The organism is Vibrio lentus (assembly GCF_030409755.1).
GTDB lineage: Bacteria > Pseudomonadota > Gammaproteobacteria > Enterobacterales > Vibrionaceae > Vibrio > Vibrio lentus.
Map to the genome: position 1 here is coordinate 3,575,155 of NZ_JAUFQE010000002.1, position 57,671 is coordinate 3,632,825.

General features: G+C 43.9%; 43 protein-coding genes, 1 pseudogene and 1 other annotated feature (2 of these 45 only partly in view). Of the genes and pseudogenes, 22 read left to right on the top strand and 22 right to left on the bottom strand.

Annotated features, from left to right (window positions below):
* Nucleotides 1–2,163, top strand: the 3' portion of a protein-coding gene (gene carB / locus QWZ07_RS24780) for a carbamoyl-phosphate synthase large subunit (RefSeq protein ID WP_004734974.1). It extends 1,068 nt beyond the left edge of the window; only the last 2,163 of its 3,231 coding nucleotides appear in the window; the start codon falls outside the window, past its left edge; the stop codon is at nucleotides 2,161–2,163.
* Between the two features lie 206 nt (nucleotides 2,164–2,369).
* Nucleotides 2,370–3,149 (top strand): TSUP family transporter, encoded by a 780-nt coding sequence (locus QWZ07_RS24785; RefSeq protein ID WP_009848394.1) that lies wholly within the window; start codon nucleotides 2,370–2,372, stop codon nucleotides 3,147–3,149.
* Here QWZ07_RS24785 and QWZ07_RS24790 read toward each other — a convergent pair.
* The 11 genes from QWZ07_RS24790 to gltB (QWZ07_RS24840) all read right to left on the bottom strand — a co-directional run bounded on the left by QWZ07_RS24790 (nucleotide 3,100) and on the right by gltB (QWZ07_RS24840) (nucleotide 21,137).
* The gene (locus tag QWZ07_RS24790) at nucleotides 3,100–3,945 is read right to left on the bottom strand and encodes a LysR family transcriptional regulator (protein WP_017102972.1); all 846 of its coding nucleotides are present in this window, start codon (nucleotides 3,943–3,945) and stop codon (nucleotides 3,100–3,102) included. The genes QWZ07_RS24785 and QWZ07_RS24790 overlap by 50 nt on opposite strands.
* 91 nt (nucleotides 3,946–4,036) lie before the next feature.
* Nucleotides 4,037–4,618, bottom strand: a complete 582-nt coding sequence (locus tag QWZ07_RS24795) for a flavodoxin family protein (RefSeq protein ID WP_192853822.1) — start codon at nucleotides 4,616–4,618, stop codon at nucleotides 4,037–4,039.
* 241 nt (nucleotides 4,619–4,859) lie between these two features.
* Nucleotides 4,860–5,477, bottom strand: coding sequence for a TRIC cation channel family protein (locus QWZ07_RS24800; protein WP_017100513.1), 618 nt, complete (start codon nucleotides 5,475–5,477; stop codon nucleotides 4,860–4,862).
* Nucleotides 5,478–5,551: 74 nt separating this feature from the next.
* Nucleotides 5,552–6,412: a vitamin B12 ABC transporter substrate-binding protein BtuF gene (btuF, locus tag QWZ07_RS24805; RefSeq protein ID WP_065105613.1), complete on the bottom strand. Its 861-nt coding sequence runs from the start codon at nucleotides 6,410–6,412 to the stop codon at nucleotides 5,552–5,554.
* Nucleotide 6,413: 1 nt separating this feature from the next.
* Nucleotides 6,414–7,367: a cobalamin biosynthesis family protein gene (locus tag QWZ07_RS24810; protein ID WP_192853823.1), complete on the bottom strand. Its 954-nt coding sequence runs from the start codon at nucleotides 7,365–7,367 to the stop codon at nucleotides 6,414–6,416.
* Nucleotides 7,368–7,377: 10 nt separating this feature from the next.
* Nucleotides 7,378–8,073 (bottom strand): 5'-methylthioadenosine/S-adenosylhomocysteine nucleosidase, encoded by a 696-nt coding sequence (mtnN, locus tag QWZ07_RS24815; RefSeq protein WP_192853824.1) that lies wholly within the window; start codon nucleotides 8,071–8,073, stop codon nucleotides 7,378–7,380.
* A 127-nt stretch (nucleotides 8,074–8,200) separates the two neighbouring features.
* On the bottom strand, nucleotides 8,201–8,629 hold the full coding sequence (locus QWZ07_RS24820; RefSeq protein ID WP_192853825.1) for a DUF1499 domain-containing protein: 429 nt from the start codon (nucleotides 8,627–8,629) through the stop codon (nucleotides 8,201–8,203).
* A 168-nt stretch (nucleotides 8,630–8,797) separates the two neighbouring features.
* Entirely contained in the window at nucleotides 8,798–10,210 is a 1,413-nt protein-coding gene (locus tag QWZ07_RS24825; protein ID WP_192853826.1) for an FAD-dependent oxidoreductase, read from the bottom strand.
* Between the two features lie 16 nt (nucleotides 10,211–10,226).
* Entirely contained in the window at nucleotides 10,227–14,690 is a 4,464-nt protein-coding gene (gene gltB / locus QWZ07_RS24830; protein ID WP_192853827.1) for a glutamate synthase large subunit, read from the bottom strand.
* Nucleotides 14,691–15,120: 430 nt separating this feature from the next.
* Nucleotides 15,121–16,590, bottom strand: a complete 1,470-nt coding sequence (locus QWZ07_RS24835) for a glutamate synthase subunit beta (RefSeq protein ID WP_192853828.1) — start codon at nucleotides 16,588–16,590, stop codon at nucleotides 15,121–15,123.
* Nucleotides 16,590–21,137: a glutamate synthase large subunit gene (gene gltB, locus QWZ07_RS24840; protein ID WP_192853829.1), complete on the bottom strand. Its 4,548-nt coding sequence runs from the start codon at nucleotides 21,135–21,137 to the stop codon at nucleotides 16,590–16,592. Before gltB (QWZ07_RS24840) ends, QWZ07_RS24835 begins: the two co-directional genes overlap by 1 nt.
* A 532-nt stretch (nucleotides 21,138–21,669) precedes the next feature.
* On the opposite strand from gltB (QWZ07_RS24840), the gene mnmL reads away from it, so the two are divergent.
* From mnmL to QWZ07_RS24860, 4 genes are all read left to right on the top strand, one after another.
* The gene (mnmL, locus tag QWZ07_RS24845) at nucleotides 21,670–22,623 is read left to right on the top strand and encodes a tRNA modification radical SAM protein MnmL/YtqA (protein WP_099167415.1); all 954 of its coding nucleotides are present in this window, start codon (nucleotides 21,670–21,672) and stop codon (nucleotides 22,621–22,623) included.
* A gap of 92 nt (nucleotides 22,624–22,715) precedes the next feature.
* Nucleotides 22,716–24,467, top strand: a complete 1,752-nt coding sequence (locus QWZ07_RS24850) for a diguanylate cyclase domain-containing protein (protein ID WP_017106801.1) — start codon at nucleotides 22,716–22,718, stop codon at nucleotides 24,465–24,467.
* Between the two features lie 167 nt (nucleotides 24,468–24,634).
* Complete coding sequence (gene arcB, locus QWZ07_RS24855; RefSeq protein ID WP_065105621.1) at nucleotides 24,635–26,968, top strand: aerobic respiration two-component sensor histidine kinase ArcB; 2,334 nt, start codon at nucleotides 24,635–24,637, stop codon at nucleotides 26,966–26,968.
* 7 nt (nucleotides 26,969–26,975) lie between these two features.
* Nucleotides 26,976–27,419: a hypothetical protein gene (locus QWZ07_RS24860; RefSeq protein ID WP_017109261.1), complete on the top strand. Its 444-nt coding sequence runs from the start codon at nucleotides 26,976–26,978 to the stop codon at nucleotides 27,417–27,419.
* A gap of 130 nt (nucleotides 27,420–27,549) precedes the next feature.
* Here the strand turns inward: QWZ07_RS24860 and arcA are convergent, their stop codons facing one another.
* A complete protein-coding gene (arcA, locus tag QWZ07_RS24865) occupies nucleotides 27,550–28,266 on the bottom strand; it encodes a two-component system response regulator ArcA (protein ID WP_004741534.1) in 717 nt (238 codons plus the stop codon).
* A gap of 372 nt (nucleotides 28,267–28,638) precedes the next feature.
* Nucleotides 28,639–28,797, bottom strand: coding sequence for a ribonuclease activity regulator protein RraA (locus QWZ07_RS24870; protein WP_076670715.1), 159 nt, complete (start codon nucleotides 28,795–28,797; stop codon nucleotides 28,639–28,641).
* Nucleotides 28,798–28,844: 47 nt separating this feature from the next.
* On the opposite strand from QWZ07_RS24870, the gene QWZ07_RS24875 reads away from it, so the two are divergent.
* Nucleotides 28,845–29,330 carry a putative 4-hydroxy-4-methyl-2-oxoglutarate aldolase gene (locus QWZ07_RS24875; protein WP_017084784.1) on the top strand — a complete coding sequence of 162 codons (486 nt, stop codon included), beginning with the start codon at nucleotides 28,845–28,847 and terminating at the stop codon, nucleotides 29,328–29,330.
* 29 nt (nucleotides 29,331–29,359) lie between these two features.
* Here QWZ07_RS24875 and QWZ07_RS24880 read toward each other — a convergent pair whose 3' ends face one another.
* Nucleotides 29,360–29,836 (bottom strand): hypothetical protein, encoded by a 477-nt coding sequence (locus QWZ07_RS24880; RefSeq protein WP_017084785.1) that lies wholly within the window; start codon nucleotides 29,834–29,836, stop codon nucleotides 29,360–29,362.
* A 317-nt stretch (nucleotides 29,837–30,153) separates the two neighbouring features.
* Nucleotides 30,154–30,272 (top strand) — a sequence feature (Thr leader region).
* A gap of 30 nt (nucleotides 30,273–30,302) precedes the next feature.
* Here QWZ07_RS24880 and thrA point away from each other — a divergent pair.
* From thrA to QWZ07_RS24900, 4 genes are all read left to right on the top strand, one after another.
* Nucleotides 30,303–32,762, top strand: a complete 2,460-nt coding sequence (gene thrA, locus QWZ07_RS24885; protein ID WP_017106798.1) for a bifunctional aspartate kinase/homoserine dehydrogenase I — start codon at nucleotides 30,303–30,305, stop codon at nucleotides 32,760–32,762.
* A gap of 17 nt (nucleotides 32,763–32,779) precedes the next feature.
* A complete protein-coding gene (thrB, locus tag QWZ07_RS24890) occupies nucleotides 32,780–33,736 on the top strand; it encodes a homoserine kinase (protein ID WP_192853832.1) in 957 nt (318 codons plus the stop codon).
* Nucleotides 33,733–35,019: a threonine synthase gene (thrC, locus tag QWZ07_RS24895; protein ID WP_102542276.1), complete on the top strand. Its 1,287-nt coding sequence runs from the start codon at nucleotides 33,733–33,735 to the stop codon at nucleotides 35,017–35,019. The genes thrB and thrC overlap by 4 nt, the downstream gene beginning before the upstream one ends.
* 189 nt (nucleotides 35,020–35,208) lie before the next feature.
* On the top strand, nucleotides 35,209–35,868 hold the full coding sequence (locus QWZ07_RS24900) for an NADPH-dependent FMN reductase (RefSeq protein ID WP_065113186.1): 660 nt from the start codon (nucleotides 35,209–35,211) through the stop codon (nucleotides 35,866–35,868).
* Between the two features lie 169 nt (nucleotides 35,869–36,037).
* Here the strand turns inward: QWZ07_RS24900 and QWZ07_RS26435 are convergent, their stop codons facing one another.
* The 3 genes from QWZ07_RS26435 to QWZ07_RS24915 form a co-directional block, all read right to left on the bottom strand.
* Nucleotides 36,038–36,319 (bottom strand): autonomous glycyl radical cofactor GrcA, encoded by a 282-nt coding sequence (locus tag QWZ07_RS26435; RefSeq protein ID WP_353959773.1) that lies wholly within the window; start codon nucleotides 36,317–36,319, stop codon nucleotides 36,038–36,040.
* Nucleotides 36,320–37,003: 684 nt separating this feature from the next.
* A complete protein-coding gene (locus tag QWZ07_RS24910; protein WP_192853696.1) occupies nucleotides 37,004–37,783 on the bottom strand; it encodes a hypothetical protein in 780 nt (259 codons plus the stop codon).
* 37 nt (nucleotides 37,784–37,820) lie between these two features.
* Nucleotides 37,821–38,687: a restriction endonuclease gene (locus QWZ07_RS24915; RefSeq protein ID WP_192853697.1), complete on the bottom strand. Its 867-nt coding sequence runs from the start codon at nucleotides 38,685–38,687 to the stop codon at nucleotides 37,821–37,823.
* Between the two features lie 314 nt (nucleotides 38,688–39,001).
* Here QWZ07_RS24915 and QWZ07_RS24920 point away from each other — a divergent pair, with 314 nt between their 5' ends.
* The 5 genes from QWZ07_RS24920 to QWZ07_RS24940 all read left to right on the top strand — a co-directional run bounded on the left by QWZ07_RS24920 (nucleotide 39,002) and on the right by QWZ07_RS24940 (nucleotide 46,721).
* Entirely contained in the window at nucleotides 39,002–39,763 is a 762-nt protein-coding gene (locus tag QWZ07_RS24920) for an IS5 family transposase (protein ID WP_192854765.1), read from the top strand.
* Between the two features lie 413 nt (nucleotides 39,764–40,176).
* Complete coding sequence (locus QWZ07_RS24925) at nucleotides 40,177–41,589, top strand: tyrosine-type recombinase/integrase (protein WP_225998424.1); 1,413 nt, start codon at nucleotides 40,177–40,179, stop codon at nucleotides 41,587–41,589.
* A gap of 10 nt (nucleotides 41,590–41,599) precedes the next feature.
* On the top strand, nucleotides 41,600–44,005 hold the full coding sequence (locus QWZ07_RS24930) for a hypothetical protein (protein WP_192852870.1): 2,406 nt from the start codon (nucleotides 41,600–41,602) through the stop codon (nucleotides 44,003–44,005).
* A 39-nt stretch (nucleotides 44,006–44,044) separates the two neighbouring features.
* Entirely contained in the window at nucleotides 44,045–46,246 is a 2,202-nt protein-coding gene (locus QWZ07_RS24935) for a site-specific integrase (RefSeq protein WP_192852871.1), read from the top strand.
* Complete coding sequence (locus QWZ07_RS24940) at nucleotides 46,239–46,721, top strand: hypothetical protein (RefSeq protein WP_192852872.1); 483 nt, start codon at nucleotides 46,239–46,241, stop codon at nucleotides 46,719–46,721. The genes QWZ07_RS24935 and QWZ07_RS24940 overlap by 8 nt, the downstream gene beginning before the upstream one ends.
* Nucleotides 46,722–46,777: 56 nt before the next feature.
* Here the strand turns inward: QWZ07_RS24940 and grcA are convergent, their stop codons facing one another.
* Both grcA and QWZ07_RS24950 read right to left on the bottom strand, forming a co-directional pair.
* Nucleotides 46,778–47,155 (bottom strand): autonomous glycyl radical cofactor GrcA, encoded by a 378-nt coding sequence (grcA, locus tag QWZ07_RS24945; RefSeq protein WP_102460145.1) that lies wholly within the window; start codon nucleotides 47,153–47,155, stop codon nucleotides 46,778–46,780.
* Between the two features lie 189 nt (nucleotides 47,156–47,344).
* Nucleotides 47,345–47,557 (bottom strand): annotated as a pseudogene (locus QWZ07_RS24950) (autonomous glycyl radical cofactor GrcA); the annotation flags it as partial.
* A gap of 326 nt (nucleotides 47,558–47,883) precedes the next feature.
* Between QWZ07_RS24950 and nfo the strand changes: the two are divergent.
* The 3 genes from nfo to QWZ07_RS24965 all read left to right on the top strand — a co-directional run bounded on the left by nfo (nucleotide 47,884) and on the right by QWZ07_RS24965 (nucleotide 50,508).
* A complete protein-coding gene (gene nfo, locus QWZ07_RS24955; protein WP_102311239.1) occupies nucleotides 47,884–48,792 on the top strand; it encodes a deoxyribonuclease IV in 909 nt (302 codons plus the stop codon).
* A gap of 397 nt (nucleotides 48,793–49,189) precedes the next feature.
* Nucleotides 49,190–49,870, top strand: coding sequence for a uracil-DNA glycosylase (gene ung / locus QWZ07_RS24960; RefSeq protein WP_192854381.1), 681 nt, complete (start codon nucleotides 49,190–49,192; stop codon nucleotides 49,868–49,870).
* An 86-nt stretch (nucleotides 49,871–49,956) separates the two neighbouring features.
* Nucleotides 49,957–50,508 (top strand): hemerythrin domain-containing protein, encoded by a 552-nt coding sequence (locus QWZ07_RS24965; RefSeq protein ID WP_017110542.1) that lies wholly within the window; start codon nucleotides 49,957–49,959, stop codon nucleotides 50,506–50,508.
* A gap of 75 nt (nucleotides 50,509–50,583) precedes the next feature.
* Here the strand turns inward: QWZ07_RS24965 and QWZ07_RS24970 are convergent, their stop codons facing one another.
* Entirely contained in the window at nucleotides 50,584–50,772 is a 189-nt protein-coding gene (locus tag QWZ07_RS24970; RefSeq protein WP_192854379.1) for a DUF3545 family protein, read from the bottom strand.
* 710 nt (nucleotides 50,773–51,482) lie between these two features.
* On the opposite strand from QWZ07_RS24970, the gene QWZ07_RS24975 reads away from it, so the two are divergent.
* Nucleotides 51,483–52,913, top strand: a complete 1,431-nt coding sequence (locus QWZ07_RS24975; protein ID WP_009848420.1) for an alanine/glycine:cation symporter family protein — start codon at nucleotides 51,483–51,485, stop codon at nucleotides 52,911–52,913.
* Nucleotides 52,914–53,208: 295 nt separating this feature from the next.
* Complete coding sequence (gene yaaA / locus QWZ07_RS24980; RefSeq protein WP_009848421.1) at nucleotides 53,209–53,985, top strand: peroxide stress protein YaaA; 777 nt, start codon at nucleotides 53,209–53,211, stop codon at nucleotides 53,983–53,985.
* 175 nt (nucleotides 53,986–54,160) lie between these two features.
* Here yaaA and srmB read toward each other — a convergent pair whose 3' ends face one another.
* Together srmB and QWZ07_RS24990 are read right to left on the bottom strand one after the other, a co-directional pair.
* Nucleotides 54,161–55,426: an ATP-dependent RNA helicase SrmB gene (srmB, locus tag QWZ07_RS24985; protein WP_009848422.1), complete on the bottom strand. Its 1,266-nt coding sequence runs from the start codon at nucleotides 55,424–55,426 to the stop codon at nucleotides 54,161–54,163.
* Nucleotides 55,427–55,533: 107 nt separating this feature from the next.
* Complete coding sequence (locus tag QWZ07_RS24990) at nucleotides 55,534–56,262, bottom strand: tRNA1(Val) (adenine(37)-N6)-methyltransferase (protein WP_192854377.1); 729 nt, start codon at nucleotides 56,260–56,262, stop codon at nucleotides 55,534–55,536.
* 314 nt (nucleotides 56,263–56,576) lie between these two features.
* Between QWZ07_RS24990 and brnQ the strand changes: the two genes are divergently transcribed.
* Nucleotides 56,577–57,671: the 5' portion of a branched-chain amino acid transport system II carrier protein gene (gene brnQ / locus QWZ07_RS24995; RefSeq protein WP_017110546.1), read on the top strand. It continues 219 nt past the right edge of the window; the window shows 1,095 of its 1,314 coding nt (coding positions 1–1,095); it begins with the start codon at nucleotides 56,577–56,579; its stop codon lies off the right edge, out of view.

Below are 57,671 nucleotides of genomic sequence, written 5' to 3' on the forward strand. Positions count from 1 at the left end.
ACTAAGATTCCTCGTTTTAACTTCGAGAAGTTTGCAGGTGCTAACGACCGTCTAACGACTCAAATGAAGTCGGTTGGTGAAGTTATGGCTATTGGCCGTAACCAACAAGAATCTCTACAGAAAGCACTTCGCGGTCTAGAAGTTGGCGCAACTGGTTTTGACGAAATGGTCGACCTAGATGCACCTGACGCTCTAACGACGATTCGTCATGAGCTTAAAGAAGCGGGTTCTGACCGTATTTGGTACATCGCAGATGCTTTCCGTGCTGGTATGTCAGTTGATGGTGTATTCAACCTAACGCAAATTGACCGTTGGTTCCTAGTTCAAATCGAAGACATCGTAAAACTAGAGCAAGAACTTAAAGCGAAAGGCTTTGCTGGTCTGAATAAAGACGAGCTAATGAAGCTTAAGCGTAAAGGTTTTGCTGATGCTCGCCTGTCTAAGATTCTAGGTGTGGCTGAAAGTGAAATTCGTCGTCTACGTGACCAATACGATATTCACCCAGTCTACAAGCGCGTAGATACGTGTGCGGCTGAGTTCTCTTCTGATACGGCTTACATGTACTCATCTTACGATGATGAATGTGAATCGAACCCAACAGACAAAGAGAAAATCATGATCTTAGGCGGCGGTCCAAACCGTATCGGCCAAGGTATTGAATTCGATTACTGTTGTGTACATGCATCTCTAGCACTACGTGAAGATGGCTACGAAACAATCATGGTTAACTGTAACCCTGAGACAGTTTCGACAGACTACGATACGTCTGACCGTCTGTACTTTGAACCAGTAACTCTGGAAGACGTACTAGCAATCGTTCGTGTTGAGAAGCCAAAAGGCGTTATCGTTCAGTACGGTGGTCAAACACCACTGAAACTGGCTCGTGAGCTTGAAGCTGCTGGCGTACCAATCATTGGTACTAGCCCAGACGCAATCGACCGTGCTGAAGACCGTGAGCGTTTCCAAGTTGCTGTTGACCGTCTTGGTCTTCTACAACCAGAAAATGCGACAGTAACAACAATGGAGCAAGCAGTAGAGAAATCTCGCGAAATCGGCTTCCCACTGGTTGTTCGTCCTTCTTATGTTCTTGGTGGTCGTGCGATGGAAATCGTATACGACGAGCAAGACTTACGTCGCTACTTTAACGAAGCAGTAAGTGTTTCAAACGAATCTCCAGTACTACTTGATAGCTTCCTAGATGATGCAATTGAAGTAGACGTTGATGCGATTTGTGACGGTGAGCGCGTTGTTATTGCGGGTATCATGGAGCACATCGAGCAAGCGGGTGTTCACTCAGGTGACTCAGCATGTTCGCTTCCTGCTTACACGCTAAGCCAAGAAATCCAAGACGTAATGCGTGAGCAAGTTGAAAAGCTAGCGTTCGAGTTGGGTGTTCGTGGTCTAATGAATACGCAGTTTGCTGTTAAGAACAACGAAGTGTACCTAATCGAAGTTAACCCTCGTGCAGCACGTACAGTACCGTTCGTATCGAAAGCAACAGGCGCAGCAGTCGCTAAGATTGCAGCTCGTGTTATGGCGGGTCAATCGCTAGAGTCTCAAGGCTTTACGAAAGAAATCATCCCACCATACTACTCAGTGAAAGAAGTTGTTCTTCCGTTCAACAAATTCCCTGGTGTTGACCCACTATTAGGCCCAGAAATGCGCTCTACTGGTGAAGTTATGGGTGTTGGTGCAACGTTTGCTGAAGCATACTCTAAAGCTGAATTGGGTTGTGGCAACATCTACCCAGAAGGCGGCCGTGCACTTCTTTCTGTTCGCGAAGGCGACAAAGAGCGTGTTGTTGACCTAGCATCTAAGCTATCTAAGCTTGGTTACCAGCTAGACGCAACACACGGTACTGCAGTTATCCTTGGCGAAGCGGGTATCAACCCACGTCTAGTAAACAAGGTACACGAAGGTCGTCCTCACATTCTTGACCGTATCAAGAACAACGAGTACACGTACATCGTGAACACTGCAGCTGGCCGTCAAGCGATTGAAGATTCTAAAGTTCTTCGTCGTGGCGCACTGGCTGAGAAAGTGAACTACACGACTACGCTAAACGCTGCATTCGCGACTTGTATGGCGCACACTGCAGACGCGAAAACGTCAGTAACTTCAGTTCAAGAGCTACACGCACAAGTTAAAGCTTCTCAAGCTTAATTGACTCACGTGTATCGCTGTTAAGCGGATATAAATGCTCAAAGCCCACTCTTCGGAGTGGGCTTTTTTATGTCTGTCATCTGATGAAAATCTGGTAATGGCTAAATGATGAAAATTTGGAATAGGTTACAATCTTGTGTTTCGTTGTTGATTGTTTGCTCGCGGTGGTAAGTTGTCGCTACACGAGAATTTAAGGCGTTGGGTATATGGAAATCACTCTAGAAATATTGGCTATCTTGTTTGTTGTTGCAACGGCGGCAGGCTTTATTGATGCAATGGCTGGCGGTGGTGGGTTGTTGACTCTACCTGCATTGCTAGCGGCCGGAGTGCCACCAACGCAAGCACTGGCAACCAACAAACTTCAAAGCTCATTTGGTAGTTTTTCTGCCAGTTGGTATTTCGTTCGCAACGGTATCGTTAGTATTAAAGAGATGCGCCTCGCGATCTTTTGTACTTTTATTGGCTCTGCAATTGGCGCCGAGTTAGTCCAGCACATTGATGCGAGTTTACTGACTAGCGTGATACCGCTGCTGCTTATCGCTATCTCTCTTTATTTCCTGTTAGCACCCCAAACTAGAGCGTCTGAAGGAAAGCAGAAGATCTCTGAGGCGATGTTTGCTTTGTGTATTGGTGGCGGTGTTGGCTTCTACGATGGCTTTTTTGGCCCAGGAACAGGTTCAATTTTCACGGTATGTTTTGTCGCTATCGGCCACTTCTCATTAGTGGATGCAACGGCACGCACCAAGATACTTAACTTCACATCGAATATAGCCGCATTGATCTTCTTTATTTTGGCTGGCTTGCCAATTTGGGAATTAGGATTAGTAATGGCAGTTGGTGGTTTTATGGGCGCTCAACTTGGCGCTAAAGTCGTGGTGACAAAAGGGCAGAAATGGATTCGCCCTCTTGTGATCGTGATGTCGATGTTAATGGCCTCTAAACTGCTTTGGGAACAGCATCAACAATGGATTCTATCAGTATTTTAACTCGCGGAGATTGATAGCTGTTCGGCCTTACACAGATATGAATAGGTCGAATTAATCCCTCTAACTCTGGAAAGCTAAACAGGTATTGAGGCTCAATATTGAGTGTCTTTACGATAGAGAGCGGGATCAAAGCCGGCCCTGTCCCACCCAACGCTAACTGAGCTGCTGCGGTGTAGGCATCCATCTCCATCAAGGGTTTGATGCCGAACTTTTCAAGCACAGATAACTGATACGAGTTTGCTGGATTGGTCATATCGTTAGTGATGACCATTGGAGGAAGCTCCGTTAACGGCGACTTACTTACTATGTAAAACGGCTCATCAAACAGGTGGAATGTCATCAACCCATGATGCGGCGGTAGTAAACCAGCACACAACCCCAAGGTCGCCTTACCAGACTGCACTCGCTCGATAATTCTTGGTGTATGGTTAGTGGTGATGGTGATGTATTTATCTTGCTGGATAAATTTCCCCATCATTTCACCTAGATAACCTGCGATCAGCGACTTAGAGCTATCTAAAGTGATGAGAGTGGTATCTTCCAACTCTTGCTGTTCATAAATAAGCCCTCTAAGTTCATTGAATGCGGGGCCAATACTCTCGATGAGCGCGATCGCATCCGGCGTCAGTTTTATCTGTCGGCCACTTGGTTCTATGAGTTTCTTACCTAGCTTCTTCTCTAAATTCGCAATCCGTTTGCTGACCGCCGATTGGCTGATATAAAGCAAACTGCCGGTGCGGCTCATGGTCTTTGCTTTGCTCAACACCAATAGAGTTTCGATTCCTTCGAGTAACATTGAGTGATATTCATGAAAGTTGGGAATGATTGAACCAAGTTACCTTAAACGCCATTCATTCTCTAGTCTGAGCTCATAGATATTAAATAAGCTAGGTTCTTTCAACTAGGCTCGCGATGCGTTGCCCAAAATAGAAAGCGGTTTTAAGGTCATTACTATGGATGTGATTATTGGTGCTCTCAGCCGTCTGATCATCACTGGCGACCAAACCAATACTGGAACCGGTACGATTCAAACCTAAGTCATCGATATGCTTTGAGATATCAAGCCCTGCCCAAACCATGCCATGCTGACAAGCCAGAGTGAAAAAACTTAACAAGGTTTGTTGTTGCTCACCGTTCAGGCTACCACCAGTAGTGAAACCTGCAGCGAGCTTATTTCGCCATGCTTTCTTACAGTAGGTATCACTGCTCGCATCCATAAAGCTTTTAAACTGTGCGGCTGGTGAGCCCATGTAAGTAGGAGCGCCAAAGATAATCGCATCACAATTGTTTAATGCGTTGAGCTTGCCGTCATTGTCATACCTTCCTTCGACTATTTCAGACGAGAGGACTTCAATGAGCAGTGCTGAGCCAGGTTGTTGAGTGTTAATACCTTCAGCGATTGTCTCAGCGACTTGCTTGGTCGCTCCATTCTTAGAGAAGAAAACAATGCCTACTTTATTGATACTCATCTTGAACTCCCTTTTACCAATGTTAGTAAATAAATTAGTTTATAAAGTTGTTTGTTTATTAATATAGCCTGTGAATTGGATAAGTAAACAAAAAAGATTACCAACCTAGTAATGAATGAGCTAACTAGAGTGTGAGGAAAGGAGGGGATCTTTGAATAATGGAAATAGAGGAGATAAGTGATTTGAAAGCGAATTAAAAAAGGCTCCTTTGCGGAGCCTATTTCTATTTTGTAACGCTAGCCTATTTGATAGCGAAGGTTGGCAATGACAAGTGCCAGCGAATAGCGCCAAGCCTAATCAATAGTGTCGTGAACACGCCAGCTAAAAAGGCAGTTTCTGAGTCGTGCCCCATGGTAATTGCCATGGTATGGAAAGCGCCGCCAATGATACAAGCAGTTGCGTAGACTTCACTTCTTAGGATCATTGGGACTTCACGAGCAAGTACGTCGCGGATAATGCCGCCACCACAGCCAGTAATTACGCCCATGATAATAGCAACCAATGCAGAATCTTGATAAATCAGTGCTTTCTCAACACCAATGCCAACAAACACCGCTAAGCCTATCGCATCACATACTGGCAGGATCCACCAGGCCAGACGCTTTGGACGCCTTACTATAATCATGGTCAGCAAACATGTGGTGATGATGACCCAAAGGTAGGTGGTATCGGTGATCCAAAACACAGGAGTTGCACCCAATGCCATGTCACGAATTGTACCGCCGCCAATAGCGGTTACGCTACCTAAAACGGCGACACCAAAGGGATCCATCTTAAGACGGCCAGCGACAAATACGCCTGAGACAGCAAAAATGGCAGTGCCAAATAAATCGATAATATAAAGCAGCATGGAGTCCATGATACTGGTGCTCTTATGGTTGAAATTGTAGGGACAGGTCGGTGGCGAATTGTACGAAAAAACGCAGCAAATAGTTAGTGATTTTGCCTAGCTCTATCGAAGAAATCGCATACTTGTTGGATCGCTTTCAAAGTTCTCGTCGTCGGGCGATTAATCCAGTCAGAGTTGAGTGACCAAATCTGATTTTGAGCGACTGCTGGGATCTCGTCCTCCCAAGTTTGCCACATGGTTCCATTCTCAATTGCATGCTGAGAAGTGAAGATCACTTGCGGTTTTCTTAACACAACTTGTTCAATACCAACTTGCGGGTAAGGAGAAGCACTGTCTTCGAAAATATTGTGGCCACCACAAAACTCAAACACCTCACTTGGCCAGTGCCCTTGAGCAACAGTGATGATCGGCTTCTCACTGAGCTGATAAAAGTAGTCTACGGGTTCGGCATCTTTATATTTTAGTCTCAATGCGTTGAGTTGCTCTTTGTATTGCTTGGCATTGTTTTCCCCAATACTCGGATCACTGGAGTATTGGCTGAGTTGTTCAATATTGGTCGCAATGCTGTCTAGACTTTTGGTTTTCGAGTAGTAAATATTAAATCCAAATTGCTCTAGTTTCGCGAGTTCTCTTGGTGGATTCCCAGCAGGCCATGCGAGAATCAAATCAGGTTGCAGTGCGATGATCTTCTCAACCTTGATGCCTTGGTAATTAGCCACTTTCTCTAGCTTGTCAGCTTGTGGTGGATAATCACTTCGCTCACTCACCGCAATCAAGTTATCACCTAAACCCGCGCTGTAGGCGAGCTCTGTGGCGTGAGGAGCAAGGCTGATGACGCGCTCGGCAGTCGCGACTTCTGTTGCGAGAGAAGTGGGTGTCCATAAACAAAAGCTGAGACTTAACGTGAGAGCGGTACATCGTGTAATGAGTTGAGAGGGTTTCACTTTAAATCCCTTGGTGAATAATGAGTAAGGCTAGGCTTTGTAAGAATATCCAAATCGCGATGCGACCAAAAAGCAGCTTTTGAACCTGAGATAAGTGCAGCGCTGAAGGTGCGATTCTGCCGCCTAATTTTGCTCGAATGGCTTTGGTATTGTCGTAAATAGCAGGACCGCCCAGTGACAGCTCAAGCTTGTTGCCGACAGCGGTAATCAACCATGCTGGGCCGGGTAATGGCCAAGAGCGACTCTGAACGAGCATCATTTTGAACGTGTGAGACGCTTTATCACCACATACAATCATCAAGGCAAACAATCGCATTGGTATAAATTCTAGGATAGCGACGGTCTTGATTGCCGTTGATCCAAATGGAGAGAACTGCTTACGGCTTGGTGACCACGCTCGCGCTAATTCGACAATCAGGCGATACATTAAAGCGACGATTCCACCACCAATGGCGTACCAGAACAATACACAAACCACATTACGAGCGTAACCCATGATGATCGTTTCAGCAGCGGCTTTGCCAAGCCCAAGTGATGACAGTGATTCAGTTTGACGATTAACAATAGGTGCCAATAACTGGCGAGCTGTGGCTTTATCTTCTCGGCCAAGAGCTTTGATCAACTGATTAGCCAGCTTTTCATTGTTACGCCAATCAATAGCGAGTAACAACAGCGCTAATTCAAACAGTTGTGATTGCCAAACCAGTGGCTGCAGTGCCAATAGAATAACCAGAGTCGGCAAGACCATTAACCCCCAAGCTAAAGTGCCTGAGATTAAGCTTTGGGAATAATTTTGATTGTTATTAACCTTGGTTGCTAAAAGTTCAGCAAACTTATGCCATAAGGTCGTGGGATGTGCGGCATGGGGGATAGGTAAAATTAAATGAAAAAGCAGTGCTCCCCACATTACAAGGAGCACGCCATTTGCAAATACCTGATCAAACAGTGTTTGCATGTCTAGTCGCTTACTTTAGTAGGGCAACCATCTTGATAACCATCTCAGAAGAGCTTTGCGCTGCAAGTGGCAGGAACTCTTCGAAGCTCATTGGTGATTCTTTGTCTGCAACGTCAGAGATTGCACGAACAACCACGAATGGTATTTGGAATTGGTGACAAGCTTGAGCGATAGCCGATGCTTCCATCTCTACAGCAACTACTGATGGGAAGTGCTTACGGATGAACTCTTGGCGTTCAGCGGTGCAAACAAATGCGTCGCCAGTACAAATAAGACCGCGAACGGCGTGCTTATCTTCCATTTGTGATAGAGCTTGTTCAGCAACAGCCATCAGTTTGTCGTCAGCTTTGAACGCTGCAGGTTGACCTGCCATTTGGCCGATTTCGTAACCGAAAGCTGTAACGTCTGCATCGTGGTGACGAACTTCAGTAGAGATAACGACATCGCCAAGGTTCAGCGTTGAATCAAAACCGCCAGCAGAGCCAGTGTTTAATACTACATCTGGTTGGTATTCGCTTAGTAGAATTGAAGTACCAACAGCCGCTGCTACTTTACCAATGCCTGATTGAAGCAATACAACATCAACACCATTTAGCTGACCAGAGAAAAAGGTACAACCGCCTTTATTAACTTCAGTAATGTCTGAAATTGCTGCTTTTAGGATCGCAACTTCTTGCTCCATTGCGCCAATGATGCCGATTTTCATGTGTAGTCTCTTAATAAAAATTATTTAAACAGTAGAGCGAAATTGTAGCATGGAAGAGAAGTGTCGAGCGACTGCCCAGAAGCACTTCTCATCCGAATACAGACGATTTATCTGTGTATTCTTTTATCTATTTGATTAAGCCTTCGCTTTTCAAGCTAGCACGAAGTTGATCCGCTCGTTTTCGGTTGACGCCAAAGTCAGAATGGCCAGTGCGAGACTCTGAACGCACGATCAGTTTACCATCAGTGATCTTAAGTTCTAAGTCATCGACAAAGCGCATGATACGCGAGGTGCATTCAACACGTAGGTAGTCTTCCGTTTTACTGGCTGTTTTTGCGCCCGGTAAGGTCAGCGCAACCTGCTCAATCGCATCTAAGTTTGCTGAATCTGATAACTCAAACGAGGCCAATGCATGCTGTTCACGGTCATCTTGAGTTGAAACGCAGTTTGGTTTGTCTCCACAAGGTGATGAAGTTCTGTCTTTCATGTCCGTGATTCCTTGGCTGCAAGCGGTTAGAGTTAAAAGAGATATAGAGAGGAGAGCTGCTTTTTTCATCGTGATTCCTATGGCGTTTTAGTTCTAATTATAGTTATCGGCTTGTTTGCGATTGTTTTACGTATTTTCGTTATGCTTGTGATAAACGTATCTAATTCAAAAAAGGATCCATGATTGGATCCTTTTTTTATAGTAACGAGCTGAGTAATAAAGGAAACCCTATACCAATCACACTTCTAGGTAATCCAAGATCCCTTCTGCGGCTTTACGGCCTTCATCGATAGCGGTCACTACTAAATCAGATCCTCGAACCGCATCGCCACCTGCAAAGATCTTGCTGTTGGTGGTTTGGTATTGAAACTCTTGTTTGCCAGGAGCTTTGATACGACCCCATTGGTCGAGCTCTACACCAAATGGTTCTAGCCACTCCATTGCATGAGGTTGGAAACCAAATGCCATGATAACGGCGTCTGCTTCAAGAACATGCTCACTGCCTTCTACGGGTTCTGGGCGACGACGACCTGCGTCATCGGGTTCACCTAGCGCCGTTTTCACCACTTTGACGCCAGTCACATGGCCTGATGAATCAGTTTCCAATGCTAATGGCTGAAGGTTGAACATGAACTTCACGCCTTCTTCTTTTGCATTCTTCACCTCACGGCGAGAGCCTGGCATGTTTGCTTCATCTCGGCGATAAGCACAAACAACATTAGCAGCGTGTTGACGAATAGACGTTCGGACACAGTCCATCGCGGTATCACCACCACCAAGCACAACCACTTTCTTGTCTTTCATGTCGATGAATGGCGTTGGGTTATCCAGTTCCATGACCTTGTAGGTATTGGAAACAAGGAAGGGTAGGGCATCATAAACGCCCGGTGCTTCTTCGTTGTCTAACCCTGCACGCATATTTTTATAGGTGCCGACACCCAAGAAAACAGCATCATAGTCATCGACTAATTGTTGCAGCTGAACGTCTTTACCGACTTCGGTATTCATTTTAAATTCGACACCCATTCCACTAAAGATACGGCGACGGTTTTCCATGATGCCTTTCTCAAGTTTGAACGATGGGATACCAAACGTCAGCAGGCCACCTATCTCAGGGTAGCGGTCAAATACCACGGCCTTCACACCGTTTCGAACTAAGATATCAGCAGCAGCAAGACCTGCTGGGCCTGCGCCGATGATAGCGACTTTTTTGTCGGTCCATTCAACGTGAGACATGTCTGGCTTCCAGCCCATCTCAAACGCTTTGTCATTGATGTATTTTTCAATGTTGCCGATGGTTACTGCGCCGAAATCATCATTGAGGGTACAAGATCCCTCGCACAGTCGATCTTGAGGACAAACTCGTCCACACACCTCAGGCAAGCTGTTGGTTTGGTGGGACAGTTCAGCCGCTTCGATAATGCGTCCTTCATTGGCAAGCTTAAGCCACTGAGGGATGTAGTTATGGACTGGACATTTCCATTCACAGTAAGGATTACCACAGTCTAGACAGCGGTCAGCTTGCGCCTTGGCTTGTTGCTTAGTGAAAGGTTCGTAGATCTCTACAAACTCAATCTTACGTATCTTGATTGGCTTCTTCGCTGGGTCTACGCGATTCACATCAATAAATTGGTATACATTCTGGCTCATTATTGGCTCCTTCCAATTATTGCGCTTGAACACGAAGTTCAGCAGAGCTACGGCTTTGGTGACCGAGCAAGGTGTTAAGATCCGCCGTCTTTGGCTTCACTAGGTAGAACTTCGGAATCCATTCATCAAAGTTCGCCAGAATAGCTTCAGCGTGTACTGAGCCTGTTTCTTCTAAGTGTTCTGCAATTAAGCCACGCAGATGTTCTTGGTGGATAAATAGGTCAGACAGAGAAAGTGCCTCGACCGACTCGTTGTTCACACGGCCTTGGAAGTCTTCGTTTTTGTCCATCACATAAGCAAAACCACCTGTCATACCGGCGCCGAAGTTCACTCCGGTTGCGCCAAGAATGGCTACAATACCGCCTGTCATGTATTCACAAGCGTTGTCACCTGCACCTTCAATCACAGCAACGGTACCTGAGTTGCGTACGCCAAATCGCTCGCCTGCAGTACCCGCAGCGAACAACTTGCCTCCGGTTGCGCCATACAAGCAGGTATTGCCGATGATGGTCGCTTCGTTACAAGTAAATGCGGTGCCTTGGTGAGGCTTGATAACCACTTTGCCGCCAGCCATGCCTTTGCCAACATAGTCATTAGCATCACCTGTTAGGTAAAGCTCTACGCCACCTGCGTTCCAAACTGCAAAAGACTGACCTGCGGTACCGTCGAGATATAACTTGATTGGTGAACCTGCCATCCCTTGGTTGCCGTATCGCTTAGCAATTTCACCAGAGATACGAGCGCCAATCGAGCGGTCTGTGTTGATCACGTTGTAGTAAAGGCTGGTGGATTGACGTTTCTCAATTGCATCGAGTGCATCATCAAGGATCTGTTGGTTGAGTTGCGCCTTATCAAACGGTGCGTTTGGCTCGGTCCAAAATAGTGGGTGACCCTCTGGAGAAACAGGAGCTTCCAATATCGAAGAGAGATCGAGTTTACTTTGTTTCGCCGTGAGGCCTTGAACGGCTTCAAGCAAATCAGTACGACCAATCAGATCAGTAAGTTTTTCTACGCCAAGTTCTGCAAGGTATTGGCGAACTTCATCGGCTAGGCCGATAAAGTAGTTCACCACCATGTCTGGTAGGCCTTTGAAGTATTCGCGGCGTAGGGTTTCATCTTGAGTCGCCACACCCGTTGCACAGTTATTTAGGTGACAAATTCTTAAGAACTTACAACCCATTGCGACCATTGGTGCAGTACCAAAACCAAAGCTTTCAGCGCCTAGAATCGCGCCTTTAATGACGTCGAGGCCGGTTTTTAAACCACCATCGACTTGCAGGCGGATCTTATGACGAAGCCCGTTAGCAACCAGTGCTTGCTGAGTTTCGGCTAAGCCAAGCTCCCAAGGACAACCTGCGTATTTCACTGAAGTCAGCGGGCTTGCCGCGGTACCGCCGTCGTAACCGGAGATCGTAATCAAGTCGGCATAAGCTTTCGCTACACCCGTAGCAATGGTGCCTACACCCGGTTCAGATACTAACTTCACTGAAACCAAGGCTTTAGGGTTAACTTGCTTAAGGTCGAAAATCAGCTGCGCCAGATCTTCGATAGAATAAATATCGTGATGTGGAGGAGGAGAGATCAGAGTAACGCCTTGAACTGAGTATCTCAGCTTAGCGATTTCTGCGGTGACTTTATGACCCGGTAGCTGACCGCCTTCTCCTGGCTTCGCACCTTGCGCGACTTTGATTTGTAGAACATCCGCATTGGTTAAGTAATGTGGTGTCACGCCAAAACGACCGGAAGCTATCTGTTTGATGCGCGAGTTACGATCTGTCCCAAAGCGTCGTGGATCTTCACCGCCTTCACCAGAGTTAGAATAACCACCTAAGCGGTTCATCGCCATGGCCAGCGCTTCATGAGCTTCTGGGCTCAAGGCACCAATCGACATAGCCGCAGAGTCGAAGCGCTTAAAGAGATCGCTACTCGGCTCTACTTGCTCTAGAGGCAGAGGTTGATCGGCTTTTTTGAGGCTCATTAAGTCGCGTAGCATAGCAGCTGGACGAGCATTAACTTGCTTCGCAAAAGATTGATAATCCGATGTTTCACCTGTCTTTACGGCGGTTTGCAAGGTACTGACTACGTCTGGGTTGTAGGCGTGGTATTCGCCGCCATGTACGTATTTGAGTAAGCCACCATGTTCCAGTGGTTTACGCTTAGTCCATGCTTTACGAGATAGATTATAGATATCTTGTTGGAAGTCGCTAAAGCTAGCGCCTTGGATACGAGTCGTTACGCCACGGAAACACAAATCAACGACATCGGTATGTAAACCGACTGCCTCAAATAACTGCGAGCAGCGATACGAAGCAATTGTCGAGATACCCATCTTCGACATGATCTTATACAGACCTTTGTTGATGCCGTTTTGGTAATTTTGCAATGCAGTGCGATAGTCTTTATCTAATGAACCATCGTCCAACATTTTGCCTAGAGCTTCATAAGCGAGGTATGGGTAAACCGCGGTTGCGCCGAAGCCTAGTAGTACGGCAAATTGGTGTGGGTCACGTGCGGTTGCTGTTTCAACAACGATGTTAGCATCACAACGTAGGTTGGTGTCTGCGAGTCTAGTTTGCACCGCACCGACCGCCATGGCTGCTGGAACGGGTAGCTTACCTTTCTCTAAATCTTTGTCTGAAAGCACAACCAAAACGGCGCCGTCACGTACATCTTGAACCGCACGATCACACAAGTCGTTGATGGCTTGTTCGAGATCTTTTTCTGCTGGATCATAATGCATGCTAAGAATCGTATGACCATAATGCTTTTGATTTAATTGCAGAAGTTGCTGCATATCAGAATAGAGCAGAACGGGTGAATCAAACGTCACACGGTAAGCATGCCCATCGGTTTCACAGAACACATTCATCTCTTGGCCGATACTGGTTGCCAGAGACATCACGTGTTTTTCACGCAAAGGGTCAATCGGTGGGTTGGTGACTTGAGCAAACTTCTGACGGAAATAGTCGGTGATGAGGCGCTCTTTAGAAGACAGCACTGCCATTGGCGTATCGTCACCCATAGAACCGACCGCTTCTTGCCCCATGTCACCGAGTACACGCAATACTTGGTCTGACTCTTCGTTGCTCATTGCAAACTGTTTTTGATAGGTCTTTAGGGTGTCATCATCAAAATTACGTTTACCGACTTGGTCATCTGCTAGTGCTGAAAACGGTGTTAATTTGTGAACGTTCTTATCCATCCACTCTTTATACGGGTGGCGGCCTTTAAGATCATTGTCGATCTCGTTCGATTGCCATAGCTTACCGCGACGCGTATCAATAACGAGTAATTCACCAGGGCCAACACGTCCTTTCTCTGCCACTTCGTCTGGCGCATAATTCCAGATACCGACTTCAGATGCCAAGGTGATTAGGTTGTCTTTTGTGATCACATAGCGAGCAGGGCGTAATCCGTTTCTGTCGAGGTTACATGCAGCATAACGGCCGTCAGACAGTACGATACCCGCAGGGCCATCCCACGGTTCCATGTGTTTTGAGTTGAAATCGTAAAAGGCACGAAGCTCAGGATCCATGTCTGGGTGGTTTTGCCAAGCGGGCGGCACAAGCATACGCATCGCTCGGAACACATCCATACCACCGGCAAGGAATAGATCGAGCATGTTGTCTAAGCTTGAGGAGTCTGATCCTGTCTCATTCACAAAAGGTGCGGCCGTTTGTAAATCGGGCAGCAGCGGTGAAGAGAATTTATAGGCGCGAGCCTTAGCCCATTGACGGTTGCCTTCAATGGTATTGATCTCACCATTGTGCGCCAAATAACGGAACGGTTGAGCCAATGGCCAACGCGGTTGTGTGTTGGTTGAAAAGCGCTGGTGGAACAGACATATGGCTGATTCCATACGTAAGTCAGCAAGATCGAGGTAAAATCGCGGAAGATCGGCGGGCATACACAAGCCTTTGTAGACCATGACTTGTGTCGACAGGCTACAAATATAGAAATCTTTGTCTTCGGTGATCTGCTTTTCGATTCGACGGCGAGCGATATAAAGGCGTCGTTCAATATCGCGTTCACGCCAGCCCGCAGGGGCCGAGATAAACACTTGTTGAATATTGGGAACAGAATCTTTGGCGATTGGGCCTAAAACATCGGTGTTGGTTGGCACGACACGCCAGCCCGCTACGGTTAAAGTCTCTTGAGCGAGTTCTTTATTGACGATGTCTTGCGCCGATTGCGCTTTGATTGGGTCTTGGCTGAAAAAAATCATGCCGACAGCGTATTGTTTGCCGAGCTTGAAGTTATTCTCTTCAGCAATAATTCTGAGATAAGAGTCGGGCTTCTGTAGCAATAAGCCACAGCCATCTCCGGTTTTACCATCCGCGGCGATACCACCACGGTGTGTCATGCGATCGAGGGCTGAAATAGCAGTTCGTACCAACTTATGACTCGGTTGGCCTTCCATTTGCGCTATTAAACCAAATCCACAGTTGTCTTTTTCAAGACTAGGATCATATAGAGCCATTGCAATTCTCCCTTTTGCTTCGCTGTCATCCAGACAGTAAATGACTAACTATTCATGTACTTGTTATTTTTTATGAACTTATAGTTTGTTTTTAGCTAGCTAAAACGTTATTGGTTGTGTTAACAAAACCGATTGGTTTTATTTTCATCAGCTTTACAACGTATAGCTAATTGTGTTTAAGGTCAAGTTCATGGTTAATTATCATGTGTAAACGCGATTAGCCACGTAATAATCTAAAATACTCGATGAAGATCAATGAGATATAAAAGCTAGATGTTAACGGGATTTAACATATGCAGTAGGAGTGATTGATAAATAGTTAAAGGCCAGATAGAAAAAAGGCTAGCATCGAGTGCTAGCCAAATATAAAAGTTAGGAAGGGTGTTGCTTTTTCCCTAGGCTAACGTCAACGACGTTAGCCCGAGAAATATTATGCGGAAAGCATGAGTGAATCAGCTTTCGCTTCTAAGTTTGAGTTACCCATTAAGAAGTCATCAATGGCAATGGCACATTCACGACCTTCATTAATACAACGTACAACCAGAGACTGACCAGTACGCATATCACCAGCAGCGAAAACGCCTTTCTGGTTGGTCGCATAACCTTCAGAGGCCACGTTGCCGCGCTCGTCCAGTTTAATGTCTAGCTGAGCCAGTACACCTGTTGGTTCTGGGTGTAAGAAGCCCATTGCTAGAAATGCCATATCACAAGGGATAACACGTTCAGAGTTTGCTACTTCATCAAAACCTGGACGTTCACCTGGTTTTGCATCTTGCCAAACGATGTCAGCAATGCGAAGTCCGGTTACATTACCGTTATCGTCAGAGATGAACTCTTTAGTCAGGATGTTCCAATGACGTTCACAACCTTCTTCGTGAGAAGTGGTGGTCTTCATGATCATTGGGTATTGAGGCCAAGGCATATTAGCAGGGCGCTTCTCTGGTGGGATCGGCATTATCTCAACCTGAGTAATGCTTGCTGCTTTATGACGGTTTGATGTACCCACACAGTCAGAACCCGTATCACCACCACCGATAACCACAATGTGCTTATCTTTAGCGTGAAGCTCTTCTGTTTTTAGGTCTAAGTCGTTGGCACGGCGGTTATTTTGACCAAGGAATTCCATGGCAAAGTGAACGCCTTTCAGCTCACGACCTGGGATTGGCAAGTCACGTGGAACCGTAGAACCACCCGTTAGCAATACCACATCAAATTCTTGGCGTAGCTGTTGAGCATTAACATCAACACCGATGTGTTGGTTCACTTTAAACTCAACACCAGCTTCAGCCATTAGGTTGATCTTACGATCAATCACATCCATACCCAGTTTGAAATCTGGGATACCGAAACGCAGTAGGCCACCCACTTTCTCGTCACGTTCAAATACCGTCACAGAGTGACCGGCACTGTTTATTTGCTCAGCAGCAGCTAGACCAGCGGGGCCTGAACCGATAACGGCAACGGTTTTACCCGTACGTGAACGCGGTATTTTAGGTTTTGCGTACCCTTCACGGTACGCAGTTTCTACAATTGTTTTCTCGATATTACAGATAGTGATTGGGTCTTGGTTGATACCAAGAACACAAGCGCTTTCACAAGGAGCAGGGCACACACGACCTGTAAATTCAGGGAAGTTATTGGTAGAGCTTAGAATGTTCCAAGCTTCTTCCCAGCTGTCACGGTAAACCGCATCATTGAATTCTGGGATGATGTTACCAATCGGACAACCGCTGTGACAGAAAGGTACGCCACAGTCCATACAACGAGAGGCTTGAGTATTGATTTTTTCACCAAACTCTTCGTTAAGTACGAACTCTTTGTTGTCTTCAATTCGAACTGACGGGTCGAGCTTTTTTGGAAGCTCACGACCGTGTTCTAAAAATCCAGTAGGCTTACCCATTATACTGCCTCCACTTCTTCCGTTTGTGCTTGTTGTGCTTCAGCTTTACGCTTTTGAAGAACCGCTTTGTAGTCACGTGGCATTACTTTAATTAGTGATGCAACACTTACTTCAAAGTTGTCTAGGAAAGACTGAGCAACTTCACTTCCTGTGAATTCAACATGCTTAGTTAGCATATCTAGTAGAAGATCTTTATCTTCTTGTTCAATTGGATCTAGGTCGACAAGTTCTGCGTTGAGCTTGGTTTCGAAGTCGCCTGCTTTATCCCAAACATAAGCGACACCGCCACTCATACCTGCAGCAAAGTTACGGCCTGTTGAACCAAGGATAATTGCCGCGCCACCTGTCATGTATTCACAACCGTGGTCACCAACACCCTCAACAACAACCTTCGCACCAGAGTTACGAACACAGAAACGTTCGCCAGCCATACCGCGAATGAAAGATTCACCTGAAGTCGCACCGTAGAAACATACGTTACCCACCACGATGTTGTCTTCCGCAACGATAGTCGATTTCGCATCTGGGTATAGTACCAAAGTACCGCCAGACAGACCTTTACCCCAGTAATCGTTCGCGTCGCCTTCTACTTCGAACTTAACGCCTTTCGCAAGGAACGCACCGAAAGATTGGCCAGCACTACCGTGGAACTTAACGTTCATTGGCTGTGGTAAACCTTGGTCTTTGTAAACCTTCGAGATTTCGTTCGACAGCATCGTGCCTGCTGAACGGTCCGTGTTGATGATAGGGAACTGAGCGGTAACCGCTTCACCTTTCTCAAGCGCTGGGATTGCAGCCTGAATCAACTTACGGTCTAGAACGTCTTCAAGATTATGATTTTGTGTTGTCTGGTTGTAGATACCATCTTCTGCACGAGCCTGCTCAATGTGCAGTACCGGTGTTAGATCTAAGTTCTTGTACTTCCAGTGACCGATGTCATCACGAACTTTAAGTTTGTGCGATTGACCAACCATCTCATCGATAGAGCGGAAGCCAAGTTCAGCCATTACTTCACGTAGACCTTCAGCCATGTATTGGAAGAACGTTACTACGTCTTCTACGCGGCCGTCGAAACGCTCACGAAGAGTTTTGTTTTGTGTTGCGATACCAACAGGACATGTATTCTTGTGACACTTACGCATCATGATACAGCCTTCAACAACTAGAGCAGCTGTTGCTACGCCCCATTCTTCAGCGCCAAGTAACGTTGCGACTGCAAGGTCACGTGGTGTTTTCATCTGACCATCAGACTGAACAACGATACGGTTACGTAGGCCGTTTTTCAGTAGTGTTTGGTGCGTTTCCGCTAGACCCAGTTCCCAAGGCAGACCTGTGTGACGGATAGAAGACATCGGAGATGCACCCGTACCACCATCAAAACCTGCGATAAGTACTACGTCAGCTTTCGCTTTTGCTACACCTGATGCAATCGTACCTACGCCAGCTTCTGATACTAGCTTCACGTTGACACGGCCGTTACGGTTCGCGTTTTTCAGATCGTAGATCAGCTGAGCCAAATCTTCGATTGAGTAGATATCGTGGTGTGGCGGTGGAGAAATAAGACCTACGCCCGGAGTCGAGTGACGTGTTGCACCGATCCAATCATCAACCTTATCACCAGGTAGTTGACCACCTTCGCCAGGTTTCGCACCTTGAGCCATCTTGATTTGCAGCTCATCAGCGTTAGATAGGTAGTAAGACGTTACACCAAAGCGACCAGAAGCCACCTGTTTGATTGCTGAACGTTCCCAGTCACCGTTTTCTTTGCGTTCGAAACGTGCTGGATCTTCACCACCTTCACCTGAGTTTGATTTCGCGCCAATGCGGTTCATTGCAACAGCCAGTGTTGAGTGAGCCTCATGCGAGATTGAACCAAAGCTCATTGCACCCGTCGCGAAACGCTTAAGGATTTTCTCAATAGGTTCTACTTCTGCTAGAGGAATAGAGCCTGCTGGGTTCTTGATGAAATCAAGTTGGCTACGTAGTGTTGCTGCGTTGTCGCCTTGAGCATCAACGGCGTTCGCGTACTTTTTGAATTGACCGTAATCTTTGTTACGCGTCGATTCTTGAAGTAGAGAAATCGTTTCTGGGTTGAATAAGTGTTTCTCACCACGTTGTTTCCACTGGTAAACACCACCAACATCAAGGATTTGAGCTGGGATTTCACGAGCAGGGTAACCAACACGGTGACGTACTAGGACTTCGCGTGCAATATCATCGATCGTTAGACCTTGAATACGAGAAACCGTACCTGTGAAGTATTTTTCAACCACTGATTTGCTGATACCAAGAGCTTCAAAGATTTGAGCGCCGTGGTAAGACTGCAGCGTAGAGATACCCATCTTCGAGAAGATCTTCAGTAGACCGCCGTTAACACCCTTACGGTAGTTATCGAATAACTCACGTGGATGAACGTTTGGATCTAGCTTCTTAGTACGTTGCAGTTCAACAATCGTTTCGATAACTAGGTATGGGTTAACTGCGTTTGCACCGTAACCGATTAAGGTTGCGAAGTGGTGCGTTTCACGCGCGTCACCCGTTTCAACCACGATGTCACATTTTGCACGTAAACCTTTACGGATTAGGTGGTGGTGAACAGCGCCAACCGCCAGCATTGCTGGGATTGCAGCGTGGTTTGAGTTAACCGCACGGTCAGTCAGTAGAATGATAGAGTAACCATCAATAACCGCATCTTCCGCATATTGGCAGATACGTTTAAGTGCGCGCTCTAACTTACCTTGGTCGCCATTTGCTTGGAATACGATATCCAGCGTCTTCGATTGAAGGTGCTCGTTATCGATTGCACGCAGTTTCTCTAACTCTGAGTTAGAAAGAACAGGAGACTCAAGTTCCACTTTTTGACAGTGTTCAGGTGTTTCAGCAAGTAAGTTCTGATCTTTACCTAGGTAAGTGTTCAGAGACATAACCATACGCTCACGAATCGGGTCGATCGGCGGGTTAGTTACTTGTGCAAACAACTGCTTAAAGTAGTTTGAAAGGTGCTGCGATTGATGAGAAAGAATCGCTAGCGGCCAGTCAGCACCCATTGCAGAAAGTGGCTCGTAGCCTGTTTTTGCAAGAGGGAGAATGATTTCGTTTACTTCTTCAGAGCTCACACCAAACGATTGTTGTTTGTGTAGCAGTTTCTCTGGAGAAGGTTGGTTAAATTCGTTGCTCGCATCCGGTAGCTTTTTCAAGCTCAGAAGATTCTCTTCAACCCATTTTTCGTAGGGTTGCGATTTAGCGATGCCGTCTTTCACTTCTTCATCAGAAATAATGCGGCCTTGCTCAAGGTCAGCAACGAAGATACGACCAGGCTGTAGACGACCACGGTATTCAACGTTTTCTGGTGCGATTTCAACTACGCCAGATTCAGACGCCATTACTAGGAAGTCGTCTTTAGTTACTGTGTAGCGAGAAGGACGCAGACCGTTACGGTCAAGCGTTGCACCAACTTGAACACCATCGGTGAAACATACTGATGCCGGGCCATCCCATGGTTCCATTACGTTCGCGTGGTACTGGTAGAACGCGCGACGAGTTGGATCCATGTTTTTGTTTTCTTGCCATGCTTCAGGGATCATCATCATCAATGCATGCGGCAGAGTACGACCTGAAAGAACAAGTAGCTCAAGTGCCATATCGAAGTTTGATGAATCCGAGCTACCTTCCTGACAGATAGGCAGTAGCATGTCGATTTCAGCTTGTGTAAACAGATCCGATTCTAGGATTGCTTCACGTGCTTTCATCCAGTTCAGGTTGCCGCGAACTGTATTGATTTCGCCATTATGCGCAATGTAACGGAAAGGCTGTGCTAGACGCCAACGTGGGAATGTATTGGTAGAGAAGCGAGAGTGTACAAGTGCTAGAGCTGTCACCATGGTTGGGTTTTGCAGATCTAGGAAGTACTGAGGAACTTGTTCTGTTGTTAGCTGACCTTTGTACACCAATGTCTTGTAAGACATAGAGTTGATGTAGAAGTCATCACCAATGTTTGACACGCTTTCTAGGCATACACGAACTGTGTAGTTACGTAGAACATACAGTTTGCGTTCAAGCTCTTCTGGTGTAGTACCAGGGCCGCCAGAAATAAATACGTGTTCAAATTGAGGTTCAGTGCTTAGTGGGTCAGCACCAATCATTGAATTGTCAGTTGGAAGTTCACGGTAGCCGATAACTTCTAACTCAAGGCGTTGTGCATTGCGCTCTAAAATATCGCGGCACTGTGCACGTTTGTATTCATCTTTAGGGAAAAGTACAACACCAACACCATATTTTTCAAAAGATGGCAGTTTAATTCCAAGCTTAACGGCTTCTTCTAGCAAGAATTCGTGCGGCTTCTGTAGCAGGATACCTGCACCATCACCAGAACACGGATCGCAGCCTTGGCCGCCACGGTGTTCCATACGTGCAAGCATATCGAGTGCTTGAGTTACTACATCATGAGATTTGCGATTCTTTAGATGCGCAACAAAACCGATACCACAAGCGTCATGCTCCAGTTCAGGAGTATACAGACCCTGTGAGTTCTGCTCTTGATCTACCATAGATACATCCTTCCAGTTAAATCTAGGCGCAACTTATTTGTATATAAAGTTAGCCTTGTCCTTTTATATTTATGGGTCTAAACCTGCCTATGCTGGCGGTTTGAATCCTTTCCGTATCTCGCAGGAAAAGTATTGCGAGAAAAACAATCCTTAGTGATATCCGTTTATTTTTAGCCACAAACTAGTGGTTTATATAGGTGGGATATGGATATCACCGACTTATTAACAAGTTTCCGTTGTAAGTAAATACACAAAAATAGCCAATATGTGTAAGTATCCTACAATTTTGTCTAGGCGAATTGCAATGAAAGTTGCCCCATGTAGACCATTTTTTTCGTTTTATTTTGAATTTAATGTCTAACAAATGTGCAACATTAGGCAGATAGAGCCGATTTTTTGCATGTTTATTGATATTTGATAGGTTGCTCGCAAAAGGCCTTGAGTAAACTAATTGGTTGAATTTTGCAGGGATGTAATTTTTTTTCAGAAATAGACTGATATTCATTCTTATTTACTTGAGCACTTTCAAAATATGCAATTACACGAGTTGGTTAATACTATCGGCCAAGACCTTCAGCGCCGTTATGGCGAAAAGGTTCACAAACTGACACTGCACGGCGGTTTTAGCTGCCCAAACCGCGATGGCACAATCGGCCGTGGTGGGTGTACTTTCTGTAATGTCGCTTCATTTGCCGACGAACAAACTCAAATTCAAAGTATTGCTGACCAGCTAAAAGATCGTGCGGGTGAAATTGCCCGAGCTAAGAAGTACCTTGCCTATTTTCAGGCTTACACCAGTACTTATGCTGAAGTACAAGTGCTCAAGAATATGTATGAAGAAGCGCTTAGAGCACCGGGTGCTGATATTGTTGGTTTGTGTGTAGGAACAAGACCTGATTGTGTTCCTGATTCTGTGTTAGAACTGCTGGCGGGTTATGTGGAGCAAGGCTATGAAATATGGCTTGAGCTAGGCTTACAAACCGCAAACGACAAAACATTGAAGCGGATTAATCGTGGTCATGATTTTGCGGTGTATGAAACGATCACCCAGCGTGCACGTGCTCTAGGAATAAAGGTGTGTACCCACCTGATTGTTGGCCTGCCGAAGGAAACTAAAGCCGATAATCTTGAAACTTTAAACAAAGTACTCGCCGTTGGTACCGATGGTATCAAATTGCATGGACTGCATATTGTAGAGGGCAGCACTATGGCCAAGGCGTGGAAAGCTGGCAAGCTCGAGGCACCAACGCTGGAGGAGTACATTGATATCGCCAGTGCAATTATCCAACGCACGCCTGCTCATGTGGTTTATCACCGAGTTTCTTCTGCTGCACGACGTCCAACACTGCTCTCTCCTTTGTGGTGTGAGAACCGATGGCTAGCGATGACAGAAATTGGTCGCTCGTTAGACAAGACGGGCGCTCAAGGCATTGAAACGGGCGCCGCATTTGAATACACATTACCTGTATTAAACAGCGGGAATTGATAGATTTGAGCAGAAAGTAGGTAACAGCAGATAATCCCCATAATTAGTGGTAACATTTCCCTCACAGAATTAATGGTAAAGATTGAGAGTAAATGGAACTGGTTATGACTTGGTTGTGGGACAGGGCGTATGGCTACGGTATTTATATCGTGATCATTCTGCTTATTGGTCTCATCTGCTGGCACCTTTATTCTCGTTATCAGTTACATATAGAAAAACTTCTACTTGCTACGCCATCACCACTCTACTTTGTCGACATCCGAAGTGGCGAAATTTTATATGCTAATCGTCAAGCGATGCAGTTACTCGGCATTCGTCAAATTGGTATCAATTTTCGCTTTCCCACCATCGAGAGTGAGAATAGCTTTCGTCATTATTTGACCAATCATCGTAACTCCCGAGCGTTTGAACAGCTTTCACTTTGGGCGCTTTCAGAGTTCGAATTTTTCAAAGTGAATTTGGTTGGTCGTCGGATCGTTTTTAGAAGTAAAAGCGCGTGGATGATCCATGCATCCCCCTATAAAAATACCGATGAAGAATATTCTCAAGAAGTGCGTGAGTTAAATGTCTCGCGTACTGCCTTAGACTCTTTATCTGAGTTGATCTATGTGAAAGATCCAAAGGGTGAGTTGGTTGCGAGTAACCGATCTTTTAAGAAGTTTTGGCATGGTCGCCCAGAAGAAGGCACCTTGAGTGTTTCTGGTGGTGCATTGAAAGGTCGTGTGAGTGAACGATCTTGGACCACGGATCAAGATGGCAAAAGTTGCCTGCTCGAAACATATCAAAGTGTTTTACTATCTCAAGATGGTGAAACCATAGGAACGCTTTCTATTAGTCATGACGTGACCGACTGGCATGACATGCAGCAGAAACTGCGTGGTGAGATGGAAAGGCGTAAAGATACCGAAGTGGCTCTTGCTCAGCGTGACACCATCTTACAAAACATCTTAGAAGCGAGCCCTGACTCCATTGGTATCTTCAATGAGAACATGGTGTATCAAGCGTGTAATAAGCCGTTTGTGGCGGCGCTGGGTATCTCTGAAGTATCGGATTTAGTGGGTAAGCGTTTGCAAGATGTGGTGCCTAACAGCATGTACTTGCGTCTTTCAGATACGGATCAGCAAGTGCTTCATCAAGGTAAATCGCTGCGTTACATTGATAAGGTGGTTTCCAGTGATGGCGAGTTCACTTGGTATGATGTTGTGAAGTCACCGTTTAGGGATCCGGCTTCGAGTACCAATGGTGTGTTGATCATGGCGCGTGATATCACCGAGCGTTATTTAGCGGAGCAGAAGCTTGAAGAAGCGAACCTTGAACTTGAACGTTTGAGCTTTATGGACAGTCTTACTCAAGTCTCTAACCGACGTCGTTTTGATGAACAGTTATCGACACTGTGGCACTACCATGTGCGAGAGAAGTTACCACTGACCATCATGCTGTGTGATATCGACTTCTTTAAAGGCTATAACGACTTTTATGGTCACCAACAAGGTGATGATGCACTCGTTCAGGTTTCTCAGGCATTTAAGCAAGTGCTGAATCGTTCATCGGATTGTGTGGCGCGCTACGGTGGTGAAGAGTTCGGCTTTATTCTGCCTAATACGACGACTGACGGCGCATTGCTGGTGGCAAAACGCATTCATGACGAAGTACAAAAGCTCGGTATTGAACATCAAGACTCGGCAGTCTCTGAACTCGTGACAGTCAGTATCGGTATTATCTCTTATATACCGACACCGAATGATGAAATGGAGTCGGCGGTTGCATTGGCTGACAGCGCGCTCTATCAAGCGAAATCTGATGGCCGGAATCAATCAAGCGTACATCCATCTTCAATTGGTTAAGACTATAAATTACTTCATTTCATTGACCGTGCTGTTTTTGCTTGGTCGGCATATTATTAATTAACCACGATATTGCTTTGAATCTCTTGCTGCGTGTGATGTAGCTAGCTTACCTCCCATCTTCAAACAGGGTAGAATGTTGCTAGTCTTATCGCATGGAGCGCTAAATGAAACCCATGAAAAATCTTGCCCAGTATTACGTCGATCTGCTCGTAAAACTGGGGATTGTCCGCTTTTCTATCTTACTCGCCTTAGCGCTTGTTGCCCTCGCTGTTGTTGTGCAAGTAGGTATCACCCTAGCACTCAAAGGTAATGTCGATGATATCGACATTGTCCGTTCCGTTTTCTTTGGTCTGGTGATTACCCCTTGGGCGGTTTATTTCCTTTCTGTGGTTGTTGATCAACTTGAAGAATCCCGTCAAAGGCTAGCTAAGTTAGTCTCTAAACTTGGCGATATGCGTGAACGTGACCAAGAACTCAACAACAAGCTCCAGCTTAATATTGAAAAGCTGAATCAAGAAATTGAAGAGCGTGAAAAAGCAGAAGAAGCTCGTGCGGAAGCGATGCACGACCTTGAGAACGAGGTGTTTCAACGTGAACGTACTCAGCTCGAATTGGCTGAACGCACCGCACTGCTGCGCTCATTTATCGATGCTTCTCCCGACCTGATTTACTATCGTAATGAAGATGGTGTTTTCTCAGGTTGTAACCGTGCGGTTGAAGAGCTGACAGGGAAAACTGAGAAAGACTTAGTGGGTTTGACTCCTTGGGATGTCTATAGCAAAGAGATCGCTCAACAGGTTATTGAAACCGATAAGAAAGTGTTTGCCGACAATCAAGCTCTGACCTACGACCAATGGCTGGAATATCCTGATGGTCGTAAGAGCTATTTCGAGCTACGTAAAGTGCCTTTCTACAGTAAAGATGGTCGTCATCTGGGCTTAGTGGGTTTTGGTCGCGATATTACGGAACGTAAAGAGCATCAAGAATCACTAGAGAAAGCCAGTCGCGATAAGACTACCTTTATCTCAACCATCAGTCATGAACTAAGAACGCCACTCAATGGCATCATCGGCTTGAGCCGTATGTTGTTGGATAGTCAGTTGACCACTGAGCAGCGTAAACACATGCAAACCATTAAGGTGAGTGCGGTGACGCTGGGTAATATCTTTAACGATATTATCGATATGGATAAGTTTGATCGCCGTAAACTAGAGTTGCTTCCAACTCCGATTAACTTCGAAGATTTCGTTGCCGAGATGGAGAGTATCTCCGCTCTGATGGCAGAACAGAAAGGCTTACGATTCGATCTGGAAAGGTTATCGGACTTGCCAACCTCAGTTAAAGTGGATGGCACACGCCTAAGACAAGTGCTGTGGAACTTGGTCAGCAATGCCATGAAGTTCACCAAAGATGGTGGCGTGGTGATGACGGTCAGTGCAGATATCGACGGTGACTTTGCCGATATCACCATGGAAGTCGAAGATACGGGAATCGGCATACCTGAAAGCGAAGTCGATAAAATTTTCGCCATGTACTATCAGGTGAAGTCTGGTTCTGACAATCTGCATGCGGTAGGCACAGGCATTGGCCTTGCGGTATCGAAGCAGTTGATCAACATGATGGACGGCGACATTGACGTTACCAGTGAAGAGGGCTTCGGCAGTACCTTTACGGTTTCTATTCGTGTGCCGGTGAATCACGATACTCAGGCTCTGATTAAGACACCAAGAAAGCAGTCGAATCTTAAAATCTTCATGGTCGAAGATATTGAACTCAACATTACGGTCGCTCGCTCTCTGCTGGAAAGCTTAGGTCATGAAGTTACGGTAGTGATGACAGGGCAAGAGGCACAAATTGTTTTCCATCCAGAAGACTATGATTTGGTGTTGCTAGATATCCAACTGCCAGATATGACAGGTTTCGATATTGCTCAGTACTATCGAGAGAAATACAGCAAGCTACCGCCATTAGTCGCCTTAACGGCCAATGTTTTAAACAATAAACAAGAATATCTACAAAAAGGAATGGATGAAGCGATTAGTAAGCCACTGTCGGTGAAAGCCATCCAAGACGTGATATCTAAATTTATTGAGAACACTCCTGAAGTGATAGAAAAAGCAGAGGTTGTTAAACCGGTTGTTTCTTCGATTGATACCACTTTGCTTGATACTGATATGTTAGAGTCTTATGTTGACATTGTTGGACCGAAACCGGTTTTGGATAGCATCGTGATGTTTGAAGATATGATGCCGGAGTATATGGAAATATTGAACTCCAACATGGTCGCAAAAGATCAAGCGAGCATCGTTTCTGAAGCGCACAAGATCAAAGGTGCCGCAGGTTCAATTGGCTTGAAGCGTATTCAGCAAGTTGCTCAGAAAGCTCAATCACCAGATATGCCTGCTTGGTGGGAGAATATTTCAGATTGGGTCGATGAAATTAATAACGAATACCAGAATGACATTGAAGTCTTAAAGAGTTGGTTAAATCAAAGGTAGAAGAATAATGAAAAAATTAGCATTCGCCGCATGCGTTGTGGCATTAGCGGGTTGTTCTGCACCACAAGTTGAATGGCAGCAAGACAATCAAGTAGAAGTATCTGCAGCAACAGTCACAATGAAAAGCAACCTTTGGCACAACAAGATGCCAACGATTGGCGAGACTCAAGATAAGACTCTGCATGGTGCTATCTACCTAGAGTCAGACTCACAACTGCCAGCAACGCTTGCGGTTGAGAGTGTGACGGTTAAACAGGGTGCAGACACCTTGTTGGTAACGGCTGACGATCTTGATTTAAGAACGCACAGTGAAACTCAGTGGGAAGTCGCTTTTGTATGGCAGCTAGAGATCGACAGCGAACAGCCTGTTGATGTTGCAGTAGAGCTTAAAGATGGCGAAACCGTGAAGTGGTTGGTAGAGAAAGACGTGAAGGTTGATACTGTCTACTAATTGACTTGCCTAATGGTTCACGTTGAATGAATAACAAAAAAGGGAGAATGCGTTGGCATTCTCCCTTTTTAATAACGATTGATTCGGCTTCTGATGTTAGCAGCACTAAACGGGCATAAGCGTAATCGAATTAGTCTTCTAGGTCACCACAGAAGCGGTAGCCTTCACCGTGAATCGTAGCGATGATTTCTGGCGTACCAGAAACAGATTCAAAGTGCTTACGAATACGACGGATTGTTACGTCTACAGTACGATCGTGTGGCTTAAGCTCACGGCCAGTCATCTTCTTAAGAAGGTCAGCACGTGTTTGGATCTTACCTGGGTTCTCACAGAAGTGAAGTAGAGCACGGAACTCTGAACGAGGTAGCTTGTAGCCTTCGCCATCTGGGCTAACCAGAGAACGACTGTTGATGTCTAGTACCCAACCGTTGAACTCGTACTTCTCAACGCTACGTTTTTCTTCTTGAACAGAGCTTGTGCTCATTGAACGGTTAAGAAGGTTACGTGCACGAATAGTCAGTTCACGAGGGTTGAAAGGCTTAGTGATGTAGTCATCAGCGCCGATTTCTAGGCCAAGGATCTTATCAACTTCATTATCACGACCCGTTAAGAACATAAGCGCTACATTTGCTTGCTCACGTAGTTCACGCGCAAGTAGTAGGCCATTCTTACCAGGAAGGTTGATGTCCATAATTACAAGGTTAACTTGGTTGTCAGATAGCACTTGGTGCATCTCTTCACCGTCGCTAGCCTCAAAAACAGCATATCCCTCTGCTTCAAAAATACTCTTTAGAGTGTTACGAGTTACTTGCTCATCTTCAACGATAAGAATCTGCGGGGTTTGCATTTGGCGGTACCTAAATTTGTGACGAAACTGTGCTAATAGAATAAATTCTAGGCAAAAACATAACATACAGGTAATGTAATTTTGATGATAACTTAAAGTTTTCAAAAAAACACTTACTTCCAGCTATCTGCCTTCCTTGAAGTATTGCCCAATAACGTAGATCCAGTACGCCTTTCAATCATTCTGTTAGTGATTGCAATGGATTCTATAATGTTAACAGCATGCTAACAACGCGAGAATGTTAATTCCATTCACTTTGTTGATTTACATCAATTGCCGTATCGCAACAAACTTTAATAGTATGGCTACAACTTAACCAATGTTATGGTGATTATTTAGCAGCAAAACTAGAATGATTATTCGAGGTAGTTATCACATCTCGCCTGCTAAAGACCAGATTATGAACCAAGGAAGCTGAAAGCTGTCCTTAGAGTCTAGTAGATAAATATGCGCAATCAACTCTAATTCAATATTAAATTGCGCATAGAACAATGAAAACAAAGGATTAATTCTAACAACATATAAAAGCATAGAGGCACACCCGCATTAGCCGGCAACGCCTTTCTCACGGAGGATATATGCACGATATAACACCTGATTTGTGTGACGAGTTTGAAAGCAAAGTCACCCTACTGAACATGCCATTACAGAACTTCGGCCAACGTGGTGCGTTCTGGGGAAAAATTGTAACAGTTCGTTGTTATCACGATAATTCCAAGGTTCGTGAGGTTTTAGAGACCGATGGCTGCGGCAAAGTACTCGTTGTAGACGGTAATGGCTCGTGTCAAAAAGCGTTACTTGGCGACCAATTGGCGATTCTAGCCATAGAAAATGGTTGGGAAGGTGTCATTGTGAATGGTGCGGTTCGAGATGTGGCGATGATGGCGCAGATGGATCTTGGTATTCAAGCTCTAGGAGCCTCTCCATTTAAAACTGAGAAGCACGGTGTTGGGCAAGTTAATGTCACGCTCACGGTACATAATCAACTGATTCAACCGGGCGATTATATTTATGCTGACTGGAACGGTGTCTTAATCTCAACGGAATTGTTGATTGAATCTTAACGGGCTTATCAATCAAGAAGTGAGATAGATTAGAAACGAAAGCCCAATCCCACTTCAACACCGCGTTGCCACTCTTCATAATCAAGGGTGGCATGCATATCTAAATTGTCTGTTAGCTGGACACGGCTCGACACTTCGGCGGCCACTGACTTGTCGTTATCTTCTGTCTCGTCTTTATAGGTATGCAGAGAGCTGTTGAAAGAGATGCGTTCAGAGAATTGATAGCTCACTCCACTCAAGAAACCACTTTCGTATTTGAGAGAGTCACTGTTAATACGTGCTCCCACATAAAGGTCAACATCAGCAAATAGACTGTAGGAATAGCCGCTGTCTACTTTCCACGTATCAAAGCTTTCGCTAGAAGCGTTTTGGGTTGAGATAAAGAACTTATGAGAAGAGCTGTCTATCTGGCTTGGTAGCAGAGGTAAACCGCTTAATATAGGTAAGTCATCCGCAGAACAAACAGCAGGCACAGCAAAGACTAAAAGAATAAGTAATCTCTTCACTTCCCACTCCTGATGTCATTATTATTGTTCTTCGAACGTTATCGTTCAATTAAAGCACAGAATTTGTACGTTCGCTGCACAATCGATATAGCATTTTGTTATGACTATATATGCAACTGCTCACCTTTGTTTGTTTGATGAGTTAATCCAGTCTCTGAATGGCAGGCTGATGCAGGGTGTTTTATCCCTTAAATGACGGTTTGCTCTGAAAAACGGTGTGAATGTAAAAAAAACGCAACTTTTCATTGACGTCTAGTGGTAAAAATTGATACACGTAGAGTAAAGCACAAGCAGAGAATTTGATATGCAGCACGTAAGCCACCTAGTAATGACCACCACCATTATTATTACCGACATTCACATTGTTGGGGCAGGCTGCTAAGTAACGGATTTTAAAAAAAAGGCCTGTATCCAACAAGATACAGGCCTTTTTTTGTACCATTTTTTATGACTTATGGAGAAAGGGATGCGCGTTTTAAAGTTTGGAGGTTCATCATTAGCTGATGCAGATCGTTTTTTACGAGCAGCAGATATCATCGCTAATAATGCCCAGCAAGAAGAGCTAGCCGTTGTACTATCGGCTCCAGGAAAAACGACTAATAAGCTGGTTGCTGTTATTGAAGCAGCACTAAAAAATGGTGAAGCGGATGTACAGATCACTGAGATCGAATCATCATTCGCTGCATTGTTTGCAGAGATTCAAGCGGTATTGCCGTCAGTTGATGGCGCTGCGTTTCAAGAGCAGGTCGATACCTCTCTTGCTCAACTTAAGCAGTTCGTGAATGGTATTAACTTACTGGGCATGTGCCCGAACCATGTTAATGCTCGCATCATCAGTAAAGGTGAGCGAATCTCGATTCAGTTAATGAAAGCGGTATTAGAAGCGAAAGGTCAGCCAGCAAGCCTGATTGACCCAGTTCAATACCTGTATGCTAAAGGTGACCACCTTGAAGCGATGGTTGATGTGGACATTTCTACACAGAACTTCCGTCAATCGCCACTTCCACAAGGCCACGTTAACATCATGCCTGGCTTTACAGCAGGTAACGAAAAAGGTGAGCTAGTCACACTAGGTCGTAATGGTTCAGACTACTCTGCGGCTGTATTGGCAGCGTGTCTGCGTGCTGATTGTTGTGAGATCTGGACTGACGTCGATGGCGTTTACAACTGTGACCCACGCTTAGTGGATGATGCCCGTCTTCTTAAATCACTTAGCTACCAAGAAGCGATGGAGCTTTCTTACTTCGGTGCTTCAGTTCTACACCCGAAAACAATCGCACCTATCGCACAATTCCATATTCCATGTCTGATCAAAAACAGCTTCAACCCACAGGGTGCCGGCACTTTGATTGGCCAGGACACTGGCGAAGATAACCTAGCGATTAAAGGTATCACTACGCTAAGTGACCTAACGATGGTTAACGTCTCAGGCCCAGGTATGAAGGGCATGGTAGGCATGGCGAGTCGTGTATTCGGCGCGATGTCTTCTGCAGGCGTTTCAATTGTCCTTATTACTCAATCTTCTTCTGAGTACAGCATCAGCTTCTGCATTGAATCGGCTGACAAAGTGAAAGCGAAACAAGTGTTATCAGATGCGTTTGAACTTGAACTTAAAGATGGCCTATTAGAGCCCGTTGAGTTCATGGATGATGTTGCGATTGTGACGCTGGTGGGTGACGGTATGCGTACATCACGTGGTGTTGCTTCTCAGTTCTTCTCTTCTTTAGCAGAAGTGAACGTCAATATTGTTGCTATTGCTCAAGGTTCTTCTGAGCGCGCTATCTCTGCGGTTATCCCTGAAGATAAAATCTCAGAAGCAATCAAAGCGTGTCACGAAAACCTATTCAACTCTAAGCACTTCCTTGACGTATTCGTCGTTGGTGTTGGCGGTGTTGGTGGTGAGCTTGTTGACCAAATCCAACGTCAACAAGGCAAACTGGCTGAAAAAGGCATCGTGATTCGCGTATGCGGCCTAGCAAACAGCAAAGGTTTGTTACTAGACAGCGACGGTCTACCGCTAGAACAGTGGCGTGATCGTATGTCGAGTGCGACAGAAGAGTTTAGCCTAGCGCGCTTAGCGGCACTTGTTCAACGTAACCACATTATCAACCCAGTGTTGGTTGATTGTACGTCTAGCGAAGGTATTGCTGGACAATACGCAGATTTCCTAGCGGCTGGTTTCCACGTTGTAACACCAAACAAAAAAGCCAACACGGCAAGCATGGCTTACTACCATCAGCTTCGTGAAGTGGCACGTAACTCTCGTCGTAAGTTGATGTACGAGACAACAGTAGGCGCAGGTCTACCGGTAATCGAAAACCTACAGAACCTAATCTCTGCAGGTGATGAGCTTGAGAAGTTCAACGGTATTCTTTCTGGTTCACTGTCTTACATCTTCGGCAAACTTGATGAGGGTATGACACTCAGTCAAGCAACCAACATTGCTAAAGATAACGGCTTCACTGAACCGGATCCTCGTGATGATCTGTCTGGTATGGACGTTGCGCGTAAGCTGCTTATTCTTGCTCGTGAAGCGGGTATGGCACTTGAGCTTGAAGATGTTGAAGTTGACCAAGCATTGCCACCGGGTTTTGATGATTCAGGTACGGTTGACGAGTTCATGGCTCGCTTGCCAGAAGCGGATGCATACTTCAAAGAGCAGTCAGCTATCGCAGCAGAAGAAGGCAAAGTACTTCGTTATGTGGGTGAAATCGCTGAAGGTAAATGTAAGGTTCGTATCGCAGCAGTTGATGGCGACGACCCAATGTTTAAGATTAAAGATGGCGAGAACGCTCTGGCATTCTACAGCCGTTACTACCAGCCAATCCCACTTGTTTTGCGTGGCTACGGTGCAGGTACTGAAGTTACAGCAGCAGGCGTATTCTCTGATGTGATGCGTACTCTTGGTTGGAAATTAGGAGTTTAGGAATGAGTTCAAGTGATATGGATGTTGTCGTTTATGCTCCCGCATCAATCGGCAATGTCAGTGTAGGTTTTGATGTGCTGGGGGCCGCTGTGTCTCCAGTTGATGGCACATTGCTTGGTGACCGAGTAATGGTTAAAGCCGGTGATGAACCATTCTCGCTAAAAACAGCAGGCAGCTTTGTTTCTAAGCTGCCAACTGAAACCAAAGAAAATATTGTCTACGACTGCTGGGTTGTGTTCTCTCGCGAGTTAGATAAGAAAGGTATCTCAGTTAAGTCTTTAGATATGACGCTAGAGAAGAACATGCCTATCGGCTCTGGTTTAGGGTCGAGTGCATGTTCAATTGTCGCAGCGCTTGATGCCTTGAACCGTTTTCATGGCCAACCGTTGAATGAAACTGAACTGCTTGCTCTTATGGGTGAAATGGAAGGTAAGATTTCAGGTGGCATACATTACGATAACGTTGCGCCATGTTACCTTGGTGGTGTGCAATTAATGTTGGAAGAGCTTGGCATTATTAGTCAAGAGGTTCCATGTTTTGACGATTGGTATTGGGTAATGGCGTACCCAGGCATCAAGGTCTCAACGGCTGAAGCGCGAGAGATCTTGCCTTCTCAGTATCGCCGTCAAGATGTGATTGCTCATGGTCGTCATTTAGCGGGCTTTATTCATGCTTGTCACTCTGGTCAGCCGGAGCTAGCCGCTAAGATGATCAAAGACGTGATTGCTGAACCATATCGTGAGAAACTGCTTCCAGGGTTTGCTGATGCACGCAAATATGCAACGTCAGCAGGAGCATTAGCTACTGGAATTTCTGGTAGTGGCCCAACGCTATTTAGCATTTGCAAAGAACAAGATGTCGCCGAGCGTGTTGCACGCTGGTTAGAACAAAATTACGTACAAAATGAAGAAGGATTCGTCCACGTTTGTCGCTTAGATAAACAAGGTTCGATCGTTACAGGAAGTGAGTTATGAAGCTGTACAACATCAAAGAAAACGATGAGCAAGTCTCTTTTGGCCAAGCCGTTCGTCAAGGTCTAGGTCGTAATCAAGGTCTATTTTTCCCATCAGAGCTGCCTAAGTTCGATGACATCGATGCACTACTTGCAGAGGACTTTGTCCCTCGTAGTTCAAAGATTCTTTCTGCTCTAATTGGTGATGAGTTACCAAAGGAACAGATTGATCAATTAGTGGATGCGGCATTCCAATTCCCAGCACCGATCAACCAAGTGAAAGATGGTGTTTACGCACTTGAACTGTTTCACGGTCCAACGTTAGCATTTAAAGATTTCGGTGGCCGTTTTATGGCTCAATCTTTGGCTGCGGTTTCTGATGGCGGTCAAATCACTATCTTAACGGCTACATCGGGTGATACTGGCGCGGCGGTTGCGCATGCTTTTTACGGCATGGAAAACATCAACGTTGTTATCCTATACCCGAAAGGCAAGATCAGCCCACTGCAAGAAAAGCTATTCTGTACGTTAGGTAAGAACATCCACACTGTAGCGATTGATGGCGATTTTGATGCGTGTCAGGCATTAGTAAAAGACGCGTTTGACGACGCTGAATTGCGCAAAGAGATTGGCTTAAACTCAGCTAACTCAATCAACATCAGCCGTTTGATGGCTCAGATCTGTTACTACTTTGAGGCGGCTTCTCAGCTAACCAAAGAGCAACGTGAAAATCTGGTTATCTCTGTACCAAGTGGTAACTTTGGTAACCTAACTGCGGGTCTATTAGCGAAAGCGCTAGGCTTGCCGGTTAAACGCTTCATTGCAGCAACCAACGAAAACGACACGGTTCCTCGTTACCTAGAAACAGGTGAATGGGCTCCAAAACCAACGGTTGCGACAACATCGAACGCGATGGATGTAAGCCAACCAAACAACTGGCCACGTATCGAAGAGCTTTGCCAACTGAAAGGTTGGGGACTGGATACTTTGGGTAAAGGTAAAGTATCTGATGAGCAGAGTGCTGAATCAGTACGCGACCTAAAAGCTCAAGGCTACCTGTGTGAACCTCATGGTGCGATTGCTTACCGTCTATTGGAAGAGCAACTGCAAGAGAATGAGACTGGCCTGTTCTTGTGTACGGCACACCCGGCTAAATTCAAAGAAGTGGTTGATGACATCTTAGGTACTGACATTGAACTTCCTGGCCCGCTGGCTAAGCACGCGGTGATGGAGTTGTTGTCTGAAGACCTAGACAATGATTTTGAAGCTTTGAAAGTGGTACTTCGCCGAGTTCAACCAGCTTAATCTGGTAGAGCACTAGAAGTGCAGACCTGTATAATTTAGGTCGTTGAGAGAAAGGTGAATGAGTAATCATTCACCTTTTTTATTGCCTGAGTGATTTTTAGAAGTAAGCTCTAGTGAAGTATTTTCTTCAGCTTGATGGGGTTGACTCAAGCTCGGTAACTGAACCAAAGTTTAATAGAAAGGGGTAGTATGAATTTTTTGATTTTTCTTGGATCTGTACGTGAGAGCACACCGCCAAGACCTGCTCGATTAGGGATGAGAGTCAGTAAAGCGTGTGAAAAGTTACTAGTGGAGAAACATTCTGAGCATACGGTCGAAATCATCGATCCTTTGAATTACGATTTTGGCGATGTGTTTAAGCCTGAGTTTTCATATCATCGTTCTAAAGTGCCAGCACATCTTGCAGAATTAGCCGACAAGATCGCAAAGGCTGACGGCTACGTGATGGTTAGCCCGGAATACAATCATTCGATGAGCCCAGCGCTAGCGAATATTCTCAATCATTTTGGCAGCTCGTTATTTTCATATAAGCCGAGTGCGATTGTGACTTACTCTGCGGGTCAATGGGGCGGGGCAAGAGCATCCGTTTCGATGCGAACCTTCTTATCAGAGTTAGGTTGTTTACCGGTTTCTGCGATGATTCATCTTCCTAAAGCACAAGAAGTGTTTGATGAAGAGGGCTGCGTTGTTCAAGAGTCAGAACAAGCGCAATGGGATGAGTACATGAACCGAACCTTCCATCAACTGATGTGGTGGGCACAAGGGGCGGCGTTGCAAAGAGAAAATATTAATCCAACTGCTTTAGCGAAAGCCTTCACCAAAGATCCTTCTCAACGAAATGCGCCATAACCCGATTTGATTGGTGGCAGTATTTGGTTAATTCTGAGTTAGCGTTGAGATACTTGGTTGATTTTGCGTTGAGATCGTTAGTAATAAGAAGTGGGTAATACCAAAACTAAAAAAGCTTGGCCATTTCTGACCAAGCTTTTTAAATCTTTAACGCTCTACTTTACTGAGATTATAGAGACTCAGTGAACGTACGTGCGATAACGTCACGTTGCTGTTCAGTAGTTAGAGAGTTGAAACGTACAGCGTAACCCGATACACGGATAGTTAGCTGTGGGTAGTTCTCTGGGTGAGCAACTGCATCTTCTAGCGTTTCACGCTTAAGAACGTTAACGTTTAGGTGTAAAGTTGGGGGTTTGAAATTCACGAAAAAAGTGGAGGTTTTCTCGAAAAAATGATGACTTTCTGTTTTTTGGAAGATAAAAAACAAAAAAAGAAATCTATAGTTGAGCAACCAGAGGTTGAATCCGACCTTAGAACTTTACATGTGATTACAGGTGTAAAAAGTGTAAGTGGAAATCTATTTCTGTGGAATTATGCCTCGAATCGAACATTTCAAGCTGGAAGCTTGGTTGAAAATGGATGGCTTCACCACTGTACGGTGGAGGTAGTTGCATGATCAACACGAGGCTGAATTATTTACACATAATTGGCGCAATATGACCGCTGCTATTCTTTCTGAATGTGAGTTCTCGTTTTTATGAGGAGAGCGCCAAACTCGGCAATCATGCGAGGTGAAGACGCTACTAATTTAAGATTTATTTTTCGATGTATTCAAGACTAACTCACTTTGGTTGTCCTGAGACCCGTTAAGGGTAAGTTTTGATTTTCATTTGACCTATAGTTTACTTACGCAGCTCTTTGTAAAGTTTTACGCAAGAAGTGACTAGCACAACGATTGCCGTTGCGACTCTTACCGCCAAATACACACTGGCTAGATCCATGCTGTATCCTTGTTCTGAGGACTAGCAGAGCCACTCAGTACAAGTCATTGTTATCTGTTGAGAGTTTTACCTCTGTTCGCGGATAATTGCATTCCAACTTTGAAGTTGGGGCGAAGCGACACATTTAAATGGTTAAGTCTAGTGCGTGTCAGTGCTATGAATTAATTGAATAAATAAGTGTCAGAGTTCTTTGCTCAAAGATGTAGTTCCTGCTTCGCGAGGTTTTTAACGTACAGCATTTGTTGATCTATCTCGTTCGATAGCCTTTCATACTCTTCTAATATGTGCTCGTACCATTCCCACATAGAGAGGCTCCCTTGTTCAGAGTTTTCCCATGTATATGAGTTATCTTTGAATTGGTGTGAAACTAGTTCTTTCAGGAAGGAGCTTACCTTTGCTATATCAGGAGATAAGTATATAGACTGTAACTCTATGTTATTGATGGATATATTCAGGTTTTTGATATACTGCTTCTTTTTTAGTTCCAGCTCTGAAACATACTGTTCAGTATTGTATTTTCGATTGAATTTTTCCTTTTCCAATTTAATTTCTTGGTCAGCAGTTTCATAATAGTCTTTGACTTGCTCTTCTGGGTACATGTCTTCATCAATGCCAGAATAGCCACAGTTGTTTATGAAGATTTCGTAGTATGAGCCATCTACGGCCATACGGTCAGAAACATACTCTTTCATATCTAGAAGGTTCTTCCATACTTGGTCGTATGAAGCTTTCTTTGCTGCCCATACCTGCTGCATTGCCCATGACTTGTTTGCTAAATCGTCACGTATGCTTTCCACAATATCTGTATTCTTAATTAGTCTCTCGCGTATATCTTCATTTTCTTCTGCTAAAGCTCGTAGTTTCCCTTTTTCTGGGAGATACCCATTCTTAAGATATCCAGTATAAATCGCCAGAATGATAGCTTGTACCGCAAGAACAATTAAACCTATGACTGAGAAATCGGAAAAATTCATATTATCTCCTTATTGTGAGTTCTGACAGGGCAGCTAACTACTGCTCTTCTGCGAACAGGAGCGAATCGAATTCTTCAATCTGAGAGTCATGTAACAAGTAAACTTGTTGAGAGTCAGCTAACTGGCGTGCAGACTTGGTAAAGTCATTATTTGTTACTACTAGTGCGAGATCTTTTTCATAGTAATCTCTAGCGGAAGAAACTTCTTGAACAGCTTTGTTTCCTACAGGCTTTGAGTACATTTTGCACTGGACTACCATACTAACGCCATATTTTTCAGCTAGTACATCTGCTCCTTGATCTCCTGAGCCGCTAGTAGCGTAAGAGTCCCAACCTAGCTCAGTAAGTCTTTGTGATATCAGTTTCTCATACTCATATGGTGTAATATCATCGTTATCTTCTTGGTAGTTATCTGTATCACTTGAGGTCTCTGCTGCATCCCAAAGCACGGAAAAGACAGCGCTACTCATCCCTAATAGTAAGTCACTTAAGTCATCAGTAAATAAATAGATCTCACCGTCAAATGACTTAGCAAGTTCTTTGTAATAGTTTGGAGCTGATTGATATACGTAGTCTTCAATGGAGTACCTTCTTTTTTTTACAAATTTATCAATTTCCTTGTCAAAATCATCTGTATTTTTATCTCCATACTCATCAACATATGTTAGCTGCCTTTGCTTTCTTAGTAGAGGTTCAACGTAGTTATTTTCGATAAGCCAATACTCAAGTATCGCGGAGTTAATGTGAACAAGAACTATTGATTTGAAATCATCCCCTTCCTTAGTTTTACTTATGTCAAAATCGTGCTGGTTGAATCTTGTCCAAAATCCCTCTCCAGAAGCGATATCTTTGTCTAATTGCGCCAAGATATTTTGTTTAGAAAACTTATCTTCAAATAGAGACATAAATCCTTTTAGCATTTTTTGGTTTCTCTTCTTGCTGTATTATGTAAACAATATAATATTATTCTAAAGGTTAGTCATGTGATCTTGTTCGCATGGTTGTTAGGGAAGGGGCTTTACTAACGAATTGATAGTAAAGATATTATGGGCTTTTTACTGGACTCAGGAATGCATCTTTATAGAAAGGGTGATTCCTGTTTAACAGTGCTTTCCGAACATAGATTACTAGGGCGTGTTGATCTTTCGTGAGTGTTTTTTGAACAGCATGGTAAAGAGTTATAATTTGCTTCGCCAAAAGTAAAACCATAACCAATACCATGCCAAGAACAATGCTAACTGATATTCGCTGGGAACTGCTACTCCAAGTTATGAAAAGTACGGGTCGTATTTACGATAAAACTGAACATCGAATGACATTTGAAGGAATACTTTATCGAATGAGAACAGGCATTCCTTGGCGGGATCTGCCCTCTGAGTTCGGAGAGTGGAGTACCGTTTACAGACGATTTAATCTTTGGTCAAAGAAAGGGGTTTTAGATAAACTTTTCAAAAGCTTATCTAGCATGGCAGATTTTGAATGGGTCTTTCTTGATGGCTCTATAGTTCGAGCGCATCAGCATAGTACAGGTGCAGCGACTGAAAGCTCAGAGCAAATAGGAAAAAGTCGCGGGGGCAACTCAACCAAAATTCACTTAGCCGTGGATAGTGGTGGCCTGCCGATTTGCTTTGATTTATCAGAAGGACAACGCCACGATATAGTGCATGCCGAAAGCTTAGTTGAGCAACTCGATGAAGTGAATACCATCGTTTGTGATAAAGGATATGACAGCGAACCTTTCCGCATTTTTGTTAAGGAACGTGGCGGAGAAACAGTAATTGCTAAACGCAATTACGGACAAGATATAGACAAAGACAGTATGGATTGGTGTCTATACAAGTATCGTCACTTGGTCGAAAATGCCTTTGGGAGAATTAAGCATTATCGAGCTATTTCAATTAGATATGACAAGCTAGAAAGGAATTATGCCAGCATGTTATCGCTGGCATTCATGTTAATGTGGTTACCGATGTATTGTTGAACGCGAAATGTACAGCAAAGATCAACACGCCCTAGCTATTTCACTTTTTTCTTCTACATCTTCCATCGTAACTCCCTTAGCCAAAGGTAAAGCCAAGAGCTACGGCTGTGTGTGAGATATCAACCATTGCAGCTAATTTACGTGGAGACACCTTACCCCCTCTGTTTCCAGTTGGTTATCGCACCTAGAGAACAGTAGTGTTTGTCTATCTTGTGCTGCTGTTACGCAAGCAGTCATCCATTTTCGTGTTCCTTACAACTTTACACATAAGTAAAATTTAATGCGTAAAGTTGCTTATCAAAAGTAGGTCATCAAAATGTGACCAAAGTAGACTGTTTGCCTTTCTTTTCTGTTGCTGCCTTGTGGTTTTTAAATGCTTGGATGTAATATTGAGGTTGGTGGTTTTCTTGGAAATGATGACTATGCATGAAGCTGAATCTTATGGTGAGTGCAAGATTAGACTTGGTTACTTTGAAGTTTGTCTTTATCCCAACCTTGTGGTGAAACAAGAAGATGGCGATGAATATCCAAATTTCAGATTGACAAAGTCAAGAAAAAAAGTGCCTTTGCTAGTCAGGGGAGATGGTCATTTAGACTTTCCTGCAAACCTTTTTCTTAGGGATCGAGCGAAGACAACAAAATCCATTGCGTCAGATGCATATGCTCTCCTGATGTTCGCTAGATGGCTCGATGGTGAGGGCAAGTCGTATAGGGATGTATTCAAAGACCCTGCTGATGGTGTAGTGCATCAGTTTGGTGAAGTGCTTAAAGCTCTGGTGAAAAACAATGCATACCAGAAAGGTCATTTATCACTAAGCACAGCTAAAACATATGCTAGATCTATTGCTCGTTATTACAAGTTTTTGAATAAAGAGGCGATTTTGAAGTGGAGTTCTTCCCGTAAGCCTTTGGAATTCAAGACTACACGTATACCAAGACAAAAAAGAGATGATCTTGGTGAAAATGAGATGCTTAGTCATATAACGAAGAACACCATGATCACAGTCCAGACCAACAGCTTGATGTCTGGCTTTCCCAAGGATATTGATATACCGAGGCATTTGTCTTTAAAGCCGATCACGCAAGAAGATCAAGATATTCTCTACCGATACCTTAACAGCAAGTTAGATCGTGCTTCTGGAAAAGAAAAGCAATTTTATCAGGCAGAAACCCAACAGCTATGGGTTGAACTTGGCATCAAAGGGGGCTTAAGAATCAATGAAATTGCCACATTGAATGAGAGTGCGATTTACCAACCTATGCATAATACTGAAACATGCTCTTTGGTTCTAGATGTCAAGGAAGGAGTTGAAACTAAGAACAGCAAAACCCGCACAACAGAGATACCTACGGAGCTAATGGAACGGCTCTTTGAGTACAAATCATCTGCAATACGAACACAGGCTCTTAAGGATGCAAATGAGAAGGATTCTGAAAATTTAGAACACGACCAGTCAGAGCAGAATATTAATAAGTCAGATGATGATATATCTAATGATGATCCGCGATTATTCATTAGCTCTTACTCAGCAGGCAATTATAGCAAGAAAACAATCCAGAAATTTTGGTCGGGAATCAGAGCTGAAATAAGGATGGAACACCCCAGTTGGTACTACAGATTTCATGACACTAGATCAACGTTTGCCACAGATTTTCTGATCAGAACAGCCTCAAAAAGCAAATTACCCTACAGCTTCCATAGAGGAGAGCTGCAATCGCTCATGGGGCATTCTAAACATACTGAAACTGAAGCTTACGTTAGCTTTTTAGAGGATAAAGAAACGTTTAGGCACATAGCGTCACGACACAACAAATTGGCTGCATAGGAGAAGGCAAATGGCTAAAAGTCCAATACTTGATGTTCTTGGCACTGAACTAACAGCACCTAAACCGATATCAATACCTGACAAAGTTTCATATCAAAATAGAGGCAATACCAGAACGCTAGTTTTAACTGAACTGGATGTGTATAAGCCTACCAGTATCAAATATAAATATATTGAAAAGCTCAAAATTCAGATATTGGATAACATTAGAGCTGAGCAATACAGCCAAGCTAAGAACTTATATTTGGCAGCTAGGCATTATTTACAGTATCTGGACAAAAAGGATATCGACCCTCTCTCCAAAGCTGGTTATCGAGCTTACTTTTCGCGAAAAGGCTTCCTTTGGACGCTAGTTGAGTATGGCAGCAGAACTAAAGCACATAGGTTCATGTATGAAGATGGTGAACCGCTAGGTATTTCTGAAAAAACGGCAGCAGGTAAAAAGCGGTTGTTAAACGTTTTTTTCAAGTCAGTGGGGCTGGATATATTTTCTTGGGATAAGGGATTAAAACAATTCTCTCTAGCTGGATTACCAAAGAAGCCTACTTTCCCCTACTCTCCTAGAGAACATACCGAATCAATTCAAAAGCTTAATGAAATGTTCTTTATTATCGCTCCTTTGCTTATATCTGAGTTTAAAGGTGATACTACGTTCTCAAATTCAACAGAATTCGCGCATAAATTAGTAATAGAGTCTCTTGGGAAGACTAATACACCTTCTGGTTTATCAATGCTTTGCCTTCGAAAAAAAACACCAAGGGCGTTGTTTTCTTTCTGTATGGAGATTGCTTATTACATATTTTGTCATTACACCTCTTTCAACGATTCAGTGGTTGCTAGAGTATGTCGTCCAATCAGCATTACAAAATCAGGCGTAGAGGGCAAGTCATCAAAGTTTGCGAGAATTACAGCCTATAAAGGGCGTGGCAATAAAGTTGTGCAGTCCATGCTCAGTAATGAAATCGCCAACCATGAAGGTGAACTGGAAGCCAGTATTGACAAGCGAAATGGCATAGCTTTTTTACTAATGCTTCAAGAACTATCTGCCACCTTTAATCCTGATGAAAAAGGTTTGCTTATATATGATATTGATGAAGATGGAGAAGTTGTAGAGCTAGCTATTCGTTCAGATCATGATGAAGTTGCGAGGGAGCTTGAGCTGTTCGCTGATATTAGGGTGTCACTTATAGACCGTTTGTCTGAAGCATTTACTGAATTAGTGAAGCATAACAGGGTGCAAACATATAAGAAAACTCTGGCTGATGACCACTACGTGATCAAACATGAGACCAAGTATTATAAGCCAAGCACTAACCAGAGAACTCTAGCAATTCATCGTATAGCAACAGCTATCTTACAGTGCATGACGAGTGATACATTGCGAACAGCTACAATCCCACTAACGTACTCTGATAAAGATGAAAATAATATCGTTACAGTTACCACTAAAGATACTGATGGCAAACAGATAACATTTAAAGTGCCAGTGCAGCATATTGACGCTGTCAAATTGGTGGAAGAACTGGCGTTTGAAAGGAACTCTCCATACCGCTTTACGCGAAACCCCAAAGGCATTAATCAATATACTGGAGAACATATTGACCTTACGGGACAAGAAGAAAGCCAGCGGCCTATAGAGCCAGCCAAAAATCCAGCATATTTATTACCCAAAGGACGGAAACAAGAAACCACGCCTTACAATATGCACCCTGTTGATAGCGAGCTGCTGAGCATGTTGGGCATTAGCACTTCGTATTTTTTTATATCACTTAACTCTAGACGTATCAGGTTAACTAATGCTGACAATGAGTATCTGCAAGGTAATGAGTATTCAGCTCGCTTAATGCTTCAGAACTCCAAAGAGATATTTGAATCAAGGTATGTTAACGGACACCCTGAACGCAACAATGAAATCACTGCTCAGTCTATACAAATCCTAGAAGAAATTGCTAAGGGCGCGGATTTAGAGCTGGCAAAAGATATTGTCAGGAAAGACTGGAAAGTGGATGTATTAACATTTGACGAGTATTTGGCGAAAGGCAAACCCAAAACAAACCCCAACGGAACACATTGCAATGGTAAACCAGACTTTGCAGGCAAAGAGCATAAATTGGCAAAGGCTCAAGCAAAGAAAATGGAGGTATCTGAGGGGGGGGATATAGCCTGTTTCCAGTATGACAAATGTTATGAATGTGGCTCGTGTAAGCTAGTAGAGCATCCATATCAGATCTATAAGTATATTTCTTTTTTGGATTCATTGACTGACACTATTGACAATCATCCAGCAAATGTCGATGAACTAGAAGAACGACTGGATGGACTTGAGAGGGTTTTACAGGAAAATATTAGTGAAGAAGTGATTGAAGAAGCACTAAAAATCATGGAAGAGAAAGGCAGGTATTTCCTGTTTGCTTGACTTTTACAAGACTCAAATGCTGTTAGGAAGGTATTTACAGTGAAAAACATCAAAAGTAAAAGCAATGCTAGAACCGTATCTTACGAAGAGTTTCTTAGCTACTTTGAAGAAGACCACCTAACTGATGTTCTCTTACCTGCTGTACAAAAAGGGGATTGGAAGTCTCTGGAAAAAATGCCTGTACTCAAAGAGAAAGGTACAGGTAAGCAAGTTATGTATTCCTGCAACTCATGGTCAGTCTCAGAGTTTGGCGATGGTTTTCAATCAGAAAGGTTGCTTTTTAATCACAGTACAAAAAAATCATTTGATGGTTACATTTTGCCAACTTGTTTCAGGAACCAAATCAAATGCTTTGCTGCTTGGGAACTTTTTTCAGACACCGTTCCTTATGGATATCAGAACATTTCTGATACGGTTGGTAAGCTTACTCATATTGCCAAAACAGCAATTGATATTGGTCTGGAAGGGTTTCATGAACTCGATATTGATGCGATTTTCAAGATGATTAATGAGCAGGGCTTTACGGTTAACGGTAAAGGAAACAAAACACTGTCAGCCATAAATAGACTTGTTCAAGCTTCTGCGCACATATCCATTGCTATACCGATCCATGAAAAGCTAAAGCCAGAAACATTTAATAAAGTTGTTACCGAATCCGAGCAGTATCCTGTTATCCCACACAGGCAGTTTCTCGAAATGGTAAATACTTCCTCTGATGAAATGCAGAATGCTTTTAAGCACATAGAAGCTCTAAGTGAAGCAACGGAATGTTATCTCGCGGAAACTGATTCGATTAAAGCCGATATAATTCATCGGCTAAGAACTGGAACGCTAAGTCTAACTACGTGTTTAGCTCCAAGTTATAAGGATATGGCATTAAACATACAGAAGTCCTTTTTAGAAGCAGGTATTGCAATAGTTGATAACGAAAAAAATAGTAACGATAAATGGCTTTCTGTGTGGAATGGCTACAAGATTCAGTACAGTTTTGATTGTGTAAAAAAGCACTACCCTGAGTTCAAGGTGGTGATAGGAAGTAGGATCATAAAGGGAAGAAGCCAGTTCAATGATTACTTACGTGAACTTCAAGGACACTGTTGTTTTTTGTGCTGCTCATTAAGTGGTATGCGAATTGGAGAACTATGGGGAGTATCTACAGAATATGGCGCTCAAGACCATATAAAAGTAAAAGGTGGGACAATTTACATGTTTACCACCAAGCAAGAGAAAATTACATTTGATAGTCAGACCAAAGATGACATATATGTTACCAGCAGAACAGGGTTTCGAGCTTATCAGGTGCTTAATTCGATCCATAAGCCATTTAGGAAAAGGTTTAAAGAGGGGGAGTATTCATACTTTTTTGCTGCTCTAAGCGAAGTCTATCATCCTCAACCTATTGGTAAAGTTGGTTTTGGTAAGGTTGTAAACTCAGCAATCAATACAATATATACAGACCTGCTCACGTTAAATTTGAATGACATAGATTTTTTGAAAGCTTCAGAACCTGAGAAGACGTTCAACGTTGGTGATAAATTCCATTTTACTAACCACCAGTGCAGACGTTCTTTTGCTTATTATCTTATTGGTTATGAGTTAATGGATTACCCTCAATTGAAGCAGCAGCTTAGTCATGTTTCGATGGCAATGACAAAATGGTATGCAAGAAATGCATGGTCATTTAAAAAGATTTACACCGAAGTTCAAAACATGCGAAATGCTAAATGCTCAAAATTGATTGCAAGGCTTTACTCGAAGCTTGCGAATAAAGAGCGTCTAGCAGGTGGTCTTGGTACTGGTTTGGTTCGAGATACCATGAAAGACAGAGATTACTTTTCTAAAAGAGAAAACCAAAGAAAGCTAGACGCAACCTATTGGGAAGACCAAATAAAAACAGGAAAAGTCCACATACACGCTATAGGACAAGGCATGTATTGCACAAAAAGAACCTGTGCAATGAGGGCATCCATTGACCTTTCTGAATGTGTTGGTTGCGCATGGGATATCATAGAAGATGCCTTAACAGCAGAATCATTGCGAATGACAGCCATGAGAAACATCATATTGCTATTGGATAGCAATGAACTGAACAGAAGTAGTGCTACCAAGTACCTTCTTGATATTCGCTCAGCGGAAAAAATACTTCAGGATCTTGATTTTGAGCATGAAGTTTACGAGGTTCCAGATGAGCTGTTGGCGATAATTGATGGTAACGAGAACGTGGAGGTGGTTAATGTCTAATGCTTTGGAAAAATATATCAATGCGATAGATGCTATTCGCTATGGTACATATACATCAAAGACGTTACTCAACAGAAAGACCGTTAAATTGAACTACAATACAGTAGAAATTGAAGCGGGAGTAACACGAGGTGCATTAAAAAAGCACCCAAACATCATGGAGAAGATTGATCTTATCAATGCGGGAAAAGATGGTGAGCAACAGGAACGCCAAGATGAGGTTGATAAAAGAGACGAAAAGTACAGCGAGTTAAGAGAACAAGTTGAACTGTTAAACAATAAGTTGGAAAGTCGAGACCAGTTGCTTGAGGAACAAGAAGATACTCTCAAGGGCTTGCAAGAGAATGAATTTCATCTCATATCGGCACTATTCGATTGCGTTCCCTTCAATGAGCGCGATAAGTTGTTTGAGAATGCTGATAAGGAAGAGAGCGGTGGCAAGATTGTTCGGTTTGGGCAACCAGAAGAGAGATAGCTAATGTATGAAAAAGCCACAGATTTTAACCGTGGCTTTTTACTATGTGCTAAATCTTAAAGAGATTCTGTAAATGTACGAGCAATAACGTCACGCTGCTGCTCTGGAGTCAGAGAGTTAAAGCGTACAGCATAACCTGATACACGGATAGTTAGCTGAGGGTAGTTCTCAGGGTGTGCTACAGCGTCCTCTAGAGTCTCTCTTTTCAAGACATTGACGTTCAGGTGCTGACCACCTTCGATCCTCGGAGCAGTTTCGATTGCCACTTCACGGCTTTCGAATTCACCCAGTGCATCGACAGCAACAACTTGGTCTGCTTCGTAACCTGAAGCTGCTGCTACGCAACGTGCTTCGTTCTTCTCTGTGTCTAGCAGCCAGATTGAATTGATTAGTTCGTCATTTGCTGCTTTTGAAATTTGAATACCTTGGATCATAATATTTACCTTCTAAAGTTGACTTAATTTTGATGACTTTTTTATTCTTGGAGGTCATCATTTTTACTTTTTTGATGACCTATTTAAAAGTGTGCTCTAAAATCATTTTGATGACCTGATTACTTATTGTTTTTACAGGTAAAAATGCCTTTAGGTCAGACTTTTTAAAGGAGTTAACTACCAACTATATAGGTGTTGACCACCTTCGATGCGTGGTGCTGCTTCGATAGCAACTTCACGGCTTTCGTATTCGCCTAGGTCTGCAGCTGAGATAACTTGGTCAGCTTCGAAACCTGAAGTAGCAACAACACAACGAGCTTCATTCTTCTCGCTATCTAGTAGCCAGATTGAGTTTAGTAGGTCATCGTTTGCTGCTTTAGTAATTTGAATACCTTGGATCATAACTATCTCCTAGTCCACTGAATGTGGTTTGATTATGGTGTTAACTTTCGATTTTTATTGAGCTGGGTAATATATACCTAATATTAGTAAGGTTAACATTGATTTAAGTCAAAAAACAACCAAAAACCATATTTTTACAAAGGTGATTATATTGAGGTAAATCAATAAATCCTTTGAAAACAAAGTAATTACAAAATATTTTAAAGTATAAAAAATATTTAACAGTCTTATTTGTTGTAAGTTTACTACATTTGTTGTGTTTTTATTGAACTACAAACGATACGACCCTTTATTTATTAAGCATTCTGAAAGTGTAAAGTGATTTAATGACAAACAATAATTCATCTTCAAAACCTCAAACCAATATTAAGTTTATTGGTGCTCATGTGTCTGCTGCGGGCGGTGTCGACCAAGCGCCAATGCGTGCTCGTGAGATTGGCGCCAATGCTTTTGCACTGTTCACCAAAAATCAAAGACAGTGGGCAGCAAAGCCGCTAGAAGCTAAAACCATCAGCGCCTTTAAAGCCAACTGCAAAATGTTAGGTTTTAGCGCTGAACACATCCTTCCTCATGATTCCTACCTTATTAACTTAGGAGCACCAGAAGAAGAGAAGCTAGAGAAATCACGTGCGGCTTTTATTGACGAAATGGAGCGTTGTAATCAACTTGGACTAACGCTTTTGAATTTTCATCCTGGGAGTCATTTAAAGAAAATCTCAGAAAGCGAATGTTTGGCTAAGATCGCAGAGTCGATCAACTTGGCTCACCAAGCGGTGCCTGATGTGATTGCGGTGATTGAGAATACGTCGGGGCAGGGCACGAACCTTGGCTGGAAGTTTGAGCACCTAGCAGAGATCATCGACCAAGTAGAAGATAAGTCGCGTGTTGGTGTGTGTTTAGATACCTGTCATACCTTTACTGCTGGCTATGACCTACGAACAAAAGAAGCGTGTGAGCATACTTTTGCTGAGTTCGACCGCATCGTGGGTATGCACTATCTAAGAGCAATGCACATCAATGATTCAAAAGCTGAATTCGCGAGTCGAGTCGATCGACATCATTCTTTAGGAAAAGGCGAAATTGGCTGGGATTGTTTTGAGTATATTGCCTCTGATTCTCGCTTTAATGGTATCCCTCTTATCTTGGAAACCATTGATTCGACGATCTGGAAAGAGGAAATTCAACAACTTAGAATGTTTCATCGCTCAGCAACGGTAGTCAGCGAAGAAGCGTAATAATAGAGGGGAAAATTTATTTCCGTCTATTTCTAATAATTGGCACCTTTCTTTCATAGTATTAAAGTGAATATGTAGTTCACGATGTCTTAGAGGAGGTGCCTTTATGTATTCAATCACCCAAACTTCAACTGTTGCTGTCGCACGCCGTTTACCAACACCAAACCGTCACGTGCATAACCACGGGCACCATCGTACACAGCAGAAAAGTGGTTAATCGAGATAAACACAACTTGAACTGATTATTATGATTCATCAACAAGTGAACCCTACACATCATGTTTATTGATAGCTGTATGAGGTATAACTAGAGCCTAATTTAGGACAGTTAGCCGATACAGCTATTTTTTTGTCTGGCGAAAGCCGCTAGAAACCTTGATGATTGGGAAGTAAAACGATGAGCGCACCAAAGACTTGGGAATCCATTATTAATGATGAACGTGATAAAGCGTACTTTCAGAGTATGCTCGCGTTTGTTGAACAGCAACGCAATAGTGGGAAAACCGTCTACCCTCCTCAAGAGCAGGTGTTCAGTGCTTTTGATATGACGCCTTTTGAGTCTGTACGCGTGGTTATCCTTGGGCAAGACCCTTATCACGGTGCCAACCAAGCTCACGGTTTAGCATTCTCTGTGCTGCCTGGCGTTAAAATTCCACCTTCTCTGCGTAATATGTACAAAGAACTCGCACAAGATATAGAGGGCTTTGAGATCCCTAGCCATGGCTACCTCGACACTTGGGCATCTCAAGGGGTGTTAATGTTGAATACGGTGCTGACAGTAGAAGAGGCAAAAGCACACTCACATGCTAAGTGTGGTTGGGAAACCTTTACTGATACCATCATTGCTGAGCTGAATCAGCGTTCTGAGCCGATCATCTTCTTACTGTGGGGCGCGCATGCCCAGAAGAAAGGTCAAGCCATTGATGCAGACAAACATCATGTGTTGGTTGCACCTCATCCATCACCATTATCAGCACGCCGTGGTTTCTTCGGTTGTCAGCATTTCTCGATGACCAACGAACTACTCTCTTCTATTAATCAACAGCCTATCGATTGGACATTACCACTGGTACTGTAGATTGATGATTTTCTGAGCAGGGTCAAACCACAAATTGCTATCTTCATATACACTTATAAATAGTAGGTGTAATGGAGTGCAATACTATGATGATTGAAAGGATAAGAAGAGAGCACGGTTATATGGCTCGTTTGCTCGCGATTCTCAAGAGTAAATTAGAGTGCCTAAAGCAAGAGCGTGACATTAACTATAGCTTGATCGCTGAGGTGGTTCATTACTTGATGAACCATTCAGATAAGGTGCATCACCCTAAAGAAGACATTATTTATCGTTACTATCTCAAGCAGTACGGCAGTGACCAAGTAATTGAAGACTTGGAATTAGAGCATCAACTGCTTTCTGAGAAAACGGCTGACTTTTTAGGCTTGGTCGACATGATCTTGCAAGATGCGGTTGTTCCTCAGCAGTTTTTTATTGAACAACTAGAAGGTTTTGTCGCTGTTCAGAAAAAGCATATGGAACTGGAAGAAAGGTTCATTATCCCCAAGATTGTGGATGCGTTTACGGTACAAGATTGGCAAGAGGTCGAATCGCAATGGCAACTGCCTGAAGATGACCCTGTATTCGGCCAAACCATCGCAGACCAGTATAAGCAGTTAGCAGATCGAGTTCGCCAAAGTGAAGGCGAATGTGTGTAGTGAATGGATTGGCTCTCACAAAAAATAAAGGCACCGTTTAGGTGCCTTTATCATTCAATTTATTTGTTGTTCTGATTAAAGCTTAATATCGTCTAAGCTAAAATCGAGACCGAGATTCATCTCTCTGAGCTCTTTCTCAAGCTGTTTACGATCGTTGATCGCCTCAATTTCTCGCCATTTTCGTTTAAGTGGTTTTGAGCGAGTCTTGGTAGCAACGCGTGGTAATTCTAGTTCTGATATTTCATCAAATTGAAAGTGGTCCATAAGCTATATCTCCATCCGTGGGCTAGTCTTTACAGACTATTAGATACCATATTTGGTTCTACAATAACCTTGATTTGTTTCTCATTTGTTTCAAATTCATGAAGGTTTTGTTTGTGTTTCCTATGCATGCTCACACATTACTGTTTATTTTCTGTATAAAAAACAAGCAAACAGACTGACGTAAACGATTAAATTACGCGTGTTTTAATGTTAATTCATTGTGCGAAAGGAATAGTACTTTAACGACAATGCATACAGCTGCGTATTGTGTGATGAGGGGGAGGGGTTTAATCGCTATAGAAAAAATCACAGTTCTTCACTAAACCTTGTAAAACCTAGGCTGGTGCTATTTTTATCGAATGTCATTCTTGTTAAACCAAGGCACTGGCCATTGTTGATATTATGTCCCGATAATGTGACTTTTATTGGGCTTGATTGTTGAAAGTTGTGTTAATAAAACGTGTGTTATTAGTGAAATGCCATTTAAATATTAATCTATTTGCATATTGATTTTTAGGCCATCTCGCTGCATTATCCGCCCGTCAAAAAATACACTGATACGTAAAATGGATGCATGAAGCGACATTTACAATCTAGATCGCAACAAATAAATATAAAACGAATGCCGATACAACATTGACACTGGCATTGGCGATTTAGAGGAAGGCTCGGAAGCAAGATCGGTGCTTAAACTCAATTACGAGGTTCACGTGACAGACTTAATCAATTTGATGAACGATCTCCTTTGGGGATCTATCTTAGTTTACTTACTCGTTGGTGTGGGTATCTACTTCACTGTACGACTAGGCTTCATTCAATTCCGCCATTTCGGCCACATGTTCTCTGTTCTTAGAAACAGCCGTAAAGCAGACAGTGCTGGTATCTCTTCTTTCCAAGCTCTTTGTACTAGTCTAGCTGCTCGTGTAGGTACAGGTAACATGGCAGGTGTTGCAGTTGCTCTTACCGCTGGTGGCCCTGGTGCTATCTTCTGGATGTGGCTAATTGCCATGCTAGGTATGGCAACATCGTTTGCAGAAAGCACACTGGCACAGCTATACAAAACGCGTGATAACGACGGTAACTACCGCGGCGGTCCTGCATACTACATGGAGAAAGGCCTAGGTATGCGTTGGATGGGGGTTCTATTCTCTATCTTCCTAATCATCGCATTCGGTCTAGTCTTCAACGCAGTTCAAGCGAACGCGATTGCAAGTGCAATGAACACGGCATTCGACTTCGAGCGTAGCTACGTTGGTGTTGGTATCGTGATTATCTCTGCATTCGTTATCTTCGGTGGTATCCGTAAGATTGCTCGCACTGCAGAAATCATTGTTCCAATCATGGCACTGGCTTACTTAGCTATCGCTATCTACGTAATGCTAATGAACATTGAGAAAGTGCCTGAAGTTCTGGCTCTTATCTTCAAGAGTGCATTCGGTCTGCAAGAAGCAGCAGCGGGTGGCCTAGGTTACGCAATCGCACAAGCGATGATTAACGGCATCAAACGTGGTTTGTTCTCGAACGAAGCGGGTATGGGTTCTGCGCCAAACGCAGCAGCTTCTGCTACGCCTTACCCACCGCACCCAGCATCACAAGGTTACGTGCAAATGCTAGGCGTGTTCATGGATACCATTGTTATCTGTTCAGCAACAGTAGCAATCATCCTGATGTCTGGTGAGTATGTACCACACGGTGAAGTAACGGGTATCGAACTAACGCAACGTGCACTAACAGCACAAGTTGGCGAATGGGGTGGCATCTTTGTAGCGGTAGCGATTTTCTTCTTCGCTTTCACTTCAATCATTGCAAACTACTCGTACGCTGAAACGAACCTTATCTTCCTTGAGCACAACAACAAGAAGGGCCTAGTGCTGTTCCGTATCGTTGTTCTGGGTATGGTTATGTTCGGTTCTCTCGCGACACTGCCAACGGTATGGGCATTAGCTGACGTATCGATGGGCCTAATGGCGATTGTTAACTTGGTAGCGATCATCTTGCTATCGGGTATCGTGATTAAGCTAGCGAAAGACTACAACCGTCAATTAGACGCGGGTAAAGTACCCACGTTCGATGCGGATGATTTCCCAGAGCTTAAAGCTCAATTGGAAGATGGTATTTGGGTTAACAACAAGAAGAAGTAATCTTGTTGGAGTGATTCATCACCCATCCTAAAATCATTTGAAAGGCTAAGGTTTCGACCTTAGCCTTTTTCTTTGCCTGCGATTTCGATCTGTCTGCAATTTATATCTGTCTGCGATTTTTCTTGGTGAGTAATTTTTGCTTTGTCTGCGACCTTTTATTTATTAACGATTTTTCTTTGTAGGTGATTTATAAGTAGATCTGTCTATCAAAGTAATAGGAAGAGTCATAAAGACAAGTTGATGTTTTTTCTATACTCTAGCTGCATCCAGTTAGATAACCGATTAGGGTAAAGTTATGTTAGTTGTCGTTTCTCCAGCCAAGACATTAGATTACGAATCACCATTAGCGACTGAGCGCTTCAGCCAGCCAGAGTTTGTTGAACACTCTGCAGAGCTTATTGAAGTGTGTCGTAAGCTGACACCTGCTGATGTATCAGCACTGATGAAGGTAAGCGATAAGATTGCTGGTCTGAACGTGGCGCGCTTTGAGCAATGGAGCGAGACCTTTACCCAAGAGAATGCTCGCCAAGCTATTTTGGCGTTCAAAGGTGACGTCTACACAGGCTTAGATGCTGAAACACTGTCGGACGATGATTTTGACTACGCACAGAATCACCTGCGCATGCTTTCTGGGTTATATGGTTTGCTTAAGCCGTTAGATCTGATGCAGCCATACCGCCTAGAGATGGGTACACGCTTAGCCAATGCTCGTGGCACCAACTTGTACCAGTTCTGGGGCAATATCATTACAGATAAGCTGAATGAAGCGTTGAATGCTCAAGGCGATAATGTGTTGATCAACCTAGCATCGAACGAATACTTTAAAGCGGTGAAGCCGAAGAGCCTTGATGGTCAAATCATCACGCCAGTTTTTAAAGACTGCAAGAATGGCCAGTACAAGGTGATCAGCTTTTACGCGAAGAAAGCGCGTGGCATGATGGCTCGCTACATCATTGAGAACAAAATCGATTCAGTGGAAGCACTGACCAAGTTTGATACGGCGGGTTACTACTTCGTTGAAGAAGAGTCGAACGTGAAAGAGTTAGTCTTCAAGCGTGAAGAGCAAAACTAGTAGCCCCTGGCTAATTAGTTACTCTCGGTTTGAGTTTGAGTTTGAGTTTGAGTTTGAGTTTGAGGCCTAGTTATTTAGCCTGATAACAAGCCAGGCAATAATAAACCAGACAAAGAAAAGCCCCATGCAGATAACTGCATGGGGCTTTTTATTGAATCATTGAAAGGTGGTTAGATTACTTGTTCTTAACGGCTTTCTTTTTCTTAGCGATTTTCTTTTTCTTAGCAATTTTTTGCTTCGCTACCGCTTTCTTGTCTTCTTTCTTCGGTTTCTTTTTCTTCGTTACCGCGGCTTTCTTATGCGTTGGACGCATGCCTTCGATGAAGCGCTCTTTGATCGCATCTTCAGTGTAACGAGCAACACGCTCAATCATTAGCTGATCGTGCGCTTCAATGATAGAAACCGCGTTACCTTTCTTACCTGCACGAGCCGTACGGCCGATACGGTGTAGGTAGACATCTGCTGTACGCGGCATGTCGTAGTTAATAACGTGGCTTACATCTGGAAGGTCGATACCACGAGCTGCGACGTCAGTTGCCAGCAGTACGTTGATAGAACCATCGCGGAAACGAGAAATCGCGTTGTTACGACGATCTTGAGGCATTTCACCTTGGATCCATACACACGGGATCTGTGCGCTTTCTAATTGAGCTCGTAGGTCACCTAGGCGGTCACGAGTCTTCAAGAAGATGATGCTGCGTTCAGCTTGCTCTGTGATGATATGTTTTAGGATATCAAGCTTGTGCTTAGCTGAATCGGCGCGGTGATACCATTGAGTGATCTTCTTACGTTCACGCAATGATGATTTCGCATCGATCTCTGCTGGGTTTTTCAGAAGATCTTCAGTGAAACCTTCAATACCTTTACCTTCTAGCGTTGCTGAGAATAGTAAAGTTTGTTTACGCCAGCGACACTCTGCAGACAGACGGTCAACAACAGGACCAAAGCCCATGTCTAGCATACGGTCAGCTTCATCGAGAACTAACCATTCAATCGCACGGCAGTCAAAACGTTCGCCTTCAATGTATTCCATTAAACGACCAGGTGTTGCGACTACGATATCTTGAGTTGTACTTAAGATGTCAGCGTGCTCTTGGTACATCACACCGCCCGTGATCGTGAAGATATTTAGGCTGGTGTATTTAGCAAGCTCACGTGCTTGTTCGGTGATCTGCATTGCTAGCTCACGCGTTGGCGTCAGGATAAGCATACGTGCAGGGCCAGATTTCTTACGTGGGAAATCCAGTAGGTATTGCAGTGCTGGCAATACAAATGATGCTGTTTTACCAGTACCTGTTGGCGCAGAAGCCAAAACGTCTCTTCCATCTAACGCTTGTGGGATTGCTTCAGCTTGTATCTGTGTTGGACGTTCGTAGCCCATTTCGTCAATTGCTTTAAGCAGCTCTTGGTTTAGATCGAGTTCTGCAAAGGTTCTGATCACTGTTGTTTCTCCACAAGCAATAAATGTTTCTGCCTCAAAAAGCAGACGATAAAAAAGAGTAGTCGGACATTATAGAAGCATTAGTGATTAGGATCACATGGTATTTGCTACATCTTGAGATAAAAATCTTTAGTAAGGGCAATAAATGCCTCGCTATAACCGCCATCGTGATGGATCGTAAGCGATTCGCGCTGCAAATCTTGCTCGCAAGCAGGATCTTTAGACAATTCAAACAAGACTCGAAGTGCTGGTTTTCTATCTGTCGTTTTCACATCAAGGCGCTTTGCTAGGTACCAACCACATTGTTGGGCAAGCTTGATGAAGCCTTCTCCTTCGGGCGTCGGCAGTATAAAACTGGCAGTGGCGGTTTCAGTTGTTACCTCGAAACATCGCTCAGCAAGTTGCAGATGATCCAAGCTGTCGGTATGTCTGGCGGTGGCTCTTTGGCTTTGCTGCGCCTGCTCTCCAGAGTTGAAGTAGGGAGGGTTACAAATTATTGCATCAAATCGTTGCGAGAAGTCCGTGGTTAGCACACTGCCATGATGAAGAGAGATGCGATCTTGCCATGGCGATTGCTTAATATTGACTGTTGCTGCATCAATGGCGTGCTGATCAATATCGATCGCTGAGATAGAGCTGTCTTCAAAACGTTGTGCAGCCATTAAGGCTAATAGCCCAGTTCCAGTGCCAATGTCGAGTATGGCTTCTTTATTAGTAAGGTTTGCCCACGCGCCAAGTAACACGCCATCGGTACTAACAGGCATGCCACTTTGTCCTCCGTAAATAGAGAATTTTTTGAAATTGAAGCTTTTGGTTTCTGTTTTTTTGTCTTTCATGAATATTCTGGATATCGATATATTTTAAGTGATTAGCTCTAATGTTAATTAATTGTATGGCTCAATGTTCTATTTGGGAATTCATTGTTGTTAATTATGGTTAGTTTATAATTATGGCAATATTTCCATATCTAGTGAAATCCACTGCTTTTGGTTCTCAAATGCAAATTTATATGGTGTTTTTTTGTGGTGACTTGCAGCTAGCTAAGTGTTTCGTCATTATGCGCGACTATTTTATAGATTGATTGGCAGCCTTGAGCTGTAACATTCATGTAAGCACAACATAAATTCATAAATATAATTAAGGATTATCTGTGAAACAGAGTCTAAAACTAACAGATATAATGGCATTGGGCTTTATGCTTTTTGCGTTTTTCTTGGGTGCGGGTAACATCATCTTCCCACCTCTTGCTGGCCAATTGGCTGGTGACCACTTTCTTCCAGCGATGTCTGGTTTCCTGCTGACCGCCGTTGGTCTGCCGTTAATCACAATCGTCGCAGTTGCAGTGGCGGGTGGCTCTTGGGGTCACCTAACTAAAGATCTTCCAAAGCAAGCTGCTACCATCATGGCTGTGCTGATCTTTATCATCATCGGTCCTGCATTTGCTGCACCACGTACCGGTCTTGTTGCTTATGAGATGGCGGTGAAACCGTTCTTCATCGATGCCTCTCAAGCTCACCTAACTCTCTTTTCGATTGCATTTTTTGTGGTAGCGATGTTCTTCTCATGGTCGCAAGGTAAGCTTATCGACGTGATTGGTAAGGTACTAACACCTGCACTATTCGTTGGTTTGGTTGTACTTGCGATTGCTGTATTCGTTAATCCTCAAGGCGATATTCTTGCGGCTCATGGTGAGTACATCACTCAGCCAATGACTAAAGGTTTCCTTGAAGGCTACAACACCATGGATACTTTTGCTTCTTTGATGTTTGGTATGCTGATTGTTGACGCGATTCGTAGCAAAGGTATTACAGACCGTGCAGCGACGACTAAGTATCTGATCAGCGCAGGTTGCATTGCAGCAGCTGGTCTAGCGTTTGTTTACATCTCTCTGTTCTTCCTAGGCGCAACAAGTGCAACAGTTGCTGCGGGTGCCGACAATGGCGGCGCTATCTTAAGCCTTTACGTTCAATCGTTGTTTGGTCCTTCTGGTCAGCTAGTGCTTTCTGTGATCGTACTATTGGCGTGTCTAACAACAGCGATTGGCCTTGTATCAGCATGTTCTGATTACTTCAGCTCGCTAACGCCTCTGTCTTACAAGACTTGGGTAATCATTAACGGTGTCGCTTGTGCAACCGTAGCGAACGTAGGTCTTTCTCAACTGATTTCTCTGTCTGTACCAGTATTGTTTGCGCTTTACCCGGTCGCTATCGCTCTAGTCGCACTGACGTTCTTGCGTAGCCGTTTC

Bases quoted from the DNA above. Each gene is read 5' to 3' on its own strand.
- QWZ07_RS24785 (WP_009848394.1), top strand. From the start codon at position 2,370: ATGGAAATCACTCTAGAAATATTGGCTATCTTGTTTGTTGTTGCAACG.
- QWZ07_RS24790 (WP_017102972.1), bottom strand. From the start codon at position 3,945: ATGTTACTCGAAGGAATCGAAACTCTATTGGTGTTGAGCAAAGCAAAG.
- QWZ07_RS24795 (WP_192853822.1), bottom strand. From the start codon at position 4,618: ATGAGTATCAATAAAGTAGGCATTGTTTTCTTCTCTAAGAATGGAGCG.
- QWZ07_RS24800 (WP_017100513.1), bottom strand. From the start codon at position 5,477: ATGGACTCCATGCTGCTTTATATTATCGATTTATTTGGCACTGCCATT.
- QWZ07_RS24810 (WP_192853823.1), bottom strand. From the start codon at position 7,367: ATGCAAACACTGTTTGATCAGGTATTTGCAAATGGCGTGCTCCTTGTA.
- mtnN (WP_192853824.1), bottom strand. From the start codon at position 8,073: ATGAAAATCGGCATCATTGGCGCAATGGAGCAAGAAGTTGCGATCCTA.
- QWZ07_RS24820 (WP_192853825.1), bottom strand. From the start codon at position 8,629: ATGAAAAAAGCAGCTCTCCTCTCTATATCTCTTTTAACTCTAACCGCT.
- QWZ07_RS24825 (WP_192853826.1), bottom strand. From the start codon at position 10,210: ATGAGCCAGAATGTATACCAATTTATTGATGTGAATCGCGTAGACCCA.
- gltB (WP_192853827.1), bottom strand. From the start codon at position 14,690: ATGGCTCTATATGATCCTAGTCTTGAAAAAGACAACTGTGGATTTGGT.
- QWZ07_RS24835 (WP_192853828.1), bottom strand. From the start codon at position 16,590: ATGGGTAAGCCTACTGGATTTTTAGAACACGGTCGTGAGCTTCCAAAA.
- gltB (WP_192853829.1), bottom strand. From the start codon at position 21,137: ATGGTAGATCAAGAGCAGAACTCACAGGGTCTGTATACTCCTGAACTG.
- mnmL (WP_099167415.1), top strand. From the start codon at position 21,670: ATGCAATTACACGAGTTGGTTAATACTATCGGCCAAGACCTTCAGCGC.
- QWZ07_RS24850 (WP_017106801.1), top strand. From the start codon at position 22,716: ATGGAACTGGTTATGACTTGGTTGTGGGACAGGGCGTATGGCTACGGT.
- arcB (WP_065105621.1), top strand. From the start codon at position 24,635: ATGAAACCCATGAAAAATCTTGCCCAGTATTACGTCGATCTGCTCGTA.
- QWZ07_RS24860 (WP_017109261.1), top strand. From the start codon at position 26,976: ATGAAAAAATTAGCATTCGCCGCATGCGTTGTGGCATTAGCGGGTTGT.
- arcA (WP_004741534.1), bottom strand. From the start codon at position 28,266: ATGCAAACCCCGCAGATTCTTATCGTTGAAGATGAGCAAGTAACTCGT.
- QWZ07_RS24870 (WP_076670715.1), bottom strand. From the start codon at position 28,797: ATGCTTTTATATGTTGTTAGAATTAATCCTTTGTTTTCATTGTTCTAT.
- QWZ07_RS24875 (WP_017084784.1), top strand. From the start codon at position 28,845: ATGCACGATATAACACCTGATTTGTGTGACGAGTTTGAAAGCAAAGTC.
- thrA (WP_017106798.1), top strand. From the start codon at position 30,303: ATGCGCGTTTTAAAGTTTGGAGGTTCATCATTAGCTGATGCAGATCGT.
- thrB (WP_192853832.1), top strand. From the start codon at position 32,780: ATGGATGTTGTCGTTTATGCTCCCGCATCAATCGGCAATGTCAGTGTA.
- thrC (WP_102542276.1), top strand. From the start codon at position 33,733: ATGAAGCTGTACAACATCAAAGAAAACGATGAGCAAGTCTCTTTTGGC.
- QWZ07_RS24900 (WP_065113186.1), top strand. From the start codon at position 35,209: ATGAATTTTTTGATTTTTCTTGGATCTGTACGTGAGAGCACACCGCCA.
- QWZ07_RS24910 (WP_192853696.1), bottom strand. From the start codon at position 37,783: ATGAATTTTTCCGATTTCTCAGTCATAGGTTTAATTGTTCTTGCGGTA.
- QWZ07_RS24915 (WP_192853697.1), bottom strand. From the start codon at position 38,687: ATGTCTCTATTTGAAGATAAGTTTTCTAAACAAAATATCTTGGCGCAA.
- QWZ07_RS24920 (WP_192854765.1), top strand. From the start codon at position 39,002: ATGCCAAGAACAATGCTAACTGATATTCGCTGGGAACTGCTACTCCAA.
- QWZ07_RS24925 (WP_225998424.1), top strand. From the start codon at position 40,177: ATGATGACTATGCATGAAGCTGAATCTTATGGTGAGTGCAAGATTAGA.
- QWZ07_RS24930 (WP_192852870.1), top strand. From the start codon at position 41,600: ATGGCTAAAAGTCCAATACTTGATGTTCTTGGCACTGAACTAACAGCA.
- QWZ07_RS24940 (WP_192852872.1), top strand. From the start codon at position 46,239: ATGTCTAATGCTTTGGAAAAATATATCAATGCGATAGATGCTATTCGC.
- grcA (WP_102460145.1), bottom strand. From the start codon at position 47,155: ATGATCCAAGGTATTCAAATTTCAAAAGCAGCAAATGACGAACTAATC.
- nfo (WP_102311239.1), top strand. From the start codon at position 47,884: ATGACAAACAATAATTCATCTTCAAAACCTCAAACCAATATTAAGTTT.
- ung (WP_192854381.1), top strand. From the start codon at position 49,190: ATGAGCGCACCAAAGACTTGGGAATCCATTATTAATGATGAACGTGAT.
- QWZ07_RS24965 (WP_017110542.1), top strand. From the start codon at position 49,957: ATGATGATTGAAAGGATAAGAAGAGAGCACGGTTATATGGCTCGTTTG.
- QWZ07_RS24970 (WP_192854379.1), bottom strand. From the start codon at position 50,772: ATGGACCACTTTCAATTTGATGAAATATCAGAACTAGAATTACCACGC.
- yaaA (WP_009848421.1), top strand. From the start codon at position 53,209: ATGTTAGTTGTCGTTTCTCCAGCCAAGACATTAGATTACGAATCACCA.
- QWZ07_RS24990 (WP_192854377.1), bottom strand. From the start codon at position 56,262: ATGAAAGACAAAAAAACAGAAACCAAAAGCTTCAATTTCAAAAAATTC.